The sequence below is a fragment of the Vibrio rotiferianus CAIM 577 = LMG 21460 genome (assembly GCF_002741985.1).
In the GTDB taxonomy this organism is placed as follows: Bacteria; Pseudomonadota; Gammaproteobacteria; order Enterobacterales; family Vibrionaceae; genus Vibrio; species Vibrio rotiferianus.
The window spans coordinates 1-40515 of sequence record NZ_APHW01000006.1 but is presented as its reverse complement, the minus strand read 5'-3'; the positions used below and the strand labels follow the sequence as shown (position 1 = coordinate 40515).

The following is a 40515-nucleotide window of genomic DNA, read 5'->3' as shown; positions in this document are numbered from 1 at the left end:
GTGTTCTCATGATCTTGTAATGGCGAATGGCGTCCCCCCCCACTGCGTTACTCTCATCATTTCGAGTTCCATCGAAAAACTTATTGTTATAGTAAATAGCTCTAACTTGTCTTTCGGGAAAATCATGAGAAGATGTGATTGCAGTTAGATAATGATCTGGGTTCTTCTCACCCGTGCGGTTTATAGAAGGGAAAAGATCCACCATATTATCTTTTGGTATGTAAATTCCGACCTGATGAGCGCCTGATGCTCCCGTATCATTTGCCGATAATCTCTTTATATACAATACCCAACTGTTCGTTTCTTTCGACGTCAGCCATTGCTTTACAGCACTCATACCGATTCCCTATAAAATTGCAGGTAACTGGATAAATCTTATCTAAAAAGTGTTCTTTCGCATACGTGTAGTAAGTGCCCATACATACAAAAAACGAATTACCACTGTATATATCGACATGCCTAATGTAGAATGTGTTGATTGAGAGAACTATTACCCCACAAAGTACCCAGGCACAATGGTAGATAAAGTAATCAAACTTGGTGATGAGCTGTACGAAAAGCTACATAGCCAAGACAGACAAGAAAGCTCACAGCTTCTTAAGTTGCTGATTGAGATATATGATCAGAAGAATCTGGCTATAAAACTAAACGAACTCGGTTTTAAAACTGATCGTAAATCACTAAGTTCATGGAAAAAAGATCCATCAAGTTGCTCTTTGTCACTAAGTGAAAATGAACGCAACTATATCGAACAAAACTTGCTGCCAAGCCAACCTAAACACTGGGAAAATGAGCAATTCACATTTATCGATCTCTTCGCTGGTATTGGTGGCCTGAGAAAGGGCTTTGAAGACATTGGAGGCAAATGCCGATTTACCTCAGAGTGGGACGACAAAGCAAGGCGTACATATTTGGCAAATCACTATGTTGACAAGACTGAACTGCCTTATTTTCTTGATGAAGCAACAGAAAACCCTGAAAAGAATCGTGATTTTATGGATATTACGAAAATCACTCTCAGTGGAGAAAGCTCTGTTTCTGACGAAGATAAACTTAGACATATTAGAAAGCATATACCGAAACATGATGTTCTTTTGGCTGGCTTCCCTTGTCAGCCCTTCTCACTCGCAGGAGTTTCCAAAAAGAACTCTCTAGGCAGATCTCATGGGTTTGATTGTGAAACTCAAGGTACATTATTTTTTGATGTTGAGAAGATTATCGAAGCAAGAAAGCCTAAGTTTTTTGTTCTTGAAAATGTTAAGAACTTAAAAAGCCATGATAAGGGGAACACGTTTGCTGTAATTGTTAGAACTCTTGACCGCCTTGGCTATTGGGTTTCTGATATTTCCAACGAACACGATGATATTGAACAAGCAATTGAAATAGTTAGAAAGCGAAAGCCAGACCCAGTAATTATCGATGGCGCTAGTTTCCTGCCTCAACATCGTGAGCGTGTTGTGCTTGTAGGTGTTCGTAAAGATCTTTCTGTGGACAAAAGCAAACTATCACTAAGGAATGTGCAGAAACCTTCGGTGAGAATTCCCTTAAAAGATATACTTTGTGACCTATCAGAGGAGGAGCGTGATAAATACACACTCACGCCTAACTTATGGAATTATTTATACAATTATGCTCTTAAGCACCAAACCCAAGGAAATGGTTTTGGGTTTGGGTTGGTAGATCCTAACAATCTTAATACAGTCACACGAACATTATCTGCCCGATACCACAAAGATGGCTCGGAGATATTAATTAACGATAAAAGCCTCGAGACAGATTACCTTGACCAATGCAAACCTGACTGTATCAATAAAATCAAAAATCGTAATGATTACGTTGCAGGTCAGCTAAAAAACTACGTCATTTCATCTCCAGAAGCTACTCCAGCAGAGATCAAGAGGTTCACCAAAACATTAGAAGATAAGTATAACGAAGAGCATGGTCGATACGTTGATACAACATTATTTGACCCTGAGTACAAAACACCTAGACGTTTAACACCACGCGAGTGTGCTCGCTTAATGGGTTTCGAAAAACCAGTAAAGTATCGTCAAAACGGTGATACAGACTTCAATATTGTTTGTGCCGATACAAGTGCTTATAAGCAATTTGGCAACTCGGTTATTGTCCCTGTCTTCAAAGCGGTTGCGGAGCTTCTCAGCCCGCTGATCACAGAATCTATCGAAGAAGAGCAAACAAAAAATGAAGATAACAATATCGGTTCAACTGCAGCTTAGGGAGTTGACCCCAAATGAATAAATTGGTTAATACTGAACTATAGCGAAGTCAGCCGAACACACTTGATTAAGCATTAGTGTCGGTGCTTAAGTTCGGTACTAAAAGCTAAGCAGCAGTTTTAATTAGGTTTAAAATATACTCCTGCCAGCCCACCAAACGTTTGGAAAGGGCCAACTCGAAAGGGTTGGCCCTTTTTATATCTGCGATTTGTATCCCCCCCCTCAACTCATCGCTTTGATTCCAAGCCAAAATCTCTTAGTCTGTGGTTAAGCATTCATCAATGGACATGAGATCATGCTAAAAGGCAGTGAATACCCTTCTATTCGTGCACTTCGAACCTTTGTGGCGGTTGCTAACCAGCTGAGTTTTTCTAAAGCGGCAGAGAGTTTGTGCGTGACTCAAGGTGCCGTGAGCAAACAAATTGCGACGTTAGAGCAACTGGTTGGGCTGCCATTAATTCAGCGTGGTCTCAATGGTATTGAGCTCACAGAAGAAGGAAAACGTTACTTACCCAAGGTGACCGAAGCGTTGGAGATCATCCAACATGCCACGGCAAGCTTGATTCAAACCGACACAGAGCAAGAATTATTGGTGGTCGATGTCACGCCTTCTTTCGCCAGTTTGTGGTTGGTACCGAACATTGATGCCTTCCATCAAAACCACCCTGATATCCGCGTTAAAGTGCGTACCAGTGATGGTCCAATAAATCAGTTAGACGTAGACAGCGACATCACAATCCGTTGCCTTCCTCTCTCCAGTCACTACGAACATGGTCGATTGTTGCGTCAAGAAACGCTGCTGCTAACGGGCTCATCAAGTTCTTCAACGTGTAACGACAAACAATCCATTACGGATTTCGCTTTTATTCCTCAAACGACGCGCCCGCAGTTGTGGGAGCAGTTCAAACTAGAACAATCTCTGCAAAGCGCGATTCATTATCACCCTGTCGGTCATGAGCATTTCTATCTTTCTTATGAAGCGGTAAAGCTTGGCAAAGGGCTTGCCCTCCTGCCTGATTTTATGGTGCAACAGCCAATGTCGAGAGATGAGGTCTACCACATCCAGCAACTGAGTATGCTTAGCCATTATGGCTATTACGTATTTGTGCCGAACTACCGCCTAGCGGCGCGAAAAGTCTCGCTGTTCAATGATTGGCTATTTACTCAGCTTGGAGGAGGAGTCGGTTAGATAACGACTCCGCTTCAATTTTTCAATCTGTGGTTGAAGCCAGCACATCAAAAGATATTCGCGTTACACTGAAAGTGTTGCCAACTGTAATGAGGGTTTATAACGTTATCTCCTGCCTTTCTGCGTAAAATCTGGTACTCCCCTTCAGTCAACCTTGGTCTGCGTGCCACCAGCGCGATTGTTCTGTTCATGGGGTTGGGTGTGCTATTCAACCAAATCAATCTCGCCATGACGGCTTTAATGACCATGCCCGCAGCATTGATCAGTGGTTTAGACACTGCCGGCCCTAGGCGCTGGACACGCTTTACGATTACCGCTTTCAAGTGGAGCATTACGCTCGTCACCAGTTATGCCCTGCTGAATATGGGCTTGCCACTGTGGCTGACTTACGGTGTGATGGGAGCAGTATTGGCGAGTACAGCAGTGAATGGTCCGTTTTGGGGACGTCTGGCATGTCGAGCTTACTGATCGCGGTCGTGAGCTTGTCACTACATAATTCCAGCGCGGTACTTGGTCTCTATCCTATGTTGGTGTTGGGACCACTCACTTTTGCGCTGTTCAGTTGGCTTTGGTTTGCCTTATGGAAACATTACGCGCTGCGTATTTGTCTTTCTGCGATTTACGAGACGCTAGCGGACTACATTCAATATCGCCAAGCTTTCTTGCTTGGAAGCGAAAACGATGCTCCGAAACGACGCATCAAATATCAGTTGATTGAACTGTTCCAACAAGCGCTGCAATCATAATCTTTTCGCTCTAAACATGAAGATGCCAACTCTCTACGTCAGGCTTTGTTTTTGGCGCTCGATACATTTGAAGTCGTCTTGAGTAGCCATACCAGCAACCCTGACCTGCTCAAGCAATTTCAATCCAGTAAACCGAAGCGAGATCTGCTCTTGGTTTGGAGCCAGCACTGTCAGCAAAGATTAAGACACAAAGCCAAGCAGCTTTTGCATAACACGCATGAAGAGATGGAACACTTGAGCTCACTAGAGCAGGAAGCCCATGATTTGATTGAGGCGGTGAAGCTAGAAGACCAACCTCGCTTTCGCTACTGGGCATACGCGGTCAAGCATATTTCTCGTCGTATTGAGCTCAATGAACCCGCTTATGAACGCTCCTTTGAGGTGCAACCATTCGAGCTGTCTTTTCGTTTACCAAGTCAAGGCAACCCGATTTGGCGCCACGTGACGCGCGTTGGTTTGATGTTTGCTCTTGGCGCTGGGATTGCCGAATACTTTGAATTGATTCGCCCGGATTGGGTGTTGATTTCCATGTTGATGGTCATTCAACCGAGTTTCTTGGCCACCCGCAGTAAGACTTGGCAACGCTGTTTAGGTACAGCGCTTGGGGTATTGTTCGCCACCTCATTGATTCATCTAGGCGTACCAACGACCATCCTGTTTGTGTTGATCGCAGTCCTATTACCCATCGCAATGCTCAATATTATGCGTCATTACTCGCTGGCGATTGGCTGTATTACCGCACTGTTGACTTTGGTTTATCAGACCATGGCACACCAAGGGCTCGACTTTGCCGCACCGCGCTTGATCGACAATGTCGTCGGTGGCGCAATAGTCTTGCTCGGTTATGGTTTATTGTGGCCACAATGGCGAGGCAAAGAAATTCACACTCAAGCATTAAAAGCGCTCGATAGTTCAAAAAGCTTATTTGTGTATTGCTATGAGCAGTTACAAGTCGACACAGAGCAACGTGATCACATGGCGCTCACTAAGCAACGTGCCGCCATGCTCACCGCTGAAAGCGATCTTGAACTGATTTACAACGAAATGCAGCAAGAGCCAAGACACACTCGCGCCGATCCGCATTATTATGAAGATATGTTGAGCCATTATCGCTTGTTGAGTCACTACCTTTGCTTGCTGCTCCCTCTAGTGAGAGCGGGCACCCATTACCATGGCTCACCGCAAGTCGAGCGCCTGATTCATGATGCGATGGATGCGTTGATCAGTACGATTCGTGACAATCGTGTTCATGAGCTGCCAGCACTGAGCAATAAAACCGATGCGAATCATCCCTCCTCGACCACGGGTCAGCGCTCCGTCGAAGAGATCATCTGGCTAGCATTGATGACAATTAAGCAAATGCACGACTTAGTAAGGCGCAATCTAAGAGACTAAATACGCGCCACTATTATCAACGGAATGTCAGATTTTACTGACGGAGAACAACGTCGATTGACCAAGCGAACTAACAGGAGTATCACTCCAGCTTCGTTCCACTTTTGTTAGAGGAAAGCGTTTGGAACACATAAATGAATTATTGATGGCGATGAAGCCGCTGCTTGAGCAATATGGCTATCTCGCCCTTATCGTCAGCATCTTTCTTGAAGGCATTGGTATTCCGATGCCGGGGCAATCACTGATGATTGCAGCGTCTATCATCTCATCTGAGCATGTCATGAACCTTAGCTTAGTGATGATAGTCTCTTGGTTGAGTTGCTTTTTTGGCAACACGTGCGGCTACCTGATTGGCTATTACTTTGAAGGTTGGTTAGATAAAAAAGGCTACATATCTGGCCCTAAAATGCAGAAGTTACAAAGTTCAATTCAAAGGTACGGTCCCGCTTGTTTAGTCGTCAGTCGTTTTGTTGAAGGAATGAAGCAGTTTATGCCACTTGCTTGTGGCATTGCCAAGATGCCACGTAAAGAGTTCCTATTAGGAAACGCTCTCGCAACGACCATTTGGGTTGCCGTGTTCAGTTTGCTCACTAACTTTGCGTTTGAGCACTTAAGCGTTCTCAGCCAATTCTACACCGAGCATCGTTACCTGATTTGGTCGAGTGCAGCGTTACTGTTTTCACTGATGATCTTCGCGCTTCTCAAACGAAAAAAAGCGTAAATGCTCTAAACCAATATAATTCCACAAAGGCTCACGGTATCAATAAGATATGTTATGTGAGCCTTTTTTGTTGGTCTTTTCGATTAAAAATAACCAGCCATTTAGACGTCTAGACGTTGACAAGTCTTTGGTGTCAGATTAGTCTGCTCGCCTTATTTATTGATTATGTTGTCGTTCACATGTCTGGTTCTAAAAATTCTAATAAAGCAATCGCACCATCAGCGGTCGCACTTTTACCTTTAGTGCTGTTCCTCGCGCTGTTCATTGGCGTAGGCACTTATTTATCTTTGCAAGGCGTCGATTTCGCCTTCTATCAGCTACCAGCACCCATCGCGGTTTTACCAGCTATTATTCTTGCGCTAATTTTGAGCAAAGATAAGCTAAACCGTTCTATCGAACACTTTATGCGTGGCGTGGGCCATCAAGACATCATCGCGATGTGTATGATCTACCTGCTTGCCGGTGCATTTGCGGCTGTTGCAAAAGCGTCTGGCGGTGTGGATGCAACGGTTAACCTTGGTCTTTCTGCGATTCCAACCAGCATGATCTTACCTGGTATCTTCCTGATTTCTGCATTCATCGCAACAGCAATGGGCACCTCAATGGGCACCATCGCAGCAGTTGCACCTGTTGCTCTGGGCATTGCTCAATCAGCTGGCATGAGCCTTCCATTGACTGCTGGCGTAGTACTAAGCGGCGCAATGTTTGGTGATAACCTTTCGATCATCTCTGACACAACGATTGCGGCAACTCGTTCTCAAGGCTGTGAGATGAAAGACAAGTTCAAAGAGAACATCCGCATTGCACTGCCAGCAGCACTGGTTGCACTTGTGATCTTTGCCTTTAACAGCACAGCGACTCAAGTACCAGAAACAGGTCCTATCGAGTGGTTGAAAGTGCTGCCTTACGTGACGATTCTTATCCTTGCAGTATCAGGCATGAACGTATTTGTCGTACTTAGCATTGGTATCGTTTTGGCGGGTGGCGTGAGCTTGTCTTCTATCGACAATTACGGTCTGACCAACTTTGCGCAAGATGTCTATTCTGGCTTTGGCAACATGCAGGAGATCTTCCTACTATCAATGCTAATTGGTGGCTTAAGCGAACTTATGCGTCGCCAAGGTGGTCTCGCGTTCCTAACTAACCTAGTGAGCGGCATCATCCGTACGTTTGGTTCTAGCCACTCGAAAGAAGCAAATGGTCGTGCGAGTGAACTAGGAATTGCAGGTCTGGTTTCGATGGTAAACACCTGTACCGCCAACAACACGGTTGCCATCATCGTATCAGGTAGCGTGGCTCGCCAGCTGGCAGAAGAGAACAACGTTTCACCACGTCGCTCTGCAAGTTTGTTGGACATCTTCTCGTGTGTTATCCAAGGCGTATTACCATACGGTGCACAGGTTCTACTGTTGGGCTCGGTATTTAACCTTTCTCCACTAGAAGTTGTTGCGAACTCTTACTACTGTTTCGCACTTGCAATTGCAGCGATCGTGGCGGTGTTTATCAAGCATCCAGCGCGCCAGTCTATACCTCAGACTGAAAGCTAAAATTAAATATGAATAAGGCTCCAGTTGGAGCCTTTTTTGTATCCGTGACTAAATGGATTCTCGAAAACTCTCCGCATCATGCAGGGGCACATCGAGCAATTTACTGACCTCTTTTAGTCGTTGTACCTGTTCTGCATTGCTTTTCGCGAGTTGACCATCCGAACTCAAATGGTTGTTCTCAAAGCCTACCCGAACATCCAACCCCAGTAACATTCCATGGGTTAAACAGTCTTGCTCTCTCGCGCCAAACGCGCACACGGCACACCTAACGTTCTCTTCGATAAAGCGCTCTAAGTGCAGTGTCCGTAAATCCCAGGGCGAAGATTGTTGAGCCTCATTATAACGGCCAAGAACCACTAACGCGTGTTGGTTGTGCTTAGGTAAAACACCTCGCTCTCGTAGGGAGAAATAGCGTTCTATGTCTGGCTGATCATACAAAATGATTTGACTGAGAATGCCCTGATCAGCGACCCAATCAAAAAAGATAAGACCTTGCTCCTCACTCTGCTCATCAGGAATCAGTTCACGCAAAGCAAAAGAAGCGGCTTCTGGTTTTACCGCTTTGATCAGCGCCATTTGCTGTTGTGGTGAATACATACCAACAGCCTCAGTCGTGAGTTGAACAATCATCGAATCCCCAACCGCAGCTTTCACCGCGTGGTAGATTTCTAAGTTGTCATCAACCTCTAGAGAATGCCTGCCTTGCGCATCTCTCGCGTGCAAATGGATCATGGTAGCCCCTGCCGTTTGACAGGCTTTCGCTTCGGAAACCAATTCTTCAATATTCATAGGTAATTGAGCATGGTCTTGCTTGGTTTTTCTCGCTCCATTAGGCGCAACAATAATCGCGATTCGAGCTCTTTCAGTTTGGGAGTTCACTACCATTTCTGCGACACCTCTCTAAGTGTACGAGTGAGCTTTTCCACCAGCTCGTCAATGTGGCTTCGTTCGATGATAAAAGGCGGTGCAAGAAGGATATGATGCCCGTTTACGCCATCAATCGTGCCACCCATTGGGTAGCACATCAGTCCATTTTCCATCGCTTGTTGCTTGATCTTTTTGTCTGCCAAAGTTGAATTAGGCAGCGGGATTTTACTTACTTTGTCTGCTACAAGCTCAATGCCAAGAAACAGCCCTTTACCACGAATATCCCCAACATACGGGAAGTCTGAAAGTGCTGACTCGAGTTCTCTTTTTAACATTGCTCCTTGTTGATTGACGGCTTGCAGGAGCTTTTGGTCACCGATGGTTTGAATGGTTGCAACGGCGGCTGCGCACGCAACAGGGTGCGCCATAAAGGTATGTCCATGCTGAAAGAATCCGCTACCAGATGCGATCGCTTGATAAACTCTATCATTGGCAACAACAGCTCCGATAGGTTGATAACCCGCCCCTAACCCTTTCGCCATACAGACTAAGTCTGGGACGGCTTGCTCTTCTTCAAAAGCAAAAAAGCTACCGCTGCGCCCGACGCCACACATCACCTCATCCATGATCAGCAACACATCATAGCGATCGCAAATCTCTCGTATTCGTTTGAAGTAACCTTGAGTGGCAGTTACTGCGCCCGCTGTAGCGCCAACAATCGGCTCTGCAACAAACGCCATGACGTTATCCGCACCCTGTTCTAAAATCTTAGCTTCAAGCTCATTGGCGGCTCTCAGTGAATAATCGAGTTCTGACTCATCTTCTCTTTGATGACGATAGGCATAACACGGCGCAATATGATGGCTTGGGTGCAAGATGGGTTTGAAAGGTTCGCGCCGCCATTCGTTACCACCAACAGCCAACGCACCAAGTGTATTACCGTGGTAGCTTTGTTGGCGGGCAATAAACTGCTTTTTCTCAGGCTTGCCACATTCCACAAAGTATTGCCTTGCCATTTTGAGTGCAGATTCAACCGCTTCAGAACCCCCGCTGACTAAGTAAACGTGATTGAAATGCGACGGCATCTGCTGGCAAATCAGCCCAGCCAACTGCTCACTTACTTCGCTAGTAAAAAAGCCAGTGTGAGCAAAAGGCACTTTTTCAATTTGGTCGAGCATGGCTTGTTTAACAGCTTGATGGCTATGCCCAAGGTTTGAAACGGCAGCACCGCCGCAAGCATCGAGGTATTGGTTGCCTTGATTATCGAACAGGTAAACCCCTTCTCCTCTGGCGATAATGGGCAATTTGGCGTGGCAATGACGGTGAAACACATAAGACATGAGCGCCCCTTCCTAGTGACTATTTTCTAAGCATAGTCAGTAAGATGAGACTTATACGCAAGGTAAGAAAAGTACACCATCATGAGCATTTGGAATACCGTAACCCAAATACTAAAAAATCATTATAAATAAGCACCTTATAGAAACAAGGCCAGCTTTTGGTAAGGCTGACCTATGGGTAACCCAAAGCTCTGTTGAAAAGTATAATTACGCGTTCAGCGCCTGTTCTAAATCGGCCAAAATATCATCGATATGTTCAATACCGACTGACAAACGAATCATCTCTGGAGACACGCCCGCTTGCTTTTGTTCCGCCTCACTCAATTGACGGTGCGTAGTTGATGCAGGATGACAAGCAAGCGACTTAGCATCACCAATGTTCACCAGTCGCTTGAAAATCTTAAGCGCATCGTAAAAACGCACACCTGCCTCATAACCGTCTTTTAAACCAAACGACAAAATCGCCGACGGCTTACCTTGCATGTATTTCTCTGCCAATGGATAGAACTCAGAATCTGGCAAGCCTGCGTAGCTTACCCAACTCACTTTCTCGTGCTGGCTTAAGTATTCCGCAACTTTGAGTGCGTTTTCAGTGTGTCTCTCCATACGCAGCGACAGCGTTTCCAGCCCCTGCATCAACATAAACGCATTCATCGGTGACAAAGCAGAACCAGTATTACGCAAAGGAACGGTGCGAGCACGGCCAATAAACGCTGCCTCTCCAAATGCCTCGGTGTAAACCACGCCGTGGTAAGAAGGTTCAGGCTGATTAAATACAGGGAAACGATCTTTGTGCTGCGCCCAAGGAAACTTACCCGAATCAATGATGATGCCACCCAATGTCGTACCGTGACCGCCCACGTACTTAGTCAGTGAATGCACCACGATATCTGCACCAAATTCAATTGGCTTACATAGCACTGGAGTTGCGACCGTATTGTCGACAATCACAGGCACGCCCTGCGCATGAGCCAGCTCAGCAACACGTTCAAGGTCGATGATATTGCCAGCCGGATTACCAATGCTTTCACAGTAAACCGCTTTGGTATTCTCATCGATAAGCTCCGCGAGACTTTCAGGTTTGTCATCCTTGGCAAAACGTACCTCAATACCTTGGTTCGGCAACATATGCGCAAACAAAGTGTAAGTGCCGCCGTATAGCTGAGGAGTAGAAACGATGTTATCGCCGGCTTGCGCGAGCGTGAGAATGGCATAGTTAATTGCTGCACTGCCTGCACTGACAACCAAACCAGCAATACCACCTTCTAATGCTGCCATACGCTTTTCCAACACGTCATTGGTTGGGTTCATAATGCGGGTGTAAATATTGCCTGGAACTTCGAGGTTAAAGAGATCGGCACCATGCTGAGCATTGTCAAACTCATACGCGACCGTCTGGTAAATCGGTGTCGCAACTGATTTGGTTGTTGGGTCGGTTTCGTAGCCAAAATGGATCGAGAGTGTTTCGTCTTTCATGCATCTTCCCTGAACTATTGAGTGAATGGTTATTCTTTTATATTGCCGATTTTTTCAGCAAAGAAAAGCTGCTCTAGTCACAGGGAGGAAACTAGGTTTTAGAAAGGCCTTGTTGAGGGGTGACTAACGTAAAACAAAAACCGCCTCAATAGAGACGGTTTATAGATGATTAAAAAGTCGTTTTAAGTGCAGCTTTAACCGCCTGATTCAATTTGCTTAAAACCAGTTCAAATACCCAGCGGATAAATGAATAGGTAAACTTAATCGCAATCTGAGCACCTTTACCGGCAAATACCAGCATATGTCCAAGTAAGCCTTTTACACGTTCTGCAAATTCACTTGATAATTCTGAGATCTTAACCATTGAACGTGCAATAGCATCGTAGATAGTTGAAATCGCCGAACCTAAATTTTGCAGCGCAAATACTGCGGAAGCATAACCCCCATCAAATAACAATGTCAGAATTGCTGCTGAGATTTTGTCTGCCCAAAACTCATTCTGTTTAGTTTCAAGTCGGTTGTTATAATTTAAGACAACCCTTTCAAATGCATTGGCAACCTTTTGAGAATAGATTTCTTCCCAACTCTGAAACTCCGTCAATTGAGCATAACGCTTGATACCATGAGCTGTATGATCTAACCCCTGCTGCCTGCTCGATAAATACTCCGTGCCATTGTAAGGAGCGTGATAGAAGGGCCATACTGGAACTTTAGGTACTGGGTCAGCCCCATTAACACATCTAAAAATACTATCTACACGTTGAGTTGCATTCATAGAGAAGCTTTTTCCACCTACTCTGGGAGCGCCAAATGTATAAAGGTGAACTTTTGCTTTAATTTCAGGAGAAGATTTAAGCCAGTTAGCAGCTAAAGTGGCTAAAGCGCCACCAAGGCTATGGCCCACACAGTGAATATTTATCAATTTATCTGACTTACTGCTTTTTACGAAAGCTCTAATTTCAGGAACCATAGAATTGAAGGTTCCTTGAAATCCATTATGTACTAGCTCTCCAGATTGTGTCCCTCTAGGATTTGCCGTCGCATTAGTCAATCCATCAGCAAGTGTTTTAGTGCCTCTAAAAGAAAGTACGATATCTCTCTTATAAATTTCACTAACCCCTTCACCTGCAACGACAAAACCTGACGTAGGTCGATAAAAAAAGCCTCCAGAAGTTCCTGATATCACGTTGCTAACATCAAACTTAAAGTGGGCCTTTGTATTTTGCTGTAGAGAAATGCTTTTTCTTTTCAGTCTTGCTTGATAAGCAATAGTTGCAATATCTGATGCAATCGTAGGTGATAATACGCTCATATTAATCCTCTGGCGGTAAGTCATTTGTTTCTTTAATCAACTGGTCATTTGTATATCCCTTTAATCCTTCCCAACGACAAACCGAGACTAGAGGTAGATATATTCGCTCTCCACTTTGAGGCTCTCTCAACTCATAATTGAGTTCCTCCTGATTTAGTTCGCAGTTAAGAGCCAACATTAATTCAGATACAAAAGGAATTGGCTTTGCATGCTTGGTAGCGTTCCACAGATAAACTTCCTTGCCTTCTTTGGCAGTGTATATTTCTTGAGCTACAACGAAGTTCTGCCCGAAAACATCTTCTGGCGCTCTCGAGCGAACCTGAAACTTAGGGAAATAAAACTCCCCTCTTGAGTCAGTTATTGCTTCATCGGAGATTTTCTCTCCATCTTTGTAACCTTCATAGAATAAGTCTCGATAAACCGTTAACCCAGCTTGTGGCACGCCATCAAGCGTGATAACACCACGAACTTCTGGAGACATTTCCACATCGTATTTTTTAAACGGCCAAAACATTGCACTTGCCCCTATCGAAAAAAGAGCTAAGGCTAATATAAGAGAGATTTTTTTAGCCATAGCCTTTCTCATCCATTGATTATTTTTTGGATAATATGGAAAAAGAGAGCGGAGTGAGAGGAGTTAATAAACGGAATACAATTTGTGGGAAGCAATTCGAAGTATCATGTAATTAAGAAATTTGTTTTTATTAATTCTTAAACACGGCATAAAACAAAAACCGCCTCAATTGAGACGGTTTTGTAGAGTTAGACTTTAAAATCGTCCACGATTTCTTTTAAATTCACGGCGACACGGGCTAACTCGCGGCTGGATGCAGAAGTTTCGTGTGCTCCCGAGACATTTTGGGTCGCTAGATCTTGGATAGTCACAAGGCTGCTGTCTATGCCACCAGAGACCTTTGCCTGCTCTTCTGTCGCTTGGCTAACAGAGGACGTTTGGCGATGAATTTGCTCCATAGTACCAACAACGGCTTCAATCATGGTGCCCGTTTCTTGTACTTGCTCCATCGTTTGTCCTGCCACTAACTTACAGTTATCGATGATGGCCTCGGTTTGCTCTGCTTGTTGATTAACCTTGTGCACCATCTCTTCAATCTGCTCCGTCGACACTTGAGTGCGCTGCGCTAAGTTACGAACTTCTTCTGCTACTACAGCAAAGCCACGTCCACTTTCGCCAGCTCGAGCTGCTTCTATCGCAGCGTTCAGAGCAAGTAAATTGGTTTGGTCAGCGACACCACGAATCACATCAAGTAACGTACTGATTTCGCGAACTTGTTCTGCCAGTTGCACAACATTGCTGTTACCTTCATCAACCTGTTCAACCAATCCAGAAACGGTGTTTACCGTTTGAACGATTCGCTGAAGCTCTTGCTGGCAATCTTGGTTCGCGTCCGCAGCTGATACCGACACCGAACTTGCACTTCCCGCCACTTCAGTGATAGATGTTGTCATTTGATGAATGGCTGTTACAGCTTGCTGAAGTTCGTCATTTTGCACATGTAAGCTTTGTTCTGATTGCTCAGTGACCACACTCAACTCTTCAGACGTAGCGGCAAGTTGAGAGGAAGCGTCACTGATGTCCTTGATCATCACTGTTAAATTACTCGCCGTGGTATTCAACGTCTGTTTTAAGCTTCCCTCTTCGGCTTGAGATATATTCAGTCGCAAGTCACCTTGCGCCAACTGATTCATCAGCTGTTTCATCTCTTCTGGCTCGCCGCCCAAAGGTTTCATTACTGCACGGGTAACAATAAGCGCAACGCCAATGCCGCCAATGACAGCCAGAAATAATACAATGCCATTCAGTGTCATCAGTTCCTTGATAGGTTGCTCCGCTTCTGACACATCTATCTCAGACAGCAACGCCCAGCGGTGTCCGTACATATCTATCGGAGAATAGGCTGACACGACCGGATTGCCGTTGTAATCAATAATTGTCTCAACGCCAGATTCACCTGCCAACGCTAGTTTGACTGCGTCACTGTCTACGCCATTGTTTGCTACCGTGCCCGCAAAAGAAGCTTGGATCGTTCGACCTACAGGATCAAGGAATGAGTTAGAACGCATTCTAAAATCGGCACCAACAAGGTACGTTTCTCCAGATTCTCCCATGCCGCTGCGAAGGTTCATCAATTGGTTGATACCATCAATCGACATCTGAGTCGCTACCATCCACTGCTTACCATCGACTTTTAGAGGAACAGCAAGAAAAGCTGCTGGATCACCATTCGATGGGGCATAGGGTGCAAAGTCTACCGCAGCAAATTGCTTGCCTGACCGAACGGCACGGTAAACATCACCAAGACCAGAGTTCGAGTAAGCTCCCGCTACCAAATTAGTTTGATAATCGGCTTCTCGAGCGACGGTATAAATAACATCACCCGCTTCATCAACGATAAAAATGTCGTAGAAATCTAGTTCTCGATTTAAGTCAGTCAATAACCGATGAAAGTCATCGCTAAACAGCTGATGTATATTCGTTGCAACCACCTTAGCCACCGCTGAGGTGTTGTTTTGATAGCGGTCAAACAATTCATCAAGACGCGCTTGTTTGGTATCTCGAAGTGCGACCAAACGCTCTTCATTCAAGGTATTAAGACTATTTGTAGAGGAGTAAACAGAGACAAGCAAAGCGACCAATACTGGTACAATACTCGCGAAAACCACCCAACCTTTGACTTGTGTACTGAACTTCATATACGGCTCCATGTTCAGAAAAATGAATCCTGTCGGTACCCTCTGCTCTCACGGAAGGTCAAAAACAGATCAAAGCATTAGCAATCTACACAGATATTTAACACACGCCGGATGGTAGGAGCTTGATTCAGTACAATCAAGGAAGTTACTGATATTTAAGTAGATTAAATGTATCAGGACGTGAACAGGCAACCCTTTTAGTGAACAGGCTCGAGTTATTGCCGAATTTGCTGTATCAACCAGTGTCGGAACCGCTCAGTTGGCTCGCTTTTTGTATTAATAATCAGATAATAACCAGCGTTAGCATCCACAGGTTCAAATGGCGAGACTAAGCGACCGCTTTCAAGCTCGTCTTCCACCAGCGCCATGCGTGCCATTGCAATGCCAACCCCAGCTTCAGCCGCAGACATCGCCATATCAGTACGATTGAAGAAGTGTCCTAAATCCGTTTTGAAATCTAGCCCCATACTTGATGCCCAATACAGCCATTCGTAGTCACGCGGAGCTTTATCCCACGGCATAGCATCGTGCAGTAACGTCGCCCCTCGCCATTGTTCTGGTGACGCTTTAAGAGTTTTTAGCCACCCATGATCCTCAAGGTATTTTGGACTCATGACTGGCAAAAGTTGCTCATCGAGAATCCGCTCTGCACCTTTGTCTCGATAGGGGTGAGAACCGTAGTCTATCGCAACGTCGTAGTCTTTTAGCTCGCTATTCACCAACGCCCCCTCGGCAAAAATTTGCACTTGGAGATCGGGATTTTCTAGGTGGAAACTTTCAAGGCGTGGAACCAACCATTTAAATGCAAAAGAAGGCGTCAGTTTGAGTCGAATTTCATTGTGGAGCTTTTCGGATTGTAGCTCTTCAAGCGTTTTTCCTAGCTCTGAGAAGTGAAATTGTGTGGATTGAGATAGCTGCATTCCTTTGGGCGTCAATCGAATTCCTCGCGAATGGCGTTCAAACAAAGTAAAACCAAGCAGCTCTTCTAACTGGATGATTTGCTGACTAATTGCGCCCGTCGTCAGGTGCAATGCCTTTGCTGCACTGGTAAAACTGCTGTGTTCTGCCACTTGGCTGAATAACCACAATCCGCTAACGACACTACTTTTCATCCTTGAGCCTATAGTTTTTCTAAACACTGGATGTAATTTATATCGATTGTTAATAAAAGGTAAAGAATACACACTGCGCAACATTGAAAATGTGTGGAGCGCATCAATGGAAGTCATCGTAGTCGGCAGTGGTGTTATCGGTTTGACCTCAGCTTGGTACTTATCTCAGGCAGGTTATCAGGTTACCGTGATCGATCGCCAACCAAGCAGTGCGATGGAAACCAGCTTCGCCAACGCCGGACAAATATCTTACGGTTACTCCTCGCCGTGGGCTGCGCCAGGGATACCACTCAAAGCCATAAAGTGGCTCACTGAAGAGCATGCACCACTCAAGATAAAGCCGTCTCTCAGCCCAGAGCTTATCCGCTGGACAACGCAAATGGTGTCGAACTGCACCTTATCTCGCTATCAGATCAACAAAGCAAGAATGCTATCTATTGCCAATCATAGCCGAGCCTGTCTTGAGCAGCTAAGACGTGATCATGCCATTGAATACCAAGGTCGTCAGTTAGGCACCTTACAAGTATTTCGCTCTCAACAGCAGCTCGATGCCATAGAAAAAGACCTTAAGTTGTTAGAGCAAAGCGGTACACGCTTTCAGTTAATGGATGTCGAGCACTGCATCAAACAAGAACCGGGGTTGGCATTAGTGAAAGAAAAACTGGTCGGTGGGTTATACCTACCTGATGACGAAACCGGAGATTGCTTCCAGTTCTGTCAGCAGTTAACTGAGCTAGCGAAAGCTCATGGTGTCAGGTTTGAATTCAATACTGAGGTGAGCAATTGGGTTACTGTAGGCAAAAAGATCATGGGTGTCCAAACAGACCGTGGTTTGTTTAAAGCTGACCAGTTTGTGCTTGCTTCGGGCAGTTATTCGACGGCATTGCTCAAGCAGCTTGAAATCGATATTCCGGTCTATCCCGTCAAAGGCTATTCACTGACGGTTCCGATTGAATGTGAGCAATTTGCACCGCGGTCTACCGTCATGGATGAAACCTACAAAGTAGCCATGACACGCTTTGACGATCGCATCCGAGTTGCGGGAACTGCAGAGCTTGCTGGCTTTGATCCTTCGTTACCACAAAAACGCAAAAAGACGATTGAAATGGTGATTCGTGATTTGTTTCCACAAAGTGCCGATTTCACTCAAGCCGAATTTTGGACCGGTTTTCGCCCTATGACCCCAGATGGCACGCCAGTTATTGGGGCGACACCCTACGAGAATTTGTTCACTAATACAGGACATGGAACGCTCGGTTGGACCATGGCTTGCGGATCAGGGCAGATACTTGCAGACATCATGATGAACACAAATACCAAAGTAACAAATCACTCAGAATTAAGCTTGAGCCGTTACGCTTAAACAACTGCAAACCATTTCAAACAGTACATTACTCCACAAGTTGAATAACAACCAGAAGATACAACTTCCAGTGCTAGCAGCACATTTTCATGACAATGTGCTGCATATTCAATCAATTCATTGTCAATTCCAATAAAAACCACTCAGATACATAACAAGAACCAATTTTTAACAATATTTAAGCATTCTGTGTTCACCATCACGCTACAAAGGATTTTTAGTTAAAAAGATTAACAATTGCATTACAAAAAAGGGTAATGTGTTGTACGAAAAACAACCACAACCATAACAAACAGGGAAAATACTCATGCAGTCATTAGTTGATTTTCTGAATGGAATTATCTGGAGTCCGGTACTGATTTATTTGTGCCTTGGCGCTGGTTTGTTCTACTCGATCATGACGCGCTTTGTGCAGATTCGTCACTTCTTTGAAATGTGGCGCTTGCTACTTAATGGTAAGAGTTCAACCAAGGGGATTTCATCATTTCAGGCTTTGGCCGTTTCACTATCTGGCCGTGTAGGTACAGGTAACATTGCCGGTGTTGCAGCCGCTATCGGTTTCGGTGGTCCGGGTGCCGTTTTCTGGATGTGGGTCGTTGCCTTCTTTGGCGCAGCAACCGCATACGCAGAATCAACACTAGCACAAATTTATAAAGAAGAAGACGAAGGCGAATTCCGCGGCGGTCCAGCTTACTACATTGAAAAAGCAATGGGTCAGAAGTGGTACGCATGGATCTTTGCTATCGCAACCATCTTTGCATGTGGTGTTCTACTTCCAGGTGTTCAATCGAACAGTATTGGTAACGCAGTAGAAGCAGCATTTGGCTCAGGTGACATGATTGAAACCGCTATTGGTACCTTCAGTTTCGCTAAAATTTTTACTGGTACGGTTGTCTGTGTCATTCTCGCTTTCATCATCTTTGGTGGCGTAAAACGCATCGCGAACTTCACTCAGATTGTCGTTCCTTTCATGGCATTGGCTTACATCATCACAGCGTTCGTTATCATCCTGCTTAACATCGGTGAAATCCCACGTATCGTTGGTATGATCCTTGGTGACGCATTTACACCAATGGCTGGTATCGGTGCTGCGATTGGCTGGGGTGTAAAACGTGGTGTTTACTCTAACGAAGCTGGCCAAGGTACAGGCCCTCATGCAGCGGCGGCGGCAAGTGTTGATCACCCTGCACAACAAGGTCTGGTTCAGTCGTTCTCTATCTACATTGATACACTACTAGTATGTTCTGCAACCGCGTTTATGATTCTTATCACTGGTGCGTACAACGTACAAGGTGCGGTGGAAGGAACATTCCTTGTACAAAACCTACCAGCAGATATCGGCGCGAATGGCCCTGTATTTACTCAGATGGCGATTGAGAGTGCACTTCCTGGTGTTGGTAAGCCATTCATTGCTGTTGCATTGTTCTTCTTCGCTTTCACAACAATCCTAGCGTACTACTACATTGCAGAAACCAACATCGCGTACATCCGTCGTACTTTCAAAGTAAACGGTTTGATGTTTGTTCTGAAAGTCATTCTTATCACCGCCGTTTTCTACGGTACGGTTAAGACAGCCAATCTTGCATGGGCAATGGGTGACGTAGGTGTAGGTTTGATGGCTTGGCTGAACATCGTCGGTATTCTGATCATCTTCTTCATGTCAAAGCCGGCTCTAAAAGCACTGGCCGATTATGAAGAACAACAAAAACGTGGTGTTACCGAGTACACATTTAACCCTGTAGCGTTAGGCATTAAAGGCGCGGATTACTGGGAAGAGAAGTACAAGCGCAAGACAGGAAAAGCACCAACTGCAGATAGCGATACGCTAGAGACGGTAGAACAGCCATCTACCTAACGCTTCACTTAGCATCCTCCCCTAACGGGTTGGCAGGTATATAAGAAAAAGCAGTGGTCCAAATAATGGGCATTAAAAAAGGGTTAGCCAGTGGCTAACCCTTTTCTTTTGCATTCAACTCAGAGCGATTAAGCTGCGATTTCTTGCGTAGCAATTTGTGGCTTTTGCTTTTCGCCGATAGGAAGCACTGTACGACCGTACTCATTGTTAAGTACTTGAGCCATTGCGAAGTAGATTGCGCTTGCGCCACAGAAGATACCTTCGAAGCCTGCAATAGTACCGATGAGCTCGCTACCAGTGAAGTCACGTGCCGCTAGTAGGAAGAACAGAATAGTAAGAGAACCAAATACAACTTGCTTCGCTACTGGGTAACATAGAGAACCGATGAACATGAAGCCAGTGAAGATGCCCCATAGTAGTAGGTACCAACCCATGAAGTGTGCAGGGCTAGCTGGTAGACCCATGTAAGGCATTACGATTAGACCAACCAATGTTAGCCAGAATAGACCGTAAGAAGTAAATGCAGTCGTACCGAAAGTATCACCACGCTTGAAGCACATCATGCCAACAAGAACTTGGCTAAGACCACCGTAGAAGATACCCATTGCTAGGATCATTGAGTCAATTGGGAAGAATCCTGCGTTATGGATGTTAAGCAGAATCGTGGTCATACCGAAACCCATTAGGCCTAGCGGCGCTGGGTTAGCCAGTTTAGTAGACATGTAAGCGTACCTGTTTTCAAAAATGTTGATAAAAATTGCGCGCGAATTTTAATGGACTAAAAAACAAAAGAGAAAAGACGTTATTGGAAACTTAGATTGCACAAATAAGCAATCAAATGAATAAAAAAAGACCCTACTAAAAAGCAGAGTCTTTATAGATAGTTAGACTATTTATTGTTCAATTACTGGCAAGAAATCTCATCCCAGAACCAATTGCTCTGTGTTGGTGTTTCCCATACTCCCGGGCCATTTTTCGCAATAAAACACTTACCTTGATAAGTCACTTTGTCGCCATTGGCAACTTGAGTGACACCCGGTTCCCATGCGATAAAGTCACCCGATACAGGAGGCTCCGTCACCGGTGGTTCGGTTACTGGAGGCTCAGTTACTGGTGGCTCAGTCACAGGCGGTTCAGTCGTTGGTGGCTCGGTTGGCGTACCCGAAACTAGCTTCCAAGGGTCACCCTTGGTTGGCTCATTACCTTGTGACCACCATTTCGCTTCATACACTGCACCTTGGTAAGAAACTTGATCACCCGTGTTGTATACCTTGCTTGAATCCCAAGCAGCAACGCCATCCACTGGTGGATCCACCGGATCAACTGGGTCTAATTTGTCGACAATGCGCACTTCTGGCCAGCCAGCATGGGATTGATAGAAGTTGGTAACACATTTCTCGTAATCTCCTGCTACCAGAGCCGAATACGCAGTTTGGAACCCTACCAATTCACACTCAAATGAATGGCCACCTGGACGATCTGAGTAGTACTTCCAGTTACCATCCCAGTTGGTGTATAGCACGTCCGTCGCGCCATTTAAATTTAGGCTACCGTAAGGCGTTTGCTGCCAGCAGGTATTGGTCTCATCGGTTTCGATAGGAATTTGATAGTGCGCTGCGAGACCTTCCCAGTAACGAATACGGTTAACTGGCTGACCTTTGTCTTTGTTTTGCTCACCACATTCGATACCACCGTTGATGACGTTAATCGTGGTACCAAAGCCGTAACCAATGCCAGCATCAGTTTCACGTTGCGATGGCACCCAAGTACGATCAATTACGTGCAGCATCGCTGGCTTGGGCGCTTGAGGGGTTAAGAAGAACCAAATTGCAGAAGCTAAGTTCAACCAAGAGTCTGCCACTAAGCCCGGATTTTTCAACAATACCGATGCATCACCATCAAACATCACTTCAGAGAACGCGCCGTAGTTAAAGTGGTAAGAAAGCTGTTTTGCACCACGACCAAAATACCCCTGACCAGGCTCGCAAGGCCAACGCTTATTTTGCCAATCGTTTTGACCACAGCCTGTTGTGTAGCCTTCTTGACCTTCAGACCACCCCATTTCACGTACGTGAACAAGTGCCTGCTGCCACTCTTCTAGCGCGAGCGGGTTGTCCGATACGTTATCCACCGCAATATGGCCACCTGTTTCTTGAGCGAAATGCGCGAATGCTGTCACGATGGATTTCTTACAGATTGCATCTGAATCACGCCCGTCTGTGTACTCACCACAGAATGCAGGGAACTTACCAATCGCGCGCAGGAAACGAGTATATGTGTACTCTGGTGCAGCCATCTGTGTTAAGAAGTCCCACTCAGATTCAGGGAAAACACGCTCAACGCGTTGAACGTTTTCTGGGTTACTTGCAGCTCCTGGAACGATCGCTTCAACCACTGAATTTGGACGAGTTTCTAACGCTTGTGCCCAGATGGCGTACATAGGGTCAGAAGTTTTGCTTTGTTCCACAGTCTGAATGTCGCCACGAGCAATCACGTAGCCATTTGTATTTTGTGGATCAGGTTGGATATTCATGCTGGCATGAGCTTGTGCAGCAAGTACACAACCTAATGCAAGAGGCAGATGTTTGAGTGCAAACATGTCTAATCTCCGTATTTAACAATACAATATACAAGGAATAACTAGACACATAGTGGATCATGTAGGAAAAGCGCAGAGTGAAGCCCATTCATTCTGCGACGCAAAGTTTATAAATAAATACTGTTACACAGCGAGTATCACAAAAACTGTTACCTTGACTCAAAACAAAACGGGAACCGTTCCCCCGTTTTATTTCGCTGTTATTAGTTTGCTGTTACCGATTCTAAAGCTTGCAAAGATTGCTGTTTAGAGAGCAATAAGTAAATGGCAAACTGAGCGACAATCGCCACCAGCACAATGACAGGTGATGTCATTACCCCTGCGACAAGAAAGCTTGTTAGAGCGATAGCACCATTAAGTACCGCATAAGGTAACTGAGTTCTAAAGTGTTCGTATTGCTCACAGCCAGCACCAGTCGAGGACAAAATAGTGGTCTCTGAAATTGGAGAGCAGTGATCACCGAACAAACCACCAGACAGCACCGCACCGATACACACCAACAATGGCGCATCAATCGCAACTGCGGTTGGAATGACCAATGGCATCATGATGGCAAAAGTCCCCCACGAAGACCCTGTGGCAAAAGAGATTATCCCAGCCAATAAAAATGCCACCGCTGGTAATAACCAGTATGGGAAGCCAGCTTGTGCTTGTTCTGCAATGTACGCAGCTGCCCCAAGCTCTTTACCGACAGAACTCAGTGACCAAGCGAGAACTAGAATCACCGCAACGGACATCATGTTCGACATCCCTTTTAGGTAAACCTGAATTCCATCAGAGAGCTTTCTCACGCCATAAAACGCCATCAAACTAATTAGGGTAATTGCAGCAAAGAAATACGCCGACGACAGTGCAGCACGGAAAGTTGAGCCTGCTACTTTCTGAAATGGAAAACCGTGAGGAACCAATATTGAACAAAGCACCACAAGCATGACGAGAAGCGGTGCCCAAACAAAACTTGTTTTTGCATTTTTATGCTAAAATACATTCAATGAATCTTGCACTTTCCCAAAATCAGAACCCTGCTCTGCAAGCTGCTCCGCTTTCGCCATCGGTCCAAAATCCAGTTTGAAGAAAGAGACAATCGGCACAATTGCGATCGCTAAAAAGGCATAAAACTGGTAAGGAATCGCGCCAATAAAGGCATCCCAATCACTGATACCCACATCCAGTGCAGCAAACTCTTTTTGAATCAATCCCATAATGTAAACACCCCAACCGATGAAAGGAATTAGGATAGCGACAGGTGAAGAAGTGGAATCGATGATAAAGGCAAGCTTCTGGCGAGAGACTTTCAGTTTATCAAATAGAGGGCGAAAGACAGGGCCAACAATTAACGGTGTACCAAGGTCTGAAAAGAAAATAACGACGCCGCCAAACCAAGCAGAGAGCTGTGCTTGGCATTTAGTGGCAACCCATTGAGTGACCTTTTTAGCGAACGCCACGCCACCGCCAGATTTCTCCATCAAGGCGACAAAACCACCAATGAAAACCAAAAGAAGGATGACGCCCGCGTTGTAACTGTCAGTCAGTTGCGGCAACAGGTAGCTTTTCATCAGTGCGCTAAACGAATCGAGCGGACCTTTGTCAACGAATGTGCCTTCTAACATAGCCACACCGCTAACGACGCCTGCAAAAAGACCGACAACAACGTTTCTTGTGGTTAGTGCGAGGACTAACGTAATAATAATGGGGATGAGGGAGGTAACTTCTGCCTGTTCCATAGCAATACCAACTTTAATATTTAAACACCAAAAGTGAATATACATTCAATAATATCGCATGTATATATTTTCTAATAAAAAAGTTGAGACCTGCATTCACACTTTTCAGGCATAAAAAAACCAGCCCGAAGGCTGGCTTTCAATTTGATACATCTAATAGGAAGTTATTCCCATTCGATTGTCGCTGGTGGCTTACCTGAGATGTCGTAAACCACGCGAGAAATACCGTCAACTTCATTGATAATGCGGTTAGAAACCTTACCTAGGAAGTCGTATGGTAGGTGCGCCCAGTGTGCTGTCATAAAGTCGATAGTTTCTACCGCACGTAGAGAAACAACCCAGTCGTACTTACGGCCATCGCCCATAACACCTACAGAGCGAACTGGTAGGAATACCGTGAACGCTTGAGATACTTTGTTGTATAGGTCTGCAGCGTGTAGTTCTTCAATGAAGATAGCGTCTGCACGACGTAGCAAGTCACAGTACTCTTTCTTGATTTCACCAAGAACACGAACACCTAGACCAGGACCCGGGAATGGGTGGCGGTAAAGCATGTTGTACGGAAGACCAAGCTCTAGACCAATCTTACGAACTTCATCTTTGAACAGCTCACGTAGTGGCTCAACAAGACCCATTTCCATGTCATCTGGAAGACCGCCCACATTGTGGTGTGATTTGATCACGTGCGCTTTACCAGTCTTAGATGCAGCAGATTCGATAACGTCTGGGTAAATCGTACCTTGAGCTAGCCATTTCGCATTTTTCAGCTTCTTAGACTCTTCATCAAATACGTCTACGAATACGTGACCGATTGTCTTACGCTTCTCTTCTGGATCCGACTTGCCTTCAAGTGCTTTTAGGAAACGATCTTCAGCATCAACTTTAATGATGTTTAGGCCGAACTTGTCGCCAAACATATCCATTACTTGCTGACCTTCGTTTAGACGAAGAAGACCGTTATCTACGAATACACACGTTAGCTTGTCGCCGATTGCACGGTGAACCAGCATCGCTACTACCGATGAATCAACACCACCAGATAGACCTAGGATAACTTCGTCGTCACCCACTTGCTCTTTAATACGAGCAACCGCGTCTTCGATGATAGATTCAGAAGTCCATAGACGCTCACAGCCACATACGCCAAGAACGAAGTTCTCTAGCATTTGTAGGCCGCCTTTCGTGTGCGTTACTTCTGGGTGGAACTGAACGCCGTAGTATTTCTTCTCTTCGTTCGCCATCGCAGCGTACGGACATGTATCTGTCTCACCGACTTTCACGAAGTCAGCAGGAATTTCTACTACTTTGTCACCATGGCTCATCCACACGTCTTGAGTTAGCTCAAGATCTTTAAACAGTGCAGATTCACCAGAAACTTTAACTTGTGCGTAGCCGAATTCACGTTCAGTAGAACCCGCTACTTTACCACCTAGCTGCTCAGCCATAGTTTGCATGCCGTAACATACACCTAGTACTGGCACACCAGAGTCAAATACGTATTGAGGAGCGCGTGGAGAGTTGTCTTCCGTTACGCTTTCTGGGCCACCAGATAGGATGATACCGTCTGGATTGAATTCACGAATATCCGCTTCTTCAACGTCCCAGCTCCACAGTTCACAGTAAACACCGATTTCACGTACACGGCGCGCTACTAGCTGAGTGTACTGAGAACCGAAGTCCAAGATCAGAATACGTTGGTCATGAATATTTTTAGTCATTTTGAGCAGTCTTATAAGCTAGGTTATTAAAACGGAGGCGAGTGTACTCGCCTCTTATTAATGCTTCAAGGAAAAAAGCAAACGTTTACGTCGAGTGTATAGGTTTTATTTTTACAACAGTAAAAATTAACCGCGACGGTAGTTTGGCGCTTCCTTAGTGATTTGAACGTCGTGTACGTGTGATTCAGCCATGCCCGCACCTGAGATACGAACAAATTCAGCTTTAGTACGCATATCTTCAATCGTTGCAGAGCCAGTAAGACCCATGCTTGAACGTAGACCACCCATTTGTTGGTGAACAATTTCTTTTAGACGACCTTTGTATGCGATACGACCTTCGATACCTTCTGGTACTAGCTTGTCTGCTGCATTGTCAGACTGGAAGTAACGGTCAGATGAACCTTGAGACATCGCGCCAAGAGAGCCCATGCCACGGTAAGACTTGTAAGAACGACCGTTGTAAAGAATCACTTCACCCGGTGCTTCTTCTGTACCTGCGAACATTGAACCAACCATCACACAAGATGCGCCTGCTACGATTGCTTTACAGATATCACCAGAGAAACGGATACCGCCGTCAGCGATAACTGGAATGCCGAATGAGTTCGCCACTTCTGCTGCGTCTGCGATTGCTGTTACTTGAGGAACACCAACACCTGTTACGATACGAGTTGTACAGATTGAACCAGGGCCGATACCCACTTTAACTGCGCTAACACCCGCTTCGATAAGTGCTTTAGCACCAGCACCTGTCGCAACGTTACCGCCGATGATGTCTAGATCTGGGTAAGCAGCGCGAGTTTCGCGGATGCGGTTTAGTACACCTTCAGAGTGACCGTGTGAAGAGTCGATAAGTAGAACGTCAACACCCGCTTCAACTAGAGCAGCAACACGCTCTTCGTTACCAGCACCAGCACCAACGGCTGCGCCAACACGTAGACGACCGCGCTCATCTTTACATGCGTTTGGTTTACGTTCTGCTTTATGGAAGTCTTTCGCAGTGATCATACCGGTTAGTTGGAACTCATCGTTCACAACCAATACTTTCTCAACGCGTGCCTCGTGCATCTTCTCTTGCACTTCTTCACGTGTTGCACCTTCTTTTACTGCTGCAAGGTTTTCTTTTGCTGTCATTACTGAAGACACTTTCTTAGAAAGGTCAGTAACAAAGCGCACATCACGACCAGTGATAATGCCTACAAGCTCGTTGTTCTCTGTGATTACAGGGAAACCAGCGAAGCCGTGTTTGTCAGTCAGTGCAACCACGTCAGCGATAGTCGCGTCAGGGTTAACCGTTACAGGATCAGAAACGACGCCTGCTTCAAACTTCTTAACTTTACGAACTTCAGCAGCTTGCTGCTCAATAGACATGTTTTTGTGGATAAAGCCAATGCCACCCTCTTGCGCTAGCGCGATAGCTAGACGAGCTTCAGTAACAGTGTCCATAGACGCTGAAATCATTGGGATGTTTAGGGTGATGTTCTTGGTAAGCTGAGTGCGAAGATCAGCTGTGTTTGGGAGAACAGTGGAGTGAGCTGGCACGAGTAGTACGTCATCGAATGTCAGCGCTTCTTTGGCAATTCTTAGCATTTGCAATATCTCACAATAATAGGAGTAAAAAGAACAATCCAATCTCATCGTTTCGCATAATGAGGGTAACCAATTTTAGGTTGTTGGCTACATTTGGATTAGATATTGCGGAGGGATTATACGGTTAACGCAATCGCTTGACCACAAATTTTTTAATTTTTTTCTTGCAATTACCCCCTTGCTATGTATTATATTGCCGCTAATTTCCATACTCACGTCTACGGAATTAGCTGTGCTCTCCCAGACCAATCAAAACATCTTCACTGTTTCTCGTCTCAATGCCGAAGTGCGTCTGCTGCTCGAAAACGAAATGGGGATCGTCTGGCTTGTCGGAGAGATATCCAACTTCTCAGCTCCCGTCTCTGGTCACTGGTACCTCACTCTTAAAGATTCTCGCGCTCAAGTTAAATGTGCCATGTTCCGTGGTAACAATCGTCGCGTCACTTTCAAACCTGCTAACGGCAATCAAGTTCTAGTTAAAGCACGCCTGTCTCTGTACGAGCCGCGTGGTGACTATCAATTGATCATCGAAAGTATGCAGCCAGAAGGTGATGGTCGTCTGCAACAAGAGTTCGAAGCACTTAAGATGAAACTGGCAGCAGAAGGTTTGTTTGCTCAAACCAATAAGCAGCCTTTACCTGAGCACCCAAAGCGCGTTGGTGTGATCACCTCGAAAACCGGTGCTGCACTGTACGATATCCTAGATGTATTGAAACGCCGAGATCCTTCCCTACCCGTGGTGGTTTACCCAACTATGGTGCAAGGTGAAGAGGCTGCTATTCAAATTGCGCAGGCAATCGGCCGTGCAAACAGTCGTGATGAATGTGATGTATTGATTGTTGGTCGTGGTGGCGGCTCGTTAGAAGATCTCTGGTGCTTCAACAACGAAATTCTTGCTCGCACTATTGCTGCAAGCCAAATTCCGATCATCAGCGCAGTTGGTCATGAAGTTGACGTAACGATTGCCGACTTTGTTGCGGACATGCGAGCGCCGACGCCATCAGCGGCGGCTGAATTGGTAAGCCGCGATAACAGCCACAAAGATCAAGCGTTGGTGACTCGCCAACATAAGCTAGCCAGTGCAATGCGTTACTACCTAGCGCAGCAAAAACAGCAATCGGCTCAACTGATGCATCGTTTAGAGCGCCAACACCCAAGCTATCAATTGCAGCGTCAGACACAACAACTTGATGAGTTGGACATGCGCTTACAACGCGCAATGCAACGATTTATCACAACGCGCCAACAAGCCGTTGAGCGTAAACATCATCGCTTACAATTGAATTCACCAGTAAAACGTTTAGCAGAGCAAAAATCGAAGCTTGATCGCGCTGAACAAAAGCTAATGGATGCAATGGATCGTAAGTTACTGACCATGCGTCATCAACTGGCAATTGCAGCAGAAAAGCTAGATACGGTAAGCCCATTGGCAACGCTAAAACGTGGCTACTCGATTACTCAAACTGAGCAAGGTCAGGTTGTTACCCAAGCAAAAGATGTAAAAACGGGCGACGTATTGGTCACCCGCTTATCTGATGGTGAGCTTCGCTCAACCGTTAATTAACTGATTTTTTGAAACTCAAATCGAACACGTGATTTCGATTTGAGTTCATTACAACTGTTGCAAAAGTAGTTTGCCGCGCCGCAAGCCTGTAGTTTCTCCAACTCAGCATCGCAATCTGGGCAAAACCCTACCTTCTTATAATCCGACTCACACTTATTGCAATGGTATTGCCCTGTCCATTCCAATTCGATGTCGCATGTTGGGCAAATATTCGGTTGCATGACTACCCCTAAAAACTTCAATTTACTGACTTACAGTCTAATCATAAGCCAAATTGGTGCTTTGATCTTAATCACGCTCGTTTGGCGCGTTTGTTCTGGTACATCGCCACATCAGCTTGCTGAATAAGCTCTTGTAACACCGCGCGCTCACTAGCAGTACTACAAGAAGCGCCAATGCTGGCTTTGACTTGATATTCTTCTAGATGATAAATCTGATTAAGCTCATCCGCTAAACGAGAAACAAAGTAAAGGTAGGTCTGCTCATCTGGAAAACAACAGAAACCAACAAACTCATCACCACCATACCGCCCTATCACTGAACAAGAACGAAACGCCTGTTTCAGGTGCTCAGCTACCAGCACCAAGACTTGGTCACCAGTCTCATGACCAAAGCGATCATTGATGTACTTAAACTCATCGATATCAACAAAGAAACATCCGACTAATGCATTACGATCACATTTGTGATTAATTTTTCGGTCGACTTCTGTCAACAGAGCACGACGGTTAAAGCAGTGCGTGAGTGGATCGCGGCTAGCGTGGAAGTGAAGTTGCTCTTCTAGACGATACTTCTCTAATGCCACCGCATATAAAGCGGCCAACATTTCGAGCACTTCGAGCTCATAGGGGTGAGGTTCAGAAGGCGCATTGCTGTATACGGCAAATGTTCCCAATACATGGCCGTCCGAAGCAATGATCGGGACAGACCAACATGCACGGAGTTGAGCCTGTTGAGTCAGTTCGAGGAAAGGAGCCCAGTTAGCATGATGATCAATATCGCTAACAACCACGATTTGCTTCAAGAATGCAGCAGCACCACATGAACCAATTTCTGGTCCAATTGGAACTCCTTCAATCGCTTGATTGTAGAAATCAGGTAAGTGTGGGGCAAATTCCAAGTGCAATGTATTGGTATCGGGGTGCAATCGTAGTATGGAAGCTTGCCTCTTCCCAAATAGGTGTTCACTTAACTCAATAACCTCGTGGTTGAGGCTGTCTCGTTCCATTCCCAGTGCAAGCTTACCCAAAAGACGATTGACTGCTCGGTGAGCATCTAACAGTCTATCTTTGTCCATTGTGCTGTATTCATATCGTTATTATGTTTATCAGCCCGAAATATAATAGATCTATAAATATGACGCAGGTAACTAACTCACATTATGTGAATGCGGCACTATAAAAGATCATATGCTGATCATCGGATATTTCCCTTTTGATCAGCGATCACCCCTTAAAAGAATATTTATATAACCACACACCGAAAGCATAAGTTACATATTCTGCATCTCAATTTTAAATAGAACAAATCACCACGCTACGGATTAAAAAAGCACATGAACAGAATTTAATAAAAAGATCGAATTTGAAGTTTAGCTTATTACATCAGTGTGCATTTCAATTGTCTGTGAGTCTATTTCCGTCAGTGTTACACGAATAGAACCAAAGTCATTCAAATGGCTCGCATGCGTTCCCCCACAAGGATGACAGCAATTTCACCTTCGCCTAAATCACATTGCCAGTAACGTGAATCAGTAAGGCGTTCACCATGGCAATCGATGGTGATCGCAGCATCTCTTTTTAGCCAATCTCCCAACAGAACATTCACCTGTTGTTCGATGCTTTTTAGGTCAGACAGCATATCTGCACTGTTTAAGCCTCTTTTACGGAGTGTTTTACCTAAACGATAGGTGTCCAGACATTTATCTGGAGTAACAAAACTGGTTTCTTGTGCGTAGCTATTGAAGTCGTAATTCCCATGGGGGTCTTTGCGGTCTGCATCTTTTCGCCAGTAGCTCTGTGCCAATATTTTATTAAGTGCAAGGTATGCGATATGCCCTGCACTATGTCCACGACTCAGCGATAGCTGGTACTCTTTGTTGACTTCTAATGACACAACATTACCTACAGTAAGGGCTTCCGTTCGTGGTAATACATGGACAACCACAAATACCCACCCTTCGGTATCGCGTTTTACAGGAATTGCAGTGCCGACATGCAATTCTCCACTTGCAAGCTCTACCGCGCCAACCTGGCAATCCATCACTTCATATCCAGTGCCCATTGCTGTCAGTGTGCCTTTATCTGCAGGATGATCTGGCCAAATATGACTCACAGGATGGAAAGGTGTCACTTCTGTAATCACGTAAGTGACTTCATGTGTAGACTGAACAAGTTGTATTGGCGCTTCCATTTGCCATGTCTGATGACAGAAGCGGGTCTTGGTTGCTGTGATTGTCATGTTTGGAGTTCTTCTAATAAGTTTCTTCGAGTAAAAATCTGCTTATAAAAAAATACCCAAGTCGAAACTTGGGTATTCAGAAAATCTTAGCGATTATTTGTTGCGGTTTTTCACTGCAGACATCATACGCTTGCGCTTACGCTCTTGAGATAGCGTTAGCTTGTTTGTACGGTTCTCGTACGGGTTGTCGCTGTTCTGGAAGTTAATACGGATTGGTGTACCCATGATTTCCAGAGACTTACGGAAGTAGTTCATCAAGTAGCGCTTGTACGAATCTGGTAGATCGCGAACCATGTTTCCGTGAACAACCACGATTGGTGGGTTGTAACCACCCGCGTGCGCGTACTTCAGCTTAATACGGCGGCCACGAACCATTGGTGGTTGGTGATCGTCTGTTGCCATCTTCATGATACGAGTCAGAACAGAAGTACCAACACGTGTCGTTGCCGACTTGTACGCTTCTTGAATTGATTCGAACAAGTGGCCAACGCCTGTACCGTGAAGTGCTGAGATAAAGTGAATACGTGCAAAATCAACGAAGCCTAAACGACGGTCGAGTTCTTTCTTCACGTTCTCTTTCACTTCGTTATCTAGACCGTCCCACTTATTTACCGCTAGTACAATTGAACGGCCTGCGTTCAATGCGAAGCCAAGTAGACTCAAGTCTTGGTCAGAAATGTTTTCACGTGCGTCGATAACCAATAGAACCACGTTTGCGTCTTCTACGGCTTTCAGTGTTTTAACAACAGAGAATTTCTCGACGGTTTCGTTGATACGACCACGACGACGTACACCTGCAGTATCGATCAACACATACTCACGACCATCACGTTCCATTGGAATGTAGATTGAGTCACGCGTAGTGCCTGGCATGTCGTATACCACAACACGCTCTTCGCCAAGAATACGGTTTGTCAGTGTTGATTTACCGACGTTTGGACGACCAATGATTGCCAGTTTGATTGGCTGGTCTTGTAAACGTTTGAACTCTGCTTCTGCGTCTTCTTCGGTGTAATCTTCAATCGCTAGCTCTTCATCTTCGAATTCAGTCAGATCTTCAATCTCACCTTCTTCAGATTCACTCGCCAATAGATCATCAAAGAATGGCGCTAATGCGCGTTCTAGCAATGCTGTTACACCACGACCATGCGCCGCAGCAATTTGGTACATGTCGTCAACACCAAGCTGCCAGAAATCAGCACAAGCTGCATCTGCATCAATACCATCGATCTTGTTTACTACCAGCATTGCTGGTTTTTCGATTTTACGCAGGTGCGCGGCAATCGCTTCATCCGATGGCGTTAATCCAGCACGACCATCAACAAGGAATAGTACTACATCAGCTTCATCAATCGCAGCTAGCGATTGTTCTGCCATCTTCGTTTCTACGCCTTCTTCCGTACCATCAATACCACCGGTATCAATAACGATGAATTCATGTTCTTCACCAAGGCGAGCTTGGCCATATTTACGGTCTCGCGTTAGGCCAGGGAAGTCCGCAACCAACGCGTCACGTGTGCGTGTCAATCGGTTAAATAGTGTAGATTTACCTACGTTCGGACGCCCTACTAGAGCAACAACAGGTACCATAACAACCTCTACAATAATCTTTCTTCTGTAGTTATAGGTAACGACTTGCTCAATGCCAAATCAAACAAGCTTTTTACCTATAACCACGTCAGGAATAACGGTTAATAAATAAAAATTTCAAACAACAAAACGGCTCCTAACTGTTACCAGCCAGGAGCCGAATGTGAATTATATCACGATATTATTCGTTAATGCTCAGTTTCTTTACATCGCCATTACGAGTAGTAATGACATAACCGTCAGAAACTGCGACTGGACCAACAGCAAAGCCACTACTGTCTACTTCTTGTTGAGCAACGAACTCACCAGTAGAGCGGTCGATCCAATGTAAATAGCCAAGAGTATCACCTACGACCAAGTAGTTATCGATTACTACTGGTGCGGTAAGTTGTCGATACTCAAGTGATGCATTTTCCCACAGCTCAGTACCACTGCGCGCATCAACAGCAACCACATGATCTTTCTCAGTGATAACGAAGATACGACTACCATCCGTCGCTAAATCATTTGCAGACGAGTAATTACGCTTCCACAAAGGTTTAGCTGAACGTAGATCAATGGCAATTAACTGTCCATTGTAACCAACAGTGAAAAGAGTGCCGCCCAGTACAATCGGTGAAGAGTCTACATCCACTAGACGATCAATTTCCGTTGCCCCTTTAGGGGTTCCGATCGGCTGTTGCCAAATCAATTGGCCACGCTCAACAATCGCGGCTGCCAATCGACCATTTGCCGTGCCCCAAAATACCCCACCAGCAACCGCTGTTGGTGTGCTATCGCCACGAAGGGTTAGGTTTGGAACTTCAGTACTGATCGCCCACTTTTGCTCACCAGTTAACTGGTCAAGAGCAAACAAAGTACCACGACTGGTATTTACAATAATTAAACCAGAATCAGCAACAGGGTTAGCAAGAACTTCACCACCGACTTCAACACGCCATGTTACTTCACCAGTTTCTTGGTCTAAAGCAATGACTTCGCCGTTTTCAGAACCAATGTAAATATGGTCATAAGCGGCAGTTAGGCCACCTGATAGGCGCGCAATCACATCTTGCTCTAAGTCTGTTTGCCACAACGTTTTGCCGGTTTCAGCATCCAGAGCTTTGACCAGACCATCACGGCTTGCTACAAATAACTTGTCGTAAGCAAAAGCTGGAGATAGCTTTGAAAAGTAATGGCCTACGCCATCACCAATTGAAGTACTCCAATTCGTACTTGGCGTAAATTGATTATCAACCTTTGGTAGCGGTGCCATAACGATTGTATCTTCCTCGCCGGCACAGCCAGCAAGAATACCCACTGCCATCGCACTCAATAAGGCATGCTTTAAGACTCTTTTCATCCACTGCGGTCCTTATTTGGCTAGATCGTCCAACTTCATCTGCAAGGTTGGGCTTGCATCTGCAGCTTGTTGAGCTTCGGTATAAGCTGTGTAAGCGGCATCTTGATTTCCTTGACGAAGCGCAATATCACCACGTAACTCGGCAATACGACCAGCCCACGCTGTATCAGTCACTTTGTTCAGTTCTGCATTAGCAGCATCAAAGTTACCTTGCTCAGCTTCAATTCGAGCAATACGGTAGCTAATTAGTGGAGCTAGAGCTGCGTCTTTAGTGTTGCTTTGAGCCCATTTCAGTTGCGTTAATGCAGCTGGTAACTCTTTCGCATCAACTTGAGCTTTAGCAAGCTGCATCGCGGCCAACACTGAGTACTCTTGTACTTTGTTTGAATCAATAAACGCTTGCACGTCTGCTTGAGCATCAACACCTTTCGCTTGTAGCGCGTTCATTGTCGTTGTGTAGCTCAAAGAAGCCGCTTCACTCGCCTGAACAACAGAATCTTGATAGTAACGCCAACCAAATAGGCCACCTAAACCAACCACGGCACCGATGATTACGGCTTTGCCGTTTTCCTTCCACCAGTCTTTAATTGCTTCAACTTGTTGTTCTTCAGTATCGTAAAGTTCCACTTCCTGTCCTCTTAAAACATGTAAATGGCAGCAAGACTGCCATTGTTCCTATTTCGTCGAAAGGCTCCTATCTTGGGAGCCTTACTATTACGAATTAGGATTTAATCTTTAGCTTATTAAAAGACTTAAATCAGTGCTGCGATCTTCTCAGCAACTTCTGCTTGGTTGTAAGTCTCTTGCTCACCACCAACCAAGTCCTTTAGTACTACGGTGTTATCCGCAACTTCGTTTTCGCCCAGAACTAATGCTACTACAGCCCCCACTTTATCTGCGCGCTTAAACTGTTTCTTGAAGTTACCGCCACCGAAGTGACTCATCACGCGAACGCCAGGAACAGCTTCACGAAGCTGTTCTGCTAGCTTCATACCCGCCATCATGGTGCCTTCGCCTGCTGTTACTACGTAAACATCTACACTGCGACGAACGTCTGTTAGCTCTAGTGTTTCTAGCATCAGAACAAGACGTTCTAGGCCCATTGCAAAACCAACTGCTGGTGTTTCTTTACCACCTAATTGCTCTACAAGACCATCGTAACGACCACCGCCACATACTGTACCTTGAGCACCTAGGCTCTCAGTGATCCACTCAAATACCGTGCGGTTGTAGTAATCCAGACCACGAACTAGACGTTCGTTAACTGTGTATTCGATACCTGCAGCGTCTAAAAGTTCACATAGACCTGCGAAGTGAGCTTTAGATTCCTCGCCTAAGTACTCAGAAAGACGAGGTGCATCACCTAAAATAGCCTGAACGTCAGGGTTCTTTGTATCCAGAACACGCAGTGGGTTAGTGTGCATGCGACGCTTACAATCTTCGTCTAGCACATCAATATGTTGCTCAAGGAATGCAACCAGTGCCGTACGGTAGTCTGCGCGATCTTCTTGAGAACCGATAGAGTTAAGCTCAAGACGAACATGTTCATTGATACCCAGTTCACGCCATAGACGTGCTGTCATCATGATAAGCTCAGCATCAACATCTGGACCATTAAGACCAAACACCTCAACACCACACTGGTGGAATTGACGGTAACGGCCTTTCTGCGGACGCTCATGGCGGAACATTGGCCCCATGTACCACAGACGCTGTTCGTCACGGTTGATCAAGCTGTTTTGAATACATGAACGTACACAACCCGCAGTACCTTCAGGGCGAAGTGTTAGGCTGTCTCCGTTACGATCATCAAAGGTGTACATTTCTTTTGAAACGACGTCTGTCTCTTCACCAACAGCGCGGCTGAATAGGTTTGTTTCTTCAACGATAGGCATGCGCACTTCGTTGTAGCCGTATGCGCTCACGGTACTTTTCACTGCGTTTTCAAGTTTCTGCCACAGTGGAGATTGAGTTGGAAGGCAGTCGTTCATGCCTCGGATTGCTTGGATTTTCTTTGCCACAATAATTACCGTCGCTTAGTAACCCGAGCACGCTTACATGCTCGAGCTATGAGATTAATCTTCTTGTTTGATATCGATGCGGTTAGCTTGATCTAACACAGACGCTTTCGCACGGATTTTCGCTTCTAGCTGGTTCACTAGATCATCGTTGTCGAAACGCTCTTTCTGACGTTTGCCGTCTTCGTAGAATGCGCTCTTCTTGTTGCTGCCAGCTAGACCTAGGTGTGAAACCTCAGCTTCACCAGGGCCGTTTACGACACAGCCGATGATAGACACATCCATAGGTGTGATGATGTCTTCTAGGCGCTCTTCCAGTGCATTTACTGTGTTAATCACGTCGAATTCCTGACGTGAACAGCTTGGGCAGGCAATAAAGTTGATGCCGCGAGAGCGAATACGTAGAGATTTAAGAATATCAAAGCCAACTTTGATTTCTTCTACTGGATCTGCAGCCAATGAAATACGCAACGTATCACCGATCCCTTCCGCTAGAAGCATACCTAAGCCAACAGAGGACTTCACTGCACCAGCACGCGCGCCACCAGCTTCGGTGATACCTAGGTGTAGAGGTTGGTCGATCTGTTTTGCCAATAGGCGGTATGAATCCACCGCAAGGAAAACATCAGACGCTTTCACACTCACTTTGAACTGGTCAAAGTTAAGACGATCAAGGTGGTCCACGTGACGCATCGCCGATTCCACCAATGCTTCTGGCGTCGGCTCACCGTACTTCATCTGCAGATCTTTTTCCAAAGAGCCACCATTGACGCCAATACGGATTGGGATGTTTTTGTCACGAGCACAATCAACAACCGAACGAATACGCTCTTCGTTGCCGATGTTACCTGGGTTAATACGCAAACAGTCGACACCATACTCTGCCACTTTCAGTGCAATACGGTAGTCAAAGTGAATGTCCGCAACGAGCGGCACAGACACTTGCTGTTTGATGAGCTTAAAGGCTTCCGCCGCATCCATGGTAGGAACAGAAACACGTACAATGTCTGCACCCACTTTTTCTAATGCTCGGATTTGTGCGACTGTGGCTTCCACATCAGTCGTGCGAGTGTTTGTCATTGACTGTACAGCAATTGGTGCACCATCACCAATTGGTACATCACCCACATAAATACGCGTCGATTTACGACGAATAATTGGAGATTCGTGTTGCATAATATTTATAACGGTAGAGTGAATCTAGCTACTTTGCCTGAAGTATACCCAGAAAGGTCGACAGGTTCACTTGCAAATGTCATTGTCACGGCTTCTGGCGCACCTAAAATCACTTTAAATGGTGCTTTTCCGGCAAGCTCGACATTTTGACCGGGCTTGTGAGTACCTGAAACTAACGTTTTCCCATTAGCATCTTTAACTTGGATCCAGCAATCAGAGGTAAACGTCATTGTCACTGGCGTCATACCTGCTGGAATTACTGCTGGCTTTTCTTCAACTTCAACAACAGTAGGCTTTGTTACTGGTTGAGCTAACTCTTCAGTAGAACTGGTCTCTTCTTCATTCACAGCATCAACAGGTGATGTCTCAGTTGAAACCTCTGAAACCATAACTGGCGCATCATCAACGATTGGAGCTTCATCTGCAGTAGCTTCAACAGCAATAGTTTCCGTTGACACAGTAGGCTCTGTATCGAATGCAGAATCATCAACGATTTCAGTCTCAACCGCAGCTTCATTAACCACTTGAGCTAAACTGTTCTCTTGTTGGTTTTGCCACCACCACACCGCGGAAATGCCTGTAATCACAATAGCAATAGCCCATGTTAGCAACATAATTCGGCTATTGTGTTTCTCTGTTTTGGTTTTCCGAGAGAAGCTCTGCATCTCCTGCTCTTGGTGCTGCGCTTCACCAGTCGTATCTAAAGCAGAAAGCACTAAGTGCTCATCAACAGAAACCAGTTTTGCATAAGAACGTAAGTAGCCACGGATGAATGTCGCGACTTGATGAGAATCAAATTGGTTGTTTTCGATATCTTCGATGACAGATACACGCAATCTTAGGCGATCAGCAATTTGCTTTTGAGTCATGCCTAAAGACTCGCGCTTATTCTTCAGTAAAGTGCCCGCTTCAATAGACAGCGGAGTTTCATTGTTTTTTTCGTGTTCAGTCATAATGGCGGTAATAAATCTGTTAGGTGGCTAACGCAGTATATTTTTCGTTCTTATTCTTAAGCCTTACTTAAAGATAGCTAGCTTGAACGCGTTAACCAAAATTCTTTTTTGAAACGCTCTGAGGCTGGAATCTGAATGTATTAGAAGACGCAGATTTCAAAACAACGTTATGAGACAAACTTAGCGTGCTGTCAGAGCGATAGTAATAAAACAACTTCCATGATAAGCGAATGTTCTAGGAAGACAAAAACTCTTTACTATCAAATTAACAGATAGCTCAAGCTTTTGTCCAAAAAATGACACAAGTTCTCTTTTTTGCTTACCTAATTGATCTCTGATAGAAAAAAATAGCCAGAGCATAAGGCTCTGGCTATTTATCAGTTCGTTGCGAGTTAAACCGCTTTCACTTCAATGGTGTCTGCACCACGCGCAGCTTTTAAAGCCGCTGTACGTTTCGTGCGGTCAATAACATCACCGACCAACTGACCACATGCCGCATCGATATCATCACCACGTGTCTTACGTACCGTTACTGTGTGCTCGTATTGCATCAGTGTTTTCTGGAAACGGTCGATGCGCGAGTTGCTTGGTTTCTTGTAAGGTGAACCTGGGTAAGGGTTAAACGGAATCAGGTTGATCTTACATGGCGTATCTTTCATCAGTTCCGCCAGTTCACGTGCGTGGTCCATGTCATCGTTCACATGATCAAGTAGCACGTACTCTACCGTTACTTTACCGCGGTTAGCATTTGAAGACGCGATATAACGACGAACAGACGCTAGAAAATCTTGGATATCCCAACGATCGTTGATCGGCATGATTTCACTACGCAGCTTATCGTTTGGCGCATGAAGAGAAATAGCCAATGCTACGTCAATTTTACCTGTCATCTGATCAAGGCCAGATACCACGCCTGAAGTTGATACGGTTACGCGGCGCTTAGAAAGACCAAAACCAAGATCATCAAGCATGATTTCTAGCGCAGGGATAAGGTTCTTCATGTTAAGAAGAGGTTCGCCCATACCCATCATTACCACGTTAGTGATCGGGCGACGGCCGGTTTCTTTTTGCAAACCAATTTCACGCGCTGCACGCCATACCTGACCAATGATTTCAGATACTTTTAGGTTACGGTTGAAGCCTTGTTGAGCAGTTGAACAGAACTTACATTCCAATGCACAGCCTACCTGAGAAGATACGCACAAAGTCGCACGATCATCTTCAGGGATGTAAACCGTTTCTACGTCTTGGTCACCCACCTTCATCGCCCACTTAATCGTGCCGTCTGAAGAGTGTTGAGCTTCTGCTACTGTTGGTGCTTTGATTTCACACTTGTGTTGCAGTTTTTCACGTAGCTTCTTGTTGATATTCGTCATGTTGTCGAAGTCATCAACACCGAAATGGTAGATCCACTTCATAACTTGATCCGCACGGAACGCTTTTTCGCCTAGCTCTTCCGCGAAAAATTGACGCATGCCCTTGCGATCAAAGTCGAGTAGATTGATTTTTTCAGTGGTCATGTTGCCTCTCAATGACTGAAACAAGAATAAGGGCGCGAATTGTACAGCCTTTATGCAGCTACAACAAGGGCTGTAAGACCCTGAGTTTGCTAAGGCATTAAATTCCAACCGATTAAAATTTAGACAATGCGTGTAATCAATTCTCAATCCATTTCTGATAATAAAAATGTATGGTCCGCCCCGTTATTGCAACTACAATTTAGTAATAACGGAGTTGGTTTGCGCTAATGTATTCGGAGTCCACGTTGGGAACATTAACTTCCCCGCTCCACGATGATATCCGCGCCAGATTATCCTTAAAAGCCCCAAAGCAACTAGGTGCTATTTTTTGTATCAGGTTACTAATCTGGCCGATCGATCCGTTTTTGTCATCACGTTCATTGGCGTTG

29 protein-coding genes and 3 pseudogenes are annotated in these 40515 nt (G+C 45.3%); 8 read left to right on the top strand and 24 right to left on the bottom strand.

Annotation, left to right across the window (positions count from 1 at the left end; all coding sequences use genetic code 11):
• A partial coding sequence (locus tag B853_RS02890; RefSeq protein WP_282957143.1) for an EcoRII N-terminal effector-binding domain-containing protein occupies positions 1 to 337 on the bottom strand: 337 nt, incomplete at its 3' end.
• Between the two features lie 178 nt (positions 338 to 515).
• On the opposite strand from B853_RS02890, the gene dcm reads away from it, so the two are divergent.
• The 5 genes and pseudogenes from dcm to B853_RS02865 all read left to right on the top strand — a co-directional run bounded on the left by dcm (position 516) and on the right by B853_RS02865 (position 7835).
• Entirely contained in the window at positions 516 to 2237 is a 1722-nt protein-coding gene (dcm, locus tag B853_RS02885) for a DNA (cytosine-5-)-methyltransferase (protein WP_038885274.1), read from the top strand.
• Positions 2238 to 2532: 295 nt separating this feature from the next.
• Positions 2533 to 3426, top strand: coding sequence for a LysR family transcriptional regulator (locus tag B853_RS02880; protein WP_038885273.1), 894 nt, complete (start codon positions 2533 to 2535; stop codon positions 3424 to 3426).
• 99 nt (positions 3427 to 3525) lie between these two features.
• A pseudogene (locus tag B853_RS02875) lies at positions 3526 to 5567 on the top strand (FUSC family protein).
• Between the two features lie 145 nt (positions 5568 to 5712).
• Positions 5713 to 6288 carry a DedA family protein gene (locus tag B853_RS02870; protein ID WP_038885272.1) on the top strand — a complete coding sequence of 192 codons (576 nt, stop codon included), beginning with the start codon at positions 5713 to 5715 and terminating at the stop codon, positions 6286 to 6288.
• A 179-nt stretch (positions 6289 to 6467) separates the two neighbouring features.
• Positions 6468 to 7835, top strand: coding sequence for a Na+/H+ antiporter NhaC family protein (locus tag B853_RS02865; protein ID WP_038885271.1), 1368 nt, complete (start codon positions 6468 to 6470; stop codon positions 7833 to 7835).
• A gap of 48 nt (positions 7836 to 7883) precedes the next feature.
• Here B853_RS02865 and B853_RS02860 read toward each other — a convergent pair whose 3' ends face one another.
• The 7 genes from B853_RS02860 to B853_RS02830 form a co-directional block, all read right to left on the bottom strand.
• Entirely contained in the window at positions 7884 to 8720 is an 837-nt protein-coding gene (locus tag B853_RS02860; protein ID WP_038885270.1) for a beta-keto acid cleavage family enzyme, read from the bottom strand.
• Positions 8714 to 10042 carry an aspartate aminotransferase family protein gene (locus B853_RS02855; protein WP_038885269.1) on the bottom strand — a complete coding sequence of 443 codons (1329 nt, stop codon included), beginning with the start codon at positions 10040 to 10042 and terminating at the stop codon, positions 8714 to 8716. The genes B853_RS02860 and B853_RS02855 overlap by 7 nt, the downstream gene beginning before the upstream one ends.
• Positions 10043 to 10249: 207 nt before the next feature.
• A complete protein-coding gene (locus B853_RS02850) occupies positions 10250 to 11518 on the bottom strand; it encodes an O-acetylhomoserine aminocarboxypropyltransferase/cysteine synthase family protein (protein ID WP_038885268.1) in 1269 nt (422 codons plus the stop codon).
• Between the two features lie 169 nt (positions 11519 to 11687).
• On the bottom strand, positions 11688 to 12830 hold the full coding sequence (locus B853_RS02845) for a lipase family protein (RefSeq protein WP_038885267.1): 1143 nt from the start codon (positions 12828 to 12830) through the stop codon (positions 11688 to 11690).
• Position 12831: 1 nt separating this feature from the next.
• A complete protein-coding gene (locus B853_RS02840; RefSeq protein WP_038885266.1) occupies positions 12832 to 13404 on the bottom strand; it encodes a DUF6795 domain-containing protein in 573 nt (190 codons plus the stop codon).
• Between the two features lie 188 nt (positions 13405 to 13592).
• Positions 13593 to 15542 carry a methyl-accepting chemotaxis protein gene (locus tag B853_RS02835; RefSeq protein ID WP_050568972.1) on the bottom strand — a complete coding sequence of 650 codons (1950 nt, stop codon included), beginning with the start codon at positions 15540 to 15542 and terminating at the stop codon, positions 13593 to 13595.
• Between the two features lie 215 nt (positions 15543 to 15757).
• On the bottom strand, positions 15758 to 16654 hold the full coding sequence (locus tag B853_RS02830) for a LysR substrate-binding domain-containing protein (protein ID WP_038885265.1): 897 nt from the start codon (positions 16652 to 16654) through the stop codon (positions 15758 to 15760).
• 106 nt (positions 16655 to 16760) lie between these two features.
• On the opposite strand from B853_RS02830, the gene B853_RS02825 reads away from it, so the two are divergent.
• Together B853_RS02825 and B853_RS02820 are read left to right on the top strand one after the other, a co-directional pair.
• Complete coding sequence (locus tag B853_RS02825) at positions 16761 to 18017, top strand: D-amino acid dehydrogenase (protein ID WP_038885264.1); 1257 nt, start codon at positions 16761 to 16763, stop codon at positions 18015 to 18017.
• Between the two features lie 307 nt (positions 18018 to 18324).
• On the top strand, positions 18325 to 19872 hold the full coding sequence (locus tag B853_RS02820) for an alanine/glycine:cation symporter family protein (protein ID WP_010446203.1): 1548 nt from the start codon (positions 18325 to 18327) through the stop codon (positions 19870 to 19872).
• Between the two features lie 128 nt (positions 19873 to 20000).
• Here the strand turns inward: B853_RS02820 and B853_RS02815 are convergent, their stop codons facing one another.
• From B853_RS02815 to guaB, 5 genes and pseudogenes are all read right to left on the bottom strand, one after another.
• On the bottom strand, positions 20001 to 20594 hold the full coding sequence (locus B853_RS02815; RefSeq protein ID WP_010446201.1) for an acetate uptake transporter: 594 nt from the start codon (positions 20592 to 20594) through the stop codon (positions 20001 to 20003).
• 182 nt (positions 20595 to 20776) lie between these two features.
• Positions 20777 to 22471 (bottom strand): chitinase, encoded by a 1695-nt coding sequence (locus tag B853_RS02810; protein ID WP_038885263.1) that lies wholly within the window; start codon positions 22469 to 22471, stop codon positions 20777 to 20779.
• A 203-nt stretch (positions 22472 to 22674) separates the two neighbouring features.
• A pseudogene (locus B853_RS02805) lies at positions 22675 to 24195 on the bottom strand (Na+/H+ antiporter NhaC family protein).
• A gap of 164 nt (positions 24196 to 24359) precedes the next feature.
• On the bottom strand, positions 24360 to 25913 hold the full coding sequence (gene guaA, locus B853_RS02800; RefSeq protein WP_005440283.1) for a glutamine-hydrolyzing GMP synthase: 1554 nt from the start codon (positions 25911 to 25913) through the stop codon (positions 24360 to 24362).
• 126 nt (positions 25914 to 26039) lie between these two features.
• Positions 26040 to 27503: an IMP dehydrogenase gene (gene guaB, locus B853_RS02795; RefSeq protein WP_010446193.1), complete on the bottom strand. Its 1464-nt coding sequence runs from the start codon at positions 27501 to 27503 to the stop codon at positions 26040 to 26042.
• 232 nt (positions 27504 to 27735) lie between these two features.
• Between guaB and xseA the strand changes: the two genes are divergently transcribed.
• On the top strand, positions 27736 to 29067 hold the full coding sequence (gene xseA / locus B853_RS02790) for an exodeoxyribonuclease VII large subunit (RefSeq protein ID WP_038884379.1): 1332 nt from the start codon (positions 27736 to 27738) through the stop codon (positions 29065 to 29067).
• Here xseA and B853_RS02785 read toward each other — a convergent pair.
• The 11 genes and pseudogenes from B853_RS02785 to B853_RS26160 all read right to left on the bottom strand — a co-directional run.
• Positions 29064 to 29288, bottom strand: a complete 225-nt coding sequence (locus B853_RS02785; protein ID WP_010446190.1) for a zinc ribbon domain-containing protein — start codon at positions 29286 to 29288, stop codon at positions 29064 to 29066. The genes xseA and B853_RS02785 overlap by 4 nt on opposite strands.
• A 71-nt stretch (positions 29289 to 29359) precedes the next feature.
• Positions 29360 to 30364 carry a GGDEF domain-containing protein gene (locus tag B853_RS02780; protein ID WP_038884378.1) on the bottom strand — a complete coding sequence of 335 codons (1005 nt, stop codon included), beginning with the start codon at positions 30362 to 30364 and terminating at the stop codon, positions 29360 to 29362.
• A gap of 294 nt (positions 30365 to 30658) precedes the next feature.
• Positions 30659 to 31527 (bottom strand): annotated as a pseudogene (locus B853_RS02775) (alanyl-tRNA editing protein).
• A gap of 93 nt (positions 31528 to 31620) precedes the next feature.
• Positions 31621 to 33117, bottom strand: coding sequence for a ribosome biogenesis GTPase Der (der, locus tag B853_RS02770; protein WP_010446182.1), 1497 nt, complete (start codon positions 33115 to 33117; stop codon positions 31621 to 31623).
• 181 nt (positions 33118 to 33298) lie between these two features.
• Positions 33299 to 34459: an outer membrane protein assembly factor BamB gene (gene bamB, locus B853_RS02765; RefSeq protein WP_038884374.1), complete on the bottom strand. Its 1161-nt coding sequence runs from the start codon at positions 34457 to 34459 to the stop codon at positions 33299 to 33301.
• A gap of 12 nt (positions 34460 to 34471) precedes the next feature.
• The gene (locus B853_RS02760) at positions 34472 to 35086 is read right to left on the bottom strand and encodes a YfgM family protein (protein WP_010446178.1); all 615 of its coding nucleotides are present in this window, start codon (positions 35084 to 35086) and stop codon (positions 34472 to 34474) included.
• A 125-nt stretch (positions 35087 to 35211) separates the two neighbouring features.
• The gene (gene hisS / locus B853_RS02755) at positions 35212 to 36480 is read right to left on the bottom strand and encodes a histidine--tRNA ligase (protein ID WP_010446176.1); all 1269 of its coding nucleotides are present in this window, start codon (positions 36478 to 36480) and stop codon (positions 35212 to 35214) included.
• Between the two features lie 54 nt (positions 36481 to 36534).
• A complete protein-coding gene (gene ispG, locus B853_RS02750) occupies positions 36535 to 37653 on the bottom strand; it encodes a flavodoxin-dependent (E)-4-hydroxy-3-methylbut-2-enyl-diphosphate synthase (RefSeq protein ID WP_005424674.1) in 1119 nt (372 codons plus the stop codon).
• A 5-nt stretch (positions 37654 to 37658) separates the two neighbouring features.
• Positions 37659 to 38606 carry a cytoskeleton protein RodZ gene (gene rodZ, locus B853_RS02745; RefSeq protein WP_038884373.1) on the bottom strand — a complete coding sequence of 316 codons (948 nt, stop codon included), beginning with the start codon at positions 38604 to 38606 and terminating at the stop codon, positions 37659 to 37661.
• A 392-nt stretch (positions 38607 to 38998) separates the two neighbouring features.
• Entirely contained in the window at positions 38999 to 40126 is a 1128-nt protein-coding gene (gene rlmN / locus B853_RS02740) for a dual-specificity RNA methyltransferase RlmN (RefSeq protein ID WP_010446167.1), read from the bottom strand.
• 199 nt (positions 40127 to 40325) lie between these two features.
• A partial coding sequence (locus tag B853_RS26160) for a hypothetical protein (RefSeq protein ID WP_211285365.1) occupies positions 40326 to 40515 on the bottom strand: 190 nt, incomplete at its 5' end.

Bases quoted from the DNA above. Each gene is read 5' to 3' on its own strand.
- B853_RS02780 (WP_038884378.1), bottom strand. From the start codon at position 30,364: ATGGACAAAGATAGACTGTTAGATGCTCACCGAGCAGTCAATCGTCTT.
- B853_RS02880 (WP_038885273.1), top strand. From the start codon at position 2,533: ATGCTAAAAGGCAGTGAATACCCTTCTATTCGTGCACTTCGAACCTTT.
- B853_RS02865 (WP_038885271.1), top strand. From the start codon at position 6,468: ATGTCTGGTTCTAAAAATTCTAATAAAGCAATCGCACCATCAGCGGTC.
- rodZ (WP_038884373.1), bottom strand. From the start codon at position 38,606: ATGACTGAACACGAAAAAAACAATGAAACTCCGCTGTCTATTGAAGCG.
- guaB (WP_010446193.1), bottom strand. From the start codon at position 27,503: ATGCTAAGAATTGCCAAAGAAGCGCTGACATTCGATGACGTACTACTC.
- bamB (WP_038884374.1), bottom strand. From the start codon at position 34,459: ATGAAAAGAGTCTTAAAGCATGCCTTATTGAGTGCGATGGCAGTGGGT.
- B853_RS02830 (WP_038885265.1), bottom strand. From the start codon at position 16,654: ATGAAAAGTAGTGTCGTTAGCGGATTGTGGTTATTCAGCCAAGTGGCA.
- B853_RS02815 (WP_010446201.1), bottom strand. From the start codon at position 20,594: ATGTCTACTAAACTGGCTAACCCAGCGCCGCTAGGCCTAATGGGTTTC.
- rlmN (WP_010446167.1), bottom strand. From the start codon at position 40,126: ATGACCACTGAAAAAATCAATCTACTCGACTTTGATCGCAAGGGCATG.
- B853_RS02825 (WP_038885264.1), top strand. From the start codon at position 16,761: ATGGAAGTCATCGTAGTCGGCAGTGGTGTTATCGGTTTGACCTCAGCT.
- B853_RS02785 (WP_010446190.1), bottom strand. From the start codon at position 29,288: ATGCAACCGAATATTTGCCCAACATGCGACATCGAATTGGAATGGACA.
- dcm (WP_038885274.1), top strand. From the start codon at position 516: ATGGTAGATAAAGTAATCAAACTTGGTGATGAGCTGTACGAAAAGCTA.
- der (WP_010446182.1), bottom strand. From the start codon at position 33,117: ATGGTACCTGTTGTTGCTCTAGTAGGGCGTCCGAACGTAGGTAAATCT.
- B853_RS02860 (WP_038885270.1), bottom strand. From the start codon at position 8,720: ATGGTAGTGAACTCCCAAACTGAAAGAGCTCGAATCGCGATTATTGTT.
- guaA (WP_005440283.1), bottom strand. From the start codon at position 25,913: ATGACTAAAAATATTCATGACCAACGTATTCTGATCTTGGACTTCGGT.
- B853_RS02835 (WP_050568972.1), bottom strand. From the start codon at position 15,542: ATGAAGTTCAGTACACAAGTCAAAGGTTGGGTGGTTTTCGCGAGTATT.
- B853_RS02840 (WP_038885266.1), bottom strand. From the start codon at position 13,404: ATGGCTAAAAAAATCTCTCTTATATTAGCCTTAGCTCTTTTTTCGATA.
- ispG (WP_005424674.1), bottom strand. From the start codon at position 37,653: ATGCAACACGAATCTCCAATTATTCGTCGTAAATCGACGCGTATTTAT.
- B853_RS02845 (WP_038885267.1), bottom strand. From the start codon at position 12,830: ATGAGCGTATTATCACCTACGATTGCATCAGATATTGCAACTATTGCT.
- B853_RS02850 (WP_038885268.1), bottom strand. From the start codon at position 11,518: ATGAAAGACGAAACACTCTCGATCCATTTTGGCTACGAAACCGACCCA.
- B853_RS02810 (WP_038885263.1), bottom strand. From the start codon at position 22,471: ATGTTTGCACTCAAACATCTGCCTCTTGCATTAGGTTGTGTACTTGCT.
- B853_RS02820 (WP_010446203.1), top strand. From the start codon at position 18,325: ATGCAGTCATTAGTTGATTTTCTGAATGGAATTATCTGGAGTCCGGTA.
- B853_RS02855 (WP_038885269.1), bottom strand. From the start codon at position 10,042: ATGTCTTATGTGTTTCACCGTCATTGCCACGCCAAATTGCCCATTATC.
- B853_RS02870 (WP_038885272.1), top strand. From the start codon at position 5,713: ATGGCGATGAAGCCGCTGCTTGAGCAATATGGCTATCTCGCCCTTATC.